This window comes from Candidatus Eisenbacteria bacterium (genome assembly GCA_016235265.1).
Lineage (GTDB): Bacteria > Eisenbacteria > RBG-16-71-46 > RBG-16-71-46 > JACRLI01 > JACRLI01.
Genome location: JACRLI010000015.1, coordinates 172,669 through 230,339, shown reverse-complemented (window position 1 = coordinate 230,339; position 57,671 = coordinate 172,669). Strand labels below are relative to the sequence as shown.

Here is a 57,671-nt window from a genome sequence, read left to right as displayed (position 1 = left end):
GAGCGCGTGGCGCGCGAGGTGGGGCTGTACTTCGAGCTGCTGGGGGCGCGGTGAGCCGGCTGGGGCGCAACAGCGCGGCGCTGATGTTCGCGGTGCTCAGCAGCGGCTTGCTGGGCTGGCTGCAGCTCAAGTGGCTGGCGGTGCACCTGGGCGCCGCGGGCCTGGGCAGCTTCGCGGTGCTCTTCTCGTGCGGCTCGGTGCTCACGCTGCTGGTGCAGTCGGGCCGCGCCCTGCTGGTCACCCGATGGGTGGCGGCGCTGGAGGCGGACGGACGGCCCGCGCCGGCGGCGCGCCTGGCGCTCGCCAGTTTCGCGGCCACCGCGGTCTCGGGCGTGGCGGCATGCGTGGCGGCCTTCGGGCTGCCCGCGGCGCTGGAGGGCGCGTGGGCGCCGCTGGCGGGCACGCGGGCCGCGCTGCCCTGGGTGGCGCTGTTCTTCGCCGCCACCGCGGCGCGCGGGGTGCTGTACTCGGTGTGGAACGGCCGGCGGCGGATGGAGCGGCCCGCCCTGGTGGAGATGCTGCAGCTCACCTCGGTGACGCTGCGACTGTATGCCGGGCCGCCGCTCGACCTGGCCGGTTTCTTCCTGTGGAACGCGGGCACCAGCCTGATGGCCACCGCCATCTGCGCGGCGTGGATCCTGCCGGGAGTGGTGAAGACCGCATTCGGAAGCGACGGCGGGCGGCTGGAGCCCGCCGAGTCCCGCGAGGTGCGCTCCTACGGCGCCTGGAGCCTGCTGGTCTCGGCCACCGGGATCGGCTTCGACTACGCGGACCGGCTGGTGGTCGCCGAGCGCCTGGGCGCGCTGGACGTGAGCTTCTTCCACGTCCCGGCGCGCTGGCTGCAGTTCGTGCGGCGGCTGCTGGCGCAACCTCTGTCGGCGCTGTTTCCGGAGCTGGCCCGCGGGCCACTGGGGGAGAGGCGCGCGGCATTCCACGCCTTCGTGGAGATCAGCTCGCTGATGTCCCTGGGGGCCGGCCTGGCCCTGGCGCTGTCGCCGGGGGCGTTCATCCGGCTGCTGGCCAGCCCCGCGTTCGACCGCGGCATCCCCATCCTGCGGGTGCTGGCGCTGGTCCCGCCGCTGATGGCGCTGTACGCGCCGCTCACCACCGCGCTCCGGGCGGGCGGCAGCATGCGCCAGGGGGCGGTGTCGGACCTGGTGTGGGTGGGGACGTACCTGGGCTTCGGCGCGCTGGCGCTGGGACGGATGGGGGCGCTGGGGCTGGCCGCGGGCCAGGTGATCGCCAGCCTCGCGGCGCTGGCGTGGAACCTGCGCGCGGGCCGCGCGCAGGACCGCATGGGGCTGCCGTGGGCCGCGCTGGCGCGGCAGTGGGCGCTGGCCGCGGTCGCGCTGGGTGCCGGCTGGCTGGCGCCGGGTGGCGAGACCGGCTGGTGGCGCGCGCTCCTGGGCTGCGCGGTGTTCGCTGCCGCCGCGGGCCCACTGGGGGCGATCTCACCGGCCGCGCGCACCCAGATCCGGTCGCGGCTGCCGGAGCGCATGCGGCCGGTGTTCTCGAGGCTGGCCGGAAGCTAACTCTTCTTCACCGCCCGGAAGAAGGTGTGGTCCGCGAGCAACTCGTCCAGCGGGCCCTTCAGGCGGAAGCGCAGGTCGAGCTCCGCGGCCAGCCTGAACGTGCGCCGCCGCAGCGCCGCGTCGCGGGACCGGTCGCCGAAGGTGCGGAAGACGTGGCGCAGCACCGAGTAGATGGTGTTGGTGCCGGTCAGCTCCACGCGGAAGTGCCGCTCCAGGGACCGGAGCAGCCGGCCGCGGTCCACCAGCGCGCAGTAGTAGCCGTTGGGAAACTGCTGGCCCTTGCGGAACTTGTTGTCCTTGGGCGAGCGCAGCAGCACGCTGTGCGGGTTGTTGAACACGGTGGCCAGGTGGCCGCCGCGCCGGAGCACCCGGTGGATCTCCCTGAGCACCCGCGCCTGCTGCGCCGGGGGCAAGTGCTCCAGCAGCCCGACGCACACGGCTCCGTCGAGGGAGTTGTCGGGCGCCGGGATGGACCACGCCGGGCCCAGGGCGAACTGCACGCGGCCGCGCAGTCCCTTGGAGCGCACGTGGCGCTCGCAGCGCTCCAGCATGCCGGGCGCGCCATCCAGGGCCAGCACCCGGGCGCCGGCCCCGGCCAGCGGCACGGTGAGCCGCCCGACGCCGCAGGCGATGTCCGCCACGCGGCGGCCGCGGACGCCGCCCAGGGTCTCCACCACCAGCGTGGATTCCCACTCGTGGTAGGCGCGGTTGACTTCCAGGGGCTCGCTCAGGCTCAACACGGCGGCCAGCTCGTCGCGACCGCGGAGACGCTCACCGCCCCAGTATCGGGCGGCTGCTTCGAGATTGTATTTGTCGGGCATAGGCGGCACCCTAACACACCGGAAATGGAGGCGCAATTGCGGATCCTGGTCCTCGGCGACGCGCGGCAGCCGCACTTCGCGCGCTGGGCGGAGGCGTTCCGTGCCGGCGGGGCCGAGGTGGAAGGGGTCACGATGCAGGCCCCGGCCGCGCCGCCGGAATTTCCGCTGCACGTGCTCGACGTGTCCGGCCCGGGCTTCCTGCGCACCCGGGCCGCGCTGCCCGCAGCGCTGGCTGTCGCGACCCGCTTCCGCCCCGACGCGCTGGGCGCGCTGTTCGTGCCCGACTACGGGCTGCTCGGCTCCCGGCTGGCCGCGCGGCTGTCGCCGCGGCCGAGATTGTGGGTGGCCGCGCTCGGCTCGGATGTGCTGCGCAACGCGTGGCGCACGCCGCTGCACCTGGCGCGGGCGCGCGGCGTGCTGTCGCGCGCCGACGCGGTGGCGGTGGATGCCGGCGTGCTGGCCCGCGGCGTGTCGCGCCTGGGAGTGGCGGGGGAGAAGACCGTGCGCGTGGACTGGGTGCCCGACCTGGGGCGCTTCGCGTTCCGGGCCGAGCGGCCCGCGGGGGCGCGGCGCATACTGTCCACGCGTCAGCTGGCGCCGGTCTACGACGTGGCGACGCTGGTGCGCGCCGCCCTGCGGCTGGCGCAGCGCCGCGCGGACTTCGAGCTGGTGGTGGCCGGGGACGGCCCGCAGCGCGAGCGGCTGGAACGCCTGGCCGCGCCGATCGCCGCGCGCGTGCGCTTCGTCGGGCGGCAGGATCCGGAAGGGGTGGCACGGCTGCTGGGTGAGGCCGGCGTGTACGTTTCCACGGCGCGCTCCGACAGCACGTCGGTGTCCCTGCTGGAGGCCATGGCCTGCGGGTGCATGCCGGTGGTGACCTCCATCGAGGGCAACCGCGAGTGGATCACCGAGGGCTCCTCGGGCCTGCTGTTCCCCTCCGGGGACGACGAGGAACTGGCGCGCCAGATCTCGCGCGCGCTGGACGACGACAGCCTGCGGGACCGCGTGGCGGCGTTCAACCGCCGGCGCCTGGAGGCGTTGCCCACGTTCGCGCAGGCGGTGAAGGGCCTGATGTCGCGCTAGGTGCCCGCGGGAGAGGGCTCCCAAGCCGGTCAAATACTTGTCGTTCCGGGCCTTCCCGGTTTTTTCGAGGGGCGCGCCCGGAGGGGCACTTTTTTCTGTTGCAGCGGTGGGGATTTGTGGGGTAGTGTGTCGCCTGTAATTCACTTCAGTGTCGATTTGGTGGGGCCAAAAGCAGCTGGAGCCCCCCGGAGGATCGCAGGACCCGATGGAACCGACCCAGTCCCCGGAATCGGTCGCCGCGGCGAACCTGAACACGCTGGTCGGCGGCTACGACCAGGTGCTCGACGCCAAGGCCCGGGTGAACCTGCCGATCGCGCATCGGCTGATCATGCGCGTGCAGCCGGGCAACGACGTGCTGCTGACCATCGGGGCGGAGGGCTGCCTGCAGCTGGGCGACGCCGACGGCGAATGGGCCCTGGACTTCCTGTCCAAGCTGCGCCAGCTCGACTGGACCCGGGCGAACGACCGGGCGCTGCTCCGGGACCTGGCGCCCCGCACCTTCCGGGTGAAGATCGATTCCGAGGGCCGGGTGAATATTCCCCCGGTGCTGGTGCAGTGGGCCGGCCTGAAGCCGGGGACCAAGGTCCGGTGCCAGGGCGCCGGCAGAAACGTGGAGATCTGGAACATCGGCCGGGTGGAGGCGCTCCCGACACGCGGGGCCTCCTTCGAGGACCGGTTGGAGAAGCGGTTTGGGCAGGGGGCCGAGGGCCAGCCTGCCGGGGAAAATGGGTGAGTCCTGGGGCGCGCAGAACGCCTCGGTGCATGGGAGTCGGGCAAGCTCAAGGATGAGCGGCAGGGGGACAACGGATGTTCTTCCCTACGACCAGCACCCCAGGCGGCACCAGGGCCACCCACTACGTCGCCAGCGGCGCGCTGACCATCGCGAAGTGCGCGCAGCTGGCAGGGCTGATCGAGCACCTTGCCGTTCAGGGCTGGACGGACTGGGTGCTCGATTTTGCTTCCGTGCCGCACGCGGACTTCCGCGGGCTGGAGCTCCTGCTGCGCGCGTCGCAGCGGCTCGAGATGTCCGGCGGGAGCGCGCACTGGTGCGGAATGAGCCCGTATCTTGCGGACATCGCCCGCGTGGCGGGCGCGCACGACCGGCCGGTTCGCCGAGGCCGCCGCGAGGCGACCCGGGGGCTCGTCGGGACGTAGCGGCGCCCGGCCCGGGGGCAGGTCCCCGGGGAGCGAGCCCATGCGGGGGTCGGACGTGAGGGACGAGGGACCGGGGGACCGGCCGCGCGATGGCTTTCACGAACCCGTCCTGCTCGAGTCAACGGTCGGATTCTGGATCACCGACCCGGCGGGACGCTACGTGGATGCCACCGTGGGCGACGGCGGGCACACGCGGGCCGCGCTGCAGCGGCTGGGGCCGGAATCGCGCATCCTGGCCATCGATCGCGACCAGGAGTCGCTCTCGAGGGCCGCCGGCCGGATCGGGCCCGATCCACGGGTGCTGTATCGGCATGCGCGCTTCGACCAGCTGGGCCGGCTCATGGACGAGCTGGGCTGGGACAGGGTGGATGGGATCCTGGCCGACCTGGGGATTTCATCGAACCAGGTCGACTCCCCCCACCGGGGCTTCTCGTACCGCTTCGAGGGTCCGTTGGATTTGAGGATGGACCCGGGCAGTGGCGAGCCGGCCTCGACCTGGCTGGCGGGCGCGACCGAAGAGGAACTGGCAGAAGTCTTCAGGCAGTACGGCGAGGCCCGCCGCGCGCGGCAGGCCGCCCGGTGCGTGGTCCGGGAGCGCGAACGGCGCCCCCTCGAGACCACCGCCGACCTGGCGAGGGCGCTGCGCCCGCTGGCGCGCGGCCCCCGCCCCAACGCCGAGCTCTCCCGGGTTTTCCAGGCCCTCCGCATCCTGGTGAACGGGGAACTCGAGGCGCTGGAGGGCCTGCTCGCCGCGGCCGGGGCACGCGTGGGGACGGGAGGCCGGCTGGTGGTGCTGGCGTACCACTCGCTCGAGGACCGGCCCGTCAAGCAGCTGTTCAAGACCGATGCGTGGGAGTGTCTGACCCGCAAGGCGGTTCAGGGAAGAACCGACCCCAACCCGCGCGCGCGCTCCGTACGGCTGCGCGCCGCAACCAGGAGATAGGCATGGACCGCCCGTCTTCCATCGCCGCCCGCGCGCGGCAGCGCCGCAACGCGGGCCTGCGCTGGCGCAGCCGCCCGGTGCTGAGCCTCGTGCTGCTGGCCATGGTGCTGGCGTTCGCCCACGTGTGGGAGAACGTGACCGTGGCCGAGTTGCGCACCCGCATCGACCGCGAACGAAACTCCCAGGATCAGCTGGGCGCACGCCTGCACCAGCTCACGGCGCAGCTGGCCGAGTGGCGGGCGCAGGCCGAATCCGCGCCGGGCGCGTCCACCCGCATGGGCTTCACCATCCCGGGAGACAAGCAGGTGTGCCTCCTCTCGGTGGGCACCATGGGCGGATCCCGCGCCGTCCGCCTCGCCTCCGGCCCGAAGTCGCTGTGGGACTGGCTGGCGACCACGGCGGAAGCGGAATCCCGCGGACCCTCCAAGGCCGCCCCGGGCCCCGAGGCGGAGACGCTGCCCTGATCCGATGACCCCCGGCGCCGCCTCCGCCCACCCGCCCCGTCGGCGGCTCCAGCTGGTGCTTCTTGTCGGAATCATCTTCTGGGGCCTGCTCGCCGCGCGTCTGTTCAAGCTCCAGATCCTCGACCACGAGACCTACCTGCGCTACGCGGATCGCGAGCACTGGGGCCGCGTGGAGCTGCCCGCCGAGCGCGGCGCCATCCTGGACCGCGACCACCGCATCCTCGCCCACAACGTGATGAGCCGCTCCGTGGTGGTGCGGACCCGGGCCATGCCCGCCGCCGCGGCGCAGGAAGCCCGCGCTGCGGCCCGGGCCCAGGCCCGCGCCCGTTCCGCTGCCCGGGCCGCGCTGAAAGCCAGAGGCAGGGCCGTCGCGACGCTGCCCGGGGCCGCGTCCCGGCCCGGAGTGCCGCCGCTGCCGCCCGCCCTGGCCGCCCGCTACGCCGGGCGCCCGGCCGACAGCCTGGTGGCGCTGGCCGCGCACGCCCTGGCCGGCCGGCTGGGCAGCAGCCCCGAGGCTCTCGAGCAGCGCCTGCGCCAGCGCCCCTCCTTCCTGTACCTCGAGCGCCAGATGGAGGCCGACCGCGAGAGCGTGTGGGTGCACGGCGGCGCGCTGCCTCCCGGTGTGACGCTGGAGCCCGAGGTCCGCCGCATGCGCCCGATGGGCACGCTGGCCAAGGAGATCGTGGGCTCCACCGACATCGACGGCCGGCCCCTGGGCGGGGTGGAGAAACACCTCGACGACCTGCTGCGCGGCACCCCCGGCTGGGTGACCACCTTCCGGGACGGCCGCTGGGTGGAGCACCGCGTGCCGGAGCGCGGCATGCGCGCCCCGGTGCCCGGCTACACGCTGGAGCTGACCATCAGCGCCAACTACCAGGCGCTGGTGGAGGAGCGGCTGCACGCGGCCATTCGCGAGCACCGCGCGCGCGGCGGTTCGGTGGTGCTCCTCGACCCCGCCACCGGTGAGATCCTGGCCATGGCCAACGAGGCCTTCGGCTCCGACGGCCGTCCGGTGCCGGTTCCCAACCGCGCCGTGACCGACATGTTCGAACCGGGCAGCACGTTCAAGATGGTGGTCTTCGCCGCCGCGCTCGAAGATCGCCTGATCACCCCCGACACGCCGATCAACTGCGAGGGCGGAACCTGGTCGCTGGGCAGTGGCAAGCCCATCCACGACGACCGCCACGATCATTTCTTCACCGTGCCCGCCTGGTACGCGCTGATGAAGAGCAGCAACATCGGGGCGGGCAAGCTGGGCCTGCGCCTGGGCCCCGACCGCATGGTGGAGTTCGCGCGCCGCATGGGCTTCGGCGCCATCTCGGGTGTGGACCTGCCGGGCGAGGCGCCCGGCTCCCTGGCCAAGCCGGGGCCCGGACAGGAGCGCCAGCTGGCCACCATCTGCTTCGGCCAGGGCGTGTCCGTGACCATGATGCAGCTGGCCTCGGCCTACGCCGCGGTGGCCAACGGCGGCCTGCTGATGCGCCCGCACGTGGTGCGCGCCATGTACGATGGGAACAACCGGCTGGTGAAGCGCTTCCGGCCCGAGGTGGTGCGCCGGGTGATGTCGGAGGCCACCGCCGCCACGCTGCGTCCCATGCTGCAGGCGGTGGTGGACAGCGGGACCGCGTCCGCCGCGCGCCTGGGCTGGGCGCCCGCCGCGGGCAAGACCGGCACCGCGCAGAAGGCCGCGCCCGGCCGCGGCGGCTACGGCGGCGGGAAGTACATGTCGCTGTTCGTCGGCTTCATGCCGGTGGACAAGCCGCGCCTGCTGATGCTGACCATGGTGGACGAGCCCCAGGGGCAGCACTACGGCGGCCTGGTGGCCGCCCCGGTGTTCCGCGACGTGATGGAGGCGCTGGCGCGCAGCGGCACCGGCCCGGTGTCGCCCCCGCTGGAGGTCATCACGCCGGAGTCGCGGGGTGCTTTGGCCGCGGCCGGCAGGGTGGCCGTGCCCGACGTGCGCGGCGCGGTGCGCCGCGCCGCGGTGGAGCGTGTTTCCGCGGCGGGCCTGGTGGCCACGGTGGTGGGCCCGGGCAGCCGCGTGCTGCGCATGGAGCCTCCGCCCGAGAGCTGGCTGGCGCGCGGCGGGGTGGTGCGGCTGTGGACCGAGGGCTCGGCGGCCCGCGCTTCGGGGGTGCCCTCGGTGGTGGGCATGCCGCTGCGCGAGGCGCTGGGGACGCTGCGCGAGGCGGCCATGGGCGCGCGCGTGGTGGGGGGGGGACGCGTCACGCGGCAGGAGCCCGCGCCGGGTTCGCCCGCGCGCGCGGGCCTGGTCGTCACGCTGTACGCCGATGCCGCCCGCTGAGGACGCGCCGCGGGCGCTGGGCGAGTTGCTGCGCGCCGCGGGGCTGTCCGCTCCCGCGGGGCTGGCGCAGGCGGGAGTGACCGGGCTCACCTGTGACTCGCGCGCGGTGCGGCCGGGGATGTTGTTCGTGGCGGTGCGCGGGTTCTCGGTGGACGGGCACCGCTTTGTGGCCGACGCGGTGCGCGCGGGCGCGGTGGCGGCGGTGGTGGAGGCGGCCGCCGGGGACGTGGCCGCGCCCCAGGTCGTGGCCGGTGACTCGCGCCGGGCCCTGGCGCAACTGGCCCAGGCCTGGCACGGGCAACCGGCGGACGGGCTGCGGGCCTACGGCGTGACCGGCACCAACGGCAAGACCACCACCACCTTCCTGCTGCGCTCGGTGCTCGAGGCGGCGGGCGGGCGACCGGCGGTGCTGGGCACCACCGGGTACCACTTCCCGGAAGGGGCGCAGGAGGCGCCGCACACCACGCCCGAGGCGCCCGAGCTGTGGGCCCTGCTGGCGGAGGCGCGGCGCCAGCGCTGCGACGCCGTGGTGATGGAGGTCTCCTCGCACGCGCTGAAGCTGCGCCGGACCTACGGGCTGCCCTTCGACGCGGTCGCGTTCACCAACCTGACGCGCGACCACCTGGATTTTCACCCGGACTTCGGGGACTACCGGGAATCCAAGATGCGACTGTTCGAGCCGTGGGAGGCCGAGCCGTGGCGCAAGCCGCGGGCCGCCTCGCTGAACCTGGACGATCCCGAAGGCGCGCGTTTCGCCGCCCGCGCGAAGACCGCCCCGACGTGGACCTTCTCGCGTCTGCCCGCCGCCGCCGCCGACGTTTCGGCGCTCCGCGAGACGCTGGGCCCGGACGGTTCGGCCTTCTCTCTGCGCTGGCCCGGCGGTGAATTCGCCGTGGAGCTGAAGCTGGCGGGGCCGTACAACGTGAGCAACGCGCTCACCGCCGCCTCGCTGGCGCTGCAGACCGGGGTGCCGGCGGAGGCCGTGCGGCGGGGCCTCGAATCGGTGCGCGGCGTCCCCGGCCGCCTCGAGGCGGTGCGCCACGGCCAGCCCTTCGCGGTGTGGGTGGACTACGCCCACACCCCCGACGCGCTCGAGCGGGTGCTGCAGGCCGCCCGGGAGGCGGTGGCCGGCCGGCTGATCTGCGTGTTCGGCTGCGGCGGCGACCGCGATCCCGGCAAACGCGCCCCCATGGGCGCGGTGGCCACGCGACTGGCCGACTTCACCGTGGTGACCTCCGACAACCCGCGCACCGAGGACCCGGCGAAGATCCTCGAGGACATCCGCCCCGGGCTGTCCGCGGATTCCCTCCGCTGGGTGATGGACGTGGACCGCCGCCGGGCCATCGGGCGGGCGCTGTCCGCGGCGCGGCCCCGCGACGGAGTGGTGATCGCGGGCAAGGGGCACGAGGACTACCAGATCGTGGGCACGGTGAAGCATCCCTTCGACGACCGGCAGGTGGCGCGTGAGGCCCTGACCGCCCTGGGACACCGGCCGTGAAGGCCGCGCGGGCCGCCCAGCCGGGCACCCTGGCCTACGTGGCCGGGCTGGCCGGGGCGAAGCTGGAGACCGTGGGAGTGCGCCCCGCCGACGCCGGCCGCCGTCGCGTGCACGGCGCGTGCATCGACACCCGGGGGCTGAAGAAGGGCCAGGTGTTCGTGGCCCTGCGCGGAGAGCGCGCCGACGGGCACGACTTCGCCGACCGCGCCCTGGGCGCGGGCGCGTGTGCCGCGCTGGTGCGGGCGGCGTGGATCGAGGCGCAGCGGGAACGCCTCCTGCCGGGCGCCGCCCTGCTGGCGGCGGACGATCCGCAGGCGGCGCTGCAGCGGTGGGCCCGCGCCCACCGCGCCGGCTTCGATATCCCGCTGGTCGCGGTGACCGGCAGCAACGGCAAGACCACCGTGCGGGCCATGCTGGCGCACGTGCTGGCGGCCCGGGGGCCGGTGCTGGCGAGCGAGGGCAACCTGAACAACCACCTGGGGGTGCCGCTGACGCTGCTGCGGCTCGAGCCGCGGCACCGGATGGCGGTGGTGGAGATGGGCATGAGCCACCCCGGGGAGATCGCCGCCCTGTGCGGGATCGCCGCGCCCACCGCCGGCGTGATCACCAACGCCGGGCGCGCGCACCTGGAGGGGCTGGGCACCGTGGAAGCCGTGGCGCGGGCCAAGAGCGAGCTGGTGGACTACCTGGAGCGTCGCGGCGGCACCGCGGTGCTCAACGCGGACAACGAGGCGCTGATGGCGGCCAACCGCGGGCGCGTGAGCCGGGTGCGCACCTTCGGCGTGGATGCGCCGGCCGACGTGCGCGCGGTGAACGTGGCTGCCCGGGGCCTGGGCGGCTCCACGTTTCGCCTGGAGGGCGGCCCGGAGGTGCGGCTCCAGGTTCCCGGCCTGCACAACGTGCGCAACGCGCTGGCGGCCATCGCCGCCGCCGGGGCGCTGGGCGTGCCGGCGGCGGAGGCGGCCGCCGCGCTGGCTGGATTCCGCCGACTGGAGCACGGCCGCCTGGAGCTGGCACACGCCGGGGGGGTGCAGATCCTGGACGACACTTACAACGCCAACCCCGATTCCCTGGCCGCGGCCGTCGAAGTTCTCTTGCATACGCCGGCCCGCGGGCGCAGGATGCTGGCACTGGGGGATATGCTGGAGCTGGGTGGGGACGCGGCGAAGGAGCACGAACGGGCCGGGAGGGGACTCACGGGGCTGGACGTGGTGTGGGCCGCGGGGGCGCACGCCCCCGACGTGGCGCGCGGGGCCCGTGAGGCGGGCGTGGCCGAGGCCCATGCGTTCGAGGACGTGGGCGCGATGGTGCGCGCCCTTCCCGAGCGGCTGCGCCGCGGCGACCTGCTGCTGGTGAAGGGTTCGCGCGGCATGCGGATGGAGACACTGGTCGAGGCGCTGAAGGCGCGCCTGGCCTAGAACCAGATTCGCCGGGACGCGGTCCCGGCACGCGGCCCGGCGCAGGATGCGCCGGGCGGTCGAAGCAACGGAGTGCGCCCGTCCGCGTGAGCTGCGGATGGGACGGACCTTGGGTCCGCAAGGGCCCTGGAGCGCGGGGTGCGGCAGACGCCATGTTCTATCACCTCCTCTATCCTCTGCACACCCAGATTTCAATCTTCAACGTATTCCGCTACATCACCTTCCGGTCGGCTTATGCCGCCGCCACCGCGCTCCTCCTTACCTTGCTCATCGGGCCGTACGTGATCCGCAGGCTGCGGGAGATCAAGATCGGCCAGGCCATCCGGGCCGAGGGCCCGCAGACCCACCACGCGAAGGCCGGCACGCCCACCATGGGGGGCGTGCTGCTGGTGGGGGCCATCCTGGTGTCCACGCTGCTGTGGGGCAACCTGACCAACCGCTACGTGCAGATGGCGCTGCTCGCGGTCACGTGGCTGGGCCTGCTGGGCTTCGTGGACGACTACCTGCACGTGGTGAAGGGCGTGCGCAAGGGTCTCCTGGGCCGCTACAAGCTGGCGGCCCAGGGCGCGCTGGGGCTGGTCATCGGCCTGATCCTGGTGCTCGCGCCGGTCACCCCGGAGATCGCCACGCGCACCAACGTGCCGTTCTTCAAGACCTTTCCGGTGGTGGAACTGGGCCTGCTCTACATCCCGTTCGTGATGATCGTGCTGGCGGGCTTCTCCAACGCCGTGAACCTGAGCGACGGCCTGGACGGGCTGGCCTCGGGCATGGTGGTGATGGCGGGGATCGCCCTGGCCGGGCTGAGCTACGTCACCGGCCACGAGAAGTTCTCGCACTACCTGCTGATCCCCTACATGCCCGGCACCGGGGAACTGACGGTGTTCTGCGCGGCCCTGGTGGGCGCTTCGCTGGGGTTCCTGTGGTTCAACTGCCACCCCGCCGAGGTGTTCATGGGTGACACCGGCTCGCTGGCCCTGGGCGGGGCGCTCGCCACCGTGGCCATCCTGATCAAGCGCGAGCTGCTCTTCGTGGTGGTGGGCGGGCTGTTCGTGGTGGAGGCGCTGTCGGTGATGATCCAGGTGGGCTCGTTCAAGTGGTTCGGGAAGAGGCTCTTCAGGATGGCCCCCATCCACCACCACTTCGAGCTGCTGGGCTGGCCCGAGTCGCGGGTGGTGGTGAGGTTCTGGATCGCGGCCGGGCTGTTGGGGCTGCTCTCGCTCACCACGCTCAAGCTGCAGTAGCGGGAGACCGACCGGGATGACGCACGCGCCGGACACGCTGGGGCTGCCGGGGCTGTCGGCCCTGGTGGTGGGACTGGCGCGCAGCGGCACCGCGGCCGCGCTGCTGTTGCGACGCCACGGGTTCGCGGTGCGCGCGCTGGACTCCAAGGCCCGCGGGGCGGTGGCGGCGGCGGAGCGCCTGGAGCGCGCCGGGGTGGAGTGCCGGCTGGAGTCCCAGGATCCCACGGCCCTCGTGGGGATGGACTTCGTGGTGGTGAGCCCCGGCGTGGGCCCGGGCAACCCGCTGCTGGAGGCCGCGCGGGACCGCGGCGTGCCGGTGCTGAGCGAGCTGGAAGTGGCGTTCCGCTTCGTGCGCGGCCCGGTGCTGGCGGTGACCGGCACCAACGGCAAGACCACCACGGCCACCTGGCTGGCGCACCTGGTGCGCGCGGCGGGACGCGAGGCGCACCTGGCCGGCAACGTGGGCGCAGCACTCTCCGGGGAGTGCGACCGGCTGCCGGAGGACACCTTCGCGGTGCTCGAGGTGTCCAGCTTCCAGTTGGAGCGCATCCACCGTTTTCGGCCCCGCTCGGCGTCGCTGCTCAACCTCACGCCCGACCACCTGGACCGCTACGCCTCCATGGCCGAGTACGTGGCCGCCAAGGCGCGCATCTTCGAGAACCAGGGCCCGTCCGACCTGGCCGTGCTCAACGCGCGCGACCCCGCGGCCATGGCGCTGGCGCCGGGCCTGCGCGCGGAGCTGGCGCTGTTCAGCGCCCGCGGCCCGGTGCGCACCGGGGCCGGGGTGGAGGCGGGCGTGATCACGCTGTACCGCGAGGGCGTGGCCACCCCGGTGACGGAAGCGGCGAAGCTGGCGCTGCCCGGGCCGCACAACCTCGAGAACGCGCTCGCGGCGCTGGCCATGACGCTGCCGTGGAAGTTCGAGCCCGCGCGGCTGGCGCAGGGCCTGGCGGACTTCCCGCCACTCCCGCACCGGCTGGAGCCGTGCGGCGAGATCGGCGGGGTGCGGTTCGTGAACGACTCCAAGGCCACCAACGTGGACTCCATGGAGAAGGCGCTGCGCGCCTTCGACGCGCCGCTGCACCTGGTGGCCGGCGGGCACGACAAGCACGGCGACTTCGAGGCGCTGGCGCCGCTGGTGCAGGAGAAGGTAAGGACGCTGCTGCTGATCGGCGAGGCCGCGGAGCGGATCGCGCGGGCCTATCCCGGCGCGCTCGCGGTACGCTGCGCCACGCTGCAGGAGGCCATGGCCGAGGGGCTGAAGCGCGCGGCTCCCGGCGAGGTGGTGCTGCTCTCGCCGGGCTGCGCCAGCTACGACATGTTCCGCGACTACGAGGACCGCGGGGACCAGTTTCGCGCCCACGTGGCCCGGCTCAGGACGGGGAGGAAGGACGGATGACCCAGCGGCGACTCTATGCGCCCCGCACCGGACGGTGGGACCCGGTGATGTTCTGGACCACGCTGCTGCTGCTGGGGATCGGGATGCTCGCCGTGTACTCGTCCAGCTCCTACCTGGGCTCCACCCAGTTCGGCGGCCCGGCCACCTTCCTGGGCCGGCAGAGCATCCGGGCGCTGGTGGGCCTGGTGGTGCTGGTGCTGGTGGCGCGCACCGACTACCGGCGCTGGCAGAGCTGGGCGCTGCCGCTGTGGGTGGTGAGCCTGGGGATGCTGGTGTCGCTGGCGGTGCTGCGCAAGCTGGGCGGGGTGGGCGACGCGGGCGACGACCTGGTGAACGTCCACCAGGTGCGCGGGGCGTACCGCTGGTACCGCATCGGCGCGGTGTCGCTGCAGCCCACCGAGATCGCCAAGGTGCTCACGGTGATGGTGATGGCCTCCATCCTGGCGCGGGAGGAAGGCGCCGCCCGCTCCACCCGCACCGTGCTGCGCGCGATGGGCGTGCTGGTGGCCACCGCGGGGCTGATCGTGCTGCAGCCCAACTTCTCCAGCGCCACCGCGCTGCTGGGGGTGGGCTTCCTGCTGCTCCTGGTCGCCGGTCTCAGTTGGCGCTGGCTGGCGGGCATGGCGCTGTGCGTGCCGCCGGTGATGCTCTACGCGCTGAGCCACCACGGGCATCACATGAAGCGGTTGCACGACTACCTGGCGCTGGTCACCGGCAAGCCGGTGGACGTGCGCGACCAGGTGTGGCAGCTGTGGCAATCGCTGGTGGCGCTGGGCTCCGGGGGCCTGCTGGGCCGCGGGCTGGGTCACGGACTGCAGAAGTTCCTGTTCCTGCCCGACCCGCACACCGACTTCATCTTCAGCATCTGGGGCGAGGAGATGGGCTTCCTGGGCTCGGTGGCGCTGCTGCTGCTGCTGGCCCTGCTGCTGTGGCGCGGCTTCCGCACGGCGCTGCGGGCCGCGGATTCGTTCGGATTCTACCTGGCGGCGGGGCTGTCGCTGCAACTTGCGGTGTACGCGGGGGTGCACGTGGCGGTGACCACCGGCATGTTCCCCACCACCGGGCTGCCCCTGCCGTTCATCAGCTTCGGCGGCTCCTCGCTGGTGATGAACCTGCTCACCGTCGGGGTGCTGCTCAACATCTCTCGCCGCGCCCTCTAGGGCGCGGGCGCGCGGCGTCCGGGGCGGCTGGCCGGGCGTTTGTGGCGGGGAGGTTTCTTTGATATCTTCCTCGACCGGGAACCGTTGGAAATCCCCGGCGCGCGGCCCCCAGGGTCGCGCGTCCGGCTCGTCCTTTCGCCGGGGGGAGCCACGCGCCAGGCGCGGCCCGTCCGGCCCCCGTCCGTCAACCTCCGAGGCCCCGAGTATGGGCAGGATCATCATCGCCGGCGGCGGCACCGGCGGCCACATCTACCCGGGAGTCGCGGTGGCGGAGGAAGTGCGCCGCCGGCATCCGGACTGGAAGGTGACCTTCGTCGGCACGCTGCGCGGGCTCGAGACGCGCGTCCTGCCCGAGACCGGCTTCCACCTTGACCTCATCTCGGTGCGGGGCCTGCCGCGGCGCCCCGGGTTCTCGCAGGTGTCGGCCCTGTTCCGCTTCCTGGTCTCGATCGGGGAGGCGCAGAAGCTGCTGTTGCGCGAGAAGCCCGACGTGGTGCTGGGCACCGGGGGCTTCGTGAGTGCCCCGGTGGTCATCGCCGCGCGCCTGCAGGGGATCCCGGTGGTGATGCAGGAGCAGAACAGCGTTCCGGGCCTGGTGAACCGCTGGCTCTCGGGGATCGTGCAGGAAGTGCACATCAACTTCTCGGAGTCGCGCCAGTTCTTCCGCCGCAAGAACCACCTGAAGCTCACCGGCAACCCGGTCCGCCCGGAGGTGCTGGGCGGCGACCCCCGCGCCACCGCCGAGAAGTACGGGCTGGACCTGTCCATGTTCACCCTGTTCGTGTTCGGGGGCAGCCGCGGCGCCCACAGCCTGAACCAGGCGGTGGTGGATGCCTGGCCCACGCTCTCGCGCCAGCCCAGCTTCCAGCTGATCATGCAGACGGGCAGCGAGGACTACGAGTGGGTGTCGAAGCAGATCACCGGCCCGCGGGCGGTGGTCCGCGACTACCTGCCGCACATCTCCGAGGCCTACTGCCTGGCCGACCTGGTGATCGCCCGCGCCGGAGCCATGACCATCTCCGAGATCACCGTGTGCGGCCTGCCTTCGATCCTGGTGCCCTACCCGCACGCCGCGCAGAATCACCAGCTCATCAACGCCCGCAACCTGGTGGAGCGCGGCGCGGCCACGATGCTCCTGGACTCCGAGACCGACGGGGCGAGGCTGGCCCGGGAGGTCCTGGCGCTGATGGACGACCGCAGCCGCCTGAAGACCATGGCCCGCAACGCCCGCAACTTCGGTCGCGTGGACGCCGCCGAGAAGATCGTGCGCTCGCTCGAGCGCCACGTGCAGGGCGCGTCCGCGGCGCCCCCGGAGGGCTAGGCCGGGCGTGTACGGCAAGGCGCGCAACGTCCACATGGTGGGCATCGGCGGCACCGGGATGTGCGGGATCGCCGAGGTGCTGCTGAGCCTCGGCTACCGGGTGTCCGGTTCCGACCTGAAGGCCACCGAGGTCACCGAGCGGCTGGAGCGGCTCGGGGGAAAGGTGTTCCTCGGCCACCATCCCTCCAACGTGCAGGGCTCCGACCTGGTGGTGGTTTCCTCCGCCATCCGCCACGACAACCCCGAATACCAGGCGGCGCTCGCGCTGGGCGTGCCGGTGGTGCCGCGCGCCGAAATGCTGGCCGAGCTGATGCGCGTCAAGTACGGCGTGGCGGTGGCCGGCGCGCACGGCAAGACCACCACCACCTCGCTGCTGGCCACGGTGCTTTCGCACGGGGGCCTGGACCCCACCGTGGTGGTGGGGGGCCGGGTGAAGTCCATCGGGTCCAACGCCCGGACCGGCGAGGGCGACTTCCTGGTGGCCGAGGCCGACGAAAGCGACGGCAGCTTCCTGCTGCTCTCCCCGGCGATCGCGGTGGTCACCAACATCGACGCCGAGCACCTGGACCACTACCGGGACCTGGTCGAGATCCGCAAGGCGTTCATCGAGTTCGTCAACAAGGTGCCCTTCTACGGGGTCGCGGTGCTGTGCGCCGAGGACGCCCGGGTCCGCGAGATCCTGCCCTTCGTGAAGCGCCGGCACCTGACGTACGCCATCGAGCAGCCCGCGGACTGGAAGGCCTCCGGGATCCGCCAGGAGGGGGAGCGCACCTGGTTCACGGCCAGCTTCCGCGGCCAGGTGTGGGGGGAGTTCGGGGTGCGGCTGTTCGGCCGCCACAATGTGCTCAACGCCCTGGCGGCGGTGGCCGTGGGGGAGGAGCTGGACCTGCCGCCGGAGGCCGTTCGCGCCGGCCTGGAGGATTTCCAGGGGGTGGCGCGCCGGTTCGAGCGCAAGGGGGCGGCCGCCGGACTGTCCGTGGTGGACGACTATGGTCACCATCCCACCGAGCTCGCCGCGGTCATGGAGACCGCCCGGGGCCTTGGCCCGGGCCGGGTGGTGGCGGTCTTCCAGCCCCATCGCTACACCCGTACCGCCCACCACTGGAGGGAGTTCGGGGAGACCCTGGCCCGCGCGGGGCTGCTGGTGCTGCTGCCGGTCTACGCCGCCGGGGAGCAGCCCATTCCGGGGGTGACCTCGGAGCTGATCGCCGAGGCGGCCCGCGCGGCAGGGGCCACCGAAGTGTACACCCCCGCGGACTTCGAGGCCGCGTCGGCCGTGTTGCTCGAGAAGACCCGCCCGGGGGACCTGGTGATCACCATGGGCGCCGGGGACGTGTGGAAACTGGGTGAGCGGCTCATTTCTTCCCTCGCATCCGCGGGGGGAGTGAGATAAACTGGGGCGTCGGCGGCAGGATGCCGCCGTAGGACTCCACGATCACCGTCATTGGTAACACCTCCTCCGGGCCCATGGACGGGCGGCCGCCGCACATCCGCGGGCCGGACAGGAATGCAAGGATGCGCTCCCACTACCTCGGCAAAGCCATCTCGGCCACCCCCAGGCGCCGCGGTTCTCGCGCGTTCTGGATCGTGCCCCCATGCCTCGCGCTGGGGCTGGGCTGTGCCGCATTCCTCGCGTTCTGCGGCGTGCCCGCGCCGCTGCGCGTGTGGGAGGCCGCCACGGTGGAAGTGCGCGGCAACCGCGTGCTGCTGGCCACCGAGGTGCGCGAGGCCGCCGCGCTGGGCAACCGCCCCGGATGGCTGTTCCTCGACACCGGGAAGGTCCGCGCGCGCCTGAACCGCCACCCCTGGATCGCCTCCGTCGAAGTGCGCCGCATCCCCTGGCGCACGCTCCGCCTGGAGATCACCGAGCGCGTCCCCGAGGCCCTGGTCCCGCACCGCGACGGACTCGCCGAGGTGGACGCCGACGGCGTGCTGCTGCCGCTGGGCGGCGACCGCGTCGCCGCCGACCTGCCCACGCTCACCGGCCTGGCGCTGGACACCCTGCGCTTCGGCGCGCGCGTGCCCGAGCCCCGCGTGCTCGCCGCGCTGGACTTCCTGGGCCGCTGCCGCGCCTCGCACCGCGAGGTGTGGTGGCGCATTTCGGAAGTGCGCCTGGGCGAGCCCGGCCTGGTGCGACTGGTGCTGCAGGGCTTCGGCGCGGAGGTGTGGCTGCGACCCGGCTCGATGGGCGACGGCAAGCTGGCGGTGCTGCAGGCGGTGCTTCCGCACCTGGAGAAGACCATGCCCGAGGCGCGCGTGATCGACTTGAGATTCCGGGACCAGGTCGTGGTGGAGGGCGGGACCGCCGTTCCCGCTTCGGCCGCGTCCCCGTCCCACAGCTAGGAGCCGTCCCATGGGCAAGACGCGACGTATCGCAGGACTGGACATCGGGACCACCAAGATCTGCGCCTTCGTGGCCGAGATGAACGGCGGGCCGCAGCCCCGCGTGGTGGGCTTCGGACAGGCGCCCTCCGAGGGCCTCCGCCGCGGCGTGGTGGTGGACCTCGAGAAGACCGTGGCGGCCATCGAGGCCGCCATGGACGAGGCGGAACAGCAGGCCGGCTTCCCGGTGCGCGAAGTGGTGGCCGGCATCGCGGGCGACCACATCCGCAGCATCAACAGCCGCGGCGTGGTGGCGGTGGCGCGGCGCGACAACGAGATCACGCCGCAGGACATCGCGCGCGCCCTGGAGCAGGCCCGCGCCATGGCCATCCCGGTGGACCGCGAGATCATCCACGCCATCACCCAGCAGTTCATCGTGGACGACCAGGACGGCGTCCGCGACCCGCTGGGCATGACCGGCGTGCGGCTCGAGGCCGACGTGCACATCATCACCGGTGCGGTCACCGCGGCCCGCAACATCGTGAAGGGCATCTCGCGGGCCGGGCTCAAGGTGCGCGACCTGGTGCTGGAGCCGCTGGCCTCCAGCCACTCCACGCTGGAGCCCGACGAGCGCCAGATGGGCGTGGTCCTGATCGACATCGGCGGCGGCACCACCGACGTGGCGCTGTTCCACGAGGGCAGCATCCGGCACACCGCCATCCTGCCGCTGGGCGGGGCCAACGTGACCAACGACCTGGCCATCGGCCTGCGAGCGCCCTTCGAGAAGGCCGAGGAACTGAAGATCCACCACGGTTGCGCGCTGGCCTCGAAGGTGGACGCCTCCGAGCTGATCCTGGTGCCGGGGGTGGGCGGGCGGGAGACGCGCGAGATCTCGCGACACCTGCTGGCCTCGATGATCGAGCCGCGAATGGAGGAGATCTTCCAGCTGGCGCTGCGGGAAGTGCGGCGCAATCCCTACTTCGACGCCGTGGGCGCCGGGGTGGTCCTCACCGGTGGCACCGCACTCCTGTCCGGGGCGCCGGAACTGGCCGCCGAGATCTTCCAGCTGCCGGTGCGCGTGGGCGTGCCCGGCGGCGTGGAGGCGTTGCCGGAGCAGGCCTGCGACCCGCGGTTCGCCACGGGCGTGGGACTGCTGCTGCACGCGTTCCAGGAGGAGCCCGATGAGGCGGCCGGACGGCTGGGCTCGCGGCTGGGTGGCATTCGACAGTGGATCCAGGACCTGGTCTCGTAGGAGCCCGGTCCGGAAGCAGCATCATGACGAACGAGAGACGCGCGGATGCGACGGGCACGGAAGCCCGGATCCCCGCGCCAGGCATGAACGGTTCGCGAACCCGTCAAGGAGGACGAGCATGCTTTTCGAGATCGAGCCCGTGGAGCAGCACCGGCTGGCCTGCGTGAAGGTCATCGGCGCCGGCGGCGCCGGCGGCAATGCCGTGCAGCGCATGATCGACTCCGGGATGAGCGGCGTGGACTTCATCGTCGCCAATACCGACATGCAGGCGCTCAACCGTTCCACGGCTCCGCGCAAGCTGCAGATCGGAGGGCGCCTGACCAAGGGGCTCGGCTCCGGCGGCAACCCGGACATCGGCCGCCAGGCGGCCGAGGAGGACGAGGCCCTGATCGCCGAGGCGCTCGAGGGCGCCGACATGGTGTTCGTCACCGCCGGCATGGGCGGGGGCACCGGCACCGGCGCCGCCGCGGTGGTGGCCTCCATCGCGCGGCAGCGCGGCGCGCTCACCGCGGCGGTGGTCACCAAGCCGTTCTCCTTCGAGGGCCGGCGCCGCGGCGAGCAGGCCGATCGCGGGCTGGAGGCGCTCAAGGAGCACGTGGACACGCTGATCGTGATCCCCAACGAGCGGCTGCTCTCGGTGGTGGACGCCAGCACGCCCCTCAACGAGGCGTTTCGGGTGGTGGACGACGTGCTGCTGAAGGCCACCAAGAGCGTCACCGACATCATCGCGGTGCCGGGACTGGTCAACCTGGACTTCGCCGACGCCCGCGCCGTGATGGCCGACCGCGGCCACGCGCTGATGGGCAGCGGCCGGGCCAGCGGCGCCAACCGCGCCTTCGAGGCGGCGCGCCAGGCGGTCGAAAACCCGCTGCTGGAGGACGTGTCCATCAAGGGCGCCGAGGCGCTGCTGGTGAACGTGACCGGCGGGCTGGACCTGAGCCTGCACGAGGTCCGCGAGGCGGTGAACCTGGTGGTGGAGGAGGCCGGCGCCGACGCCTCGGTGTACTTCGGCGCGGTCATCGACACGGCCATGGAAGGGGAGCTCTCGATCACGGTGATCGCGACCGGCTTCGGCAAGGTCAGTTCGCCGCGGATCTCGCTGGTGGAACCGCCGCCCACGGACGGGCACTACAACCCGGAAGACCTCGCGCAGCCCGCCTTCATGCGGCAGGAGCGCCCGGGGGCGATGAAGCGGCTCACCCAGATGTTCTCCCGGGACAACCTGGAGGTGCCGACGTTCCTGCGCCGCCAGGTGCGCTGAACCGGGAGCGGCCGGGCCCCGGCCCCCGCGCGCCACGCGCGAGGCGGGCCGGGCCTTGAGTCCGCCGCCCGGTCGGCCGATAACCGTACCTTGGGGGGTCCCGGACGGGGCCCCCAAGACGGGCGCGGGCCCGGGCTGGAGGTTGCATGTCCCTTTTTACGCGCCTGTTCCGCTGGGGTGACAACGAGCACTACAACCGCGGAATCCGCTATTTCAACCAGCGCGACTACGACCGGGCGATCCTCGAGTTCGAGCAGGTGATCCGTGACGGGCGCGACCCGGGCAATCCCTACTACAACCTGGGTCTGTTCTACGCGGCCGAGACGCGCGCCAACCTGGGCCTGGCCTACCTCCAGAAGGGGGACGCCGAGCGCGCCGCCGCGGAGTTCCAGAAGGCCGTCTCCGAGAACCCCGACTACGCCGACCTGCACCACTACCTGGGCGTGGCCCTGTGGCGCCTGCAGCGCCATCCGGAGGCCGCCGCCAGCCTGGACGCGGCGCTGGCCCGCAACGACGGCTACACCGCCGCGCGCTGCTACCGCGTGCTGGTGGCGCACGCGATGGGCGACCAGGACGCCGTCCACGCCACCCTGGAGAAGCTCTCCCAGGGCGGCTTCCGGCTGCGCTCCGGCGCCCACCTGCAGGCCTACACCGCCCTTACCGACGACCTGCTCACCGAGATGCGCGAGACGGTGGACCACCAGACCCGCAGCAGCGAGTTCCTGAACGCGGCCATCGACCTGTACAACCGCGGCCTGGTGGACGACGCCATCCCTCAGCTGCGAAAGGCCCTGGCCGAGACGCCGGGTTACGCCGACCTGCACTGCCGCCTGGGCGTGGCGCTCAAGGAGACCGGGCAGCTGGAGGAGGCCACCGAGCAGCTGGTGGCGGCCATCCGGGTGAATCCCCGGTACGCCGAGGCGCAGGTGCACCTGGGACAGTCCTGGTTCCTGCGCGGGGAGCCTTCGCGCGCGGCACAGGTGTTCGAGACGGCGCTGGGACATCATCCCGAATACCCGGACCTCCGGCTGCACCTGGGGGTGGCGCGCTATCTCCAGGGCCGCCTGGAGGAGGCGCGCCTCACGCTGGAGCAGCTGCTGGTGAAGAACCCGCACATGGCCCGCGCGCGCAACTACCTGGCGCTGGTGGCCTACGCCCTGGGCGACACCGAGGGCGCGGTGCGGGAGCTGGCGCTGGCCGTGGAGCAGGACCCCGGGCTGGCCGAGGGTGCGGCCGACCTGGGCTACATCCGGCTGTCCCGCGGCGAGCACGCGGGGGCCATCCAGGAGTTCCGCCGGGCCATCGAGATCTGGCCCGACTACCCCGACCTGCGCTTCAACCTGGCCACCGCCTACTTCGAGGCCGGCCAGCTGGATGCGGCCGAGGAACAGCTGAAGGCCGCGCTGGTGCTGAACCCGGAATATGGCCTGGCGCACCTGGCGATGGGCCGGCTGGTGGTGCGCCGCGGCGACGACGTGTCGGCCCGCGCCTGGCTCGAGAAGGCCGTGCAGCTCAACCCCGCCTACGCCGACGCTCACAAGCACCTGGGCAGCTGCCTGGCCCGTCTCTCCGACTACGACGGCGCCGAGCGTGAGCTGAAGGAAGCCCTGAGGATCAATCCCGCCTACGTGAAGGCCCGGTTGGAACTGGGCTGGCTGCTCCGCCGCACCGAGCGGGACGCCGAGGCCCGCGCCGAGTTCGCCACCGTGCTGGAGCTGGACCCGGGCAACCCGGTGGCCCGCAGCCAGGTGCAGGGAGGCTCGGAGGGGCTCAAGGAGGCCCGGCCTGTGACCCCGGTGGCGGAGGCGGGGGCCCCGGGCTAGGTCCCGGGCCCGCGGATCCCTCCGCGCGTGCCAGGTGGCTCAAGGGAAGGCGCCCCGGGGAGTGCCCGGGGCGCCTTCTCGTGGGAACTTGCCGGGAGCCCGCGACCCGCCGCGACACCCGCGCGCTAGGCCGCCTCGGCCTTCCACTCCAGCAGGGTCTTCACCAGCGCCAGGGACCTGCGGGTGAACTCCCCCTCGCCCTCCACCTCCAGCCGGGCCTCCGCCAACAGCCCCGCGCGCGCCATGTCCAGCACCCGGGTGGCGTGCGCGTGGAACTCGGCGTGCAGCCGCACCACCTCCGCGTACCGCGGGGTGGTGCGGATCTGGGGAGGGCAGTCCTCGAAGAGCCACTTGCCGAGGTCGCAGGCGTGATCGTCGCGCACCCGCGCCGGGGTCAGGTCACAGGCCTCCCCGTCGAGCGCCTTGCGCATGGACTGCTTCCAGTTCCCATGCGCCGCGATGGCGTAGCTCAATTCCCTGAACACGGGGTTCTGTTTCTGGCTGCAGGGCATCCTTACGGCCTCATCCTCCCCGGGTCGAACGCGGCGACCGGTCCCGGGGGGAGGGGACAGGGCGAAGGTGCGCCATCCATCGGAAGTCTGGGGAAATTTCGGCCGGGCTGTTCCGGATCTTGAGGGAGTTCCTCCCTCCTGATTGCGCCTTGTTCCGCCCCGAGGGGTGAGCATGGGAGCCCGGAGGCGATCTGCCGCGGCCTGGAAAAGCAGGAAGCGCAACCGGTGTCGGCTGCGCTTCCGATGCATCGCCCGGGCCCGGCGGGTGCCTGGGCGCTCCGACGGGGCCTTGCCCGCTACGCGGTGGAGGCCACCTTGCTCTTCGAGGCGGCCTTCTGGACGCGGTCGCTGCGCAGGCAGCGGGTGCAGATGCGGATCTGCACGGTGCGGCCGGCCTGCACCACGCGCACGTTCTTCAGATTGGGGAGCCAGCGGCGCTTGGAGATATTGTGGGCGTGGCTGACCCGGTTGCCGCCCTGGATCCCCTTGCCGCAGACTTCGCACTTGCGAGCCATGACTTGACGTCCTCCTCGTGACTGTTCTAAGGATGCCGCAGACCCCCGGCCCGCGGGGCGGGCGGCAGGGCCCAGTGGGGCCCGCGCATCGGTTGGGGCGGCAAACTTCAAGAGTCTAAACCAGCCCCCCGGGGCTTTCAAGGACTACTTTCTGACCCTACAACCCCAACAGCCGCTGCAGTTTCTGAAGGGGGTGGGCCCGCAGCGGGCGCGCCTGCTGGCCCGGTTGGGGCTCGAGACGGCGGCCGACCTGGCGCGCCACTTCCCGCGCCGACACGTGGACCGGACCACCCTGGTGCCGGTCTCCCAGCTGCGCCCCGGCGACCGCGCCGGGGTGCTGGTCCGGGTGGTGAGCGGCGAGGCCCGCCGCACCCGGTCCGGCCGGACCGACTTCGTCGCCCGGGTGGCGGACGACACCGGCCCGCTGACGGCCATCTTCTACCACCAGTCCTACCTGTCCCGGATCCTGGTCCCCGGGGTGGAAGTGATGCTGTGGGGCACCCCCGAGTACGGCCGCGAAGGGGTGCTGCGGGGGCCCGAGTTCGAAGTGGTCAGCGACGAGGATCGCGAGCAGCTGCACCTGGGCCGCATCGTGCCGCTCTATCCCGGCACCGCGGGCCTGAGCCAGCGGGCGATGCGCGGCTGGGTCCGCCAGGCCCTCGAGGGCCTGGCGCCGCCCGTGGAGGCGCTGCCCGCGGACCTGCTGGCGGCCCGAAGCCTGATGCCCGCCGCGGAGGCGCTGCGCGAAATCCACTTTCCTTCCGACTGGGGGCGGCTGGCACGAGCCCGCGACCGATTCGTGTTCGAAGAATTCCTGGCCCTCCAGTGGACCCTGCTCACGCGCAGGGCCCGGGTGCGCTCCGTCCCCTCGCCGGTGCTGGACTGCGCCGCCGCGGCCGCGCGGGCTTTCGTGGACGCGCTGCCCTTCATGCTGACCGGGCCCCAGCACGCGGCGCTGGAAGCCATCGGGGCCGACCTGCGTTCGGGCCATGCGATGCAGCGGCTGCTGCTGGGCGACGTGGGCTCCGGCAAGACGGTGGTGGCGCTCACCGCCTGCGCCGCGGCCCAGGCCGCCGGGCGCCAGGCGGCGGTGCTGGCCCCCACGGAGATCCTCGCCCGCCAGCACTTCGCGTCCGCGCAGCGCTTCATGGCCCCCCTGGGCACGCGCGTGGCGCTGGTGGTCTCGGCCATGAAGGCGAAGGAGCGCCGGACGGTGCTGGCGGCGCTGGAGGCCGGCGAGGTGGACCTGGCCGTGGGCACGCACGCGCTGCTGGAGGAGCGCGTGAGGTTCCGCTCGCTGGCGCTGGCGGTGATCGACGAACAGCATCGCTTCGGCGTGGAGCAGCGCGCCCGCATGGCCGACAAAGCGCGCGGCGTCCACCAGCTCATCCTCACCGCCACGCCCATCCCGCGCACCCTGGCGCTGGCGCTCTACGGCGACCTGGACGTCACCGCGATGCGCGGCAAGCCGCCGGGCCGCCAGCCGGTGCGCACCCGGCTCTCCAGCAATGACCGGCGCGAGTCCATCTACGAGTACATGGAGGAGCGGGTGCGGGAGGGGCGCCAGGCCTACGTAGTGTACCCCGCGGTGGAGGAGAGCGACCGCTCCAGCCGCAAGGCGGCCACCCGGATGTGCGCGGAGCTGCGGCGCCACCCGCGCTTGGGCCGCCTGCGCATCGGACTGGCGCACGGGCAGCTGCCGGCCGCGGAGCGGCAGACCGCCATGGACGCCTTCCGGCGCGGGGAGCTGGATGTCCTGGTGGCCACCACGGTGATCGAGGTCGGCGTGGACGTGCCCAATGCGTGCTTCATGCTGGTGGAGCAGGCCGAGCTGTTCGGGTTGTCGCAGCTGCACCAGTTGCGGGGGCGCGTGGGGCGCGGTCCGCACGGTTCCGTTTTCGCGATGCTGCCCTCCGAGGAAGCGGGGCAGGAGGCGCTGGCGCGGTTGCGCGTGCTGGAGCAGACGGAGGACGGGTTCAAGATCGCCGAGGAAGACCTGAAGCTCCGGGGCCCGGGCGAGGTGGCGGGCACGCGCCAGAGCGGCCTGCCGGAACTGCGGCTGGCGGACCTGGCGCGCGACCTTTCGGCGCTGGAGGCGGCGCGGGAGGAGGCGGCGATCCTGGTGCGGGAGGATCCGGAGCTTGTGGCGCCCGGGCATGCGGGGTTGCGGGCGTTGCTCGAAGGCGTGCGCGGGGCGCGGCGGCTCGCGACCACCGCCTAGCGCGCGGAAGGCCCTGCGGTTGGCTCTCGACGGGAAGGGGCTGGCGCGCTAGAGTTCCGGCGTTGAATCCTCGCCGGGGGCGATCTGCCTGGACTCTTGCGCAGCGCGGGCCCCTGGCGGCAACCGCGACGTCTTCCTGAGAGGAGACCCACATGTCCGGCCGTCCGCCGCTGCTCCGGGGCTCGTTCCGGTCCCCGCTGATGCGGACGGACTTGTTGCACGGGCCGCAGTGGGTGAGCGCGGAGCGGAGGGCGCGCGGGATTCGCGACGAGAGTGGGTTGGGGGGCGCGGCCGTGGCGGCGGGGCAGGGGCCCGTCGCGGGGCCACCCTGCGATGTTCCCGAGGCCCGCGGGGGTGTTCCCTCCCGGGCCGATTTACTGGATAATCAGCGCACCATGTCCGACAACGCGACCATCCTCACCGTCTGCCCGCACTGCCGACGCAAGTACCGGGTGCTGGCCAGGTTTGTCCCGCCGCAGGGAGTCCGCGCCCGGTGTCCGCACTGCCGGGCGGTGTTTTCCATCGTTCCGCGGGTGACTCCGTCCGCGACTTCGCCCCGAATGCCGGCCCCGGTTCCGCCGGGGGAACGGCCGGCCGCCCCGGGCGCGGTCGCGCCCGACGTCCAGGTTTCAACACCCGCCGCGGCCGCGGCCGTCGTTTCCACTCCGGAAGCCGCAGCTGCCGTGGCTGCAGCCCCGGCCGGTGCCGAGGGTGCGCCACGGCCCACGTGGTCCTCCGACCTGGAGCGCGCGCGTCCCGCGCGCGGCGCCATCGGTGAAGTGCGGCCCCGTCCGCTGGAGCGCAACGGCCACACCGATCCCTCGCCTTTCGGTCTTCCCACCAACGGTTCGCAGGATGCTTCGCACGCAAACGCGCGCAGCCTGGCGCGCGCGCTGGCCAGCGACCTGGCGGCCTATCACCCCGAGGAGTGCCGCACCGGCCACGATACCGGCAAGCTGGTGAAGCTGCTGGCCGCCGAGATCGCGCGCTCGTGGGAGATGTACAACCGCGAGGTGGGCCCGGAGATCGCGTCGGGGACGCCGTACTTTCGGGAGGCCCTGAACGAGTTCCTGGCCTGCGGGGAGAGGTACTTCTAGGAACGCAGCGGGCGGCGCACGGCGTAGTAGGCGCCCAGGGCCGCCAGCGCCACCGCGCCCCCCGCGATCCAGCCCGGAGCGGACGCCGGGCCCGCCAGCCGCCCCAGCCCCAGCGCCACCAGCAGGAATCCCGCCTTGCAGAAGAAGTCCCGCGCCGCCATCGCGCCGCCGCGGGCCGAGCCGGGCAGCGCCTCCATCAGCTCGGTGTCGGCCAGGATGTAGACGGGCGCGGTGGCGAAGCCGGTCACGAACGCGGCCGCCACGATCCACGCGGGATCGGTCGCCAGGGCCAGCAGGCCCAGGCCCACCGCCGCCACCCACAGCCCCACGCCCGAGAGCAGCGAACGCGCGCGGCGCAGCCGCGAGCCGAAGAACGCCGCGCCGATGGCCCCGCCTCCGCCCACGGCGGCCAGCGCCGGCGCCAGCAGGTCGGTGATCCGCGGGCTCAATTCCTGGATGCGCAGCGTGCCGCACACGTGCAGCAGCGCCCCCACGATCCAGGTGGTCCAGATCAGCAGCGCGGCGGCCACCGAGCGCTCGGTGCGGAAGAGCTCGGCGAAACCGCGGGCACCGGGCCACAGGGGGCGTGGGGATGCGGCGCCGGGGGCCTGCCGCGGAGTCGGGGGGGTGGAGGCGCCGGCTTCCACCGGCGGCGCCGCGGGCCGCAGGAGGCCTCCGGTCGCGTCCTCATCGGCCGCCGCCCGCCGCGGCAGCTGCAGCAGCGTGAGCACGCTGATCGCGAACGTGGCCGCGTCCGCGATCAGCGCTCCCCGCACGCCGATGAGCGCCAGCAGCGGCCCGCCCAGGAGGGTTCCGAACAGCGTGGCCAGCACCGAGGCGAGCAGGCCCAGGGCGTTGGCCGGGTTGAGCTCGTCCTGGCGCACCAGCTCGGGCACGATGGCCAGCCGCGCGGGCAGGAAGAACACGTTGGCCACCGCCCCGACGCCCACCAGCGTCAGCGCGCCCCAGGTGGGCAGCCATGGAACCGCGAACGCCAGCCCCAGCGTCAGGGCGGCGCGCGCCGCGTCGGCCTGGATCATCACGTCCCGCCGCGCCCAGCGGTCGATCCGACCGGCGGCCCACGGGCTCAGCAGCGCCGCGGGCAGCAGCAGCGCCACCGCGAGGCCCGAGAGTGTGCCGGCGCCGCCGGCGGTCCGGAACTGGGAAGTGCGCTCGGAAAGCACCGCCACCAGCGCGAGGTAGTTGAGCCGGTCGCCGATGAGCGAGAAGGCCTGGCCGGCCAGCAGCCAGCGGAAGGGGCGGGAGCGGAGCGGGGAAAGGAGCGCGGCCACCACCGGGGCGGTCCCGAGGCCCTAGGGCCGCGGCGCGGCCGCCCGCGGGGAGGCGGGCGCGGGCAGACCCGCGGCGGCGCGGTACTCTTCCTCGAGCTGGTCCACGACCACCGGCCAGGCGAATTCCATGGCGCGGGCGCGGGCGCGGCGCGCCAGCGTCTCGCGGGTGGCCGCGTCGTCCAGGATCCAGCGCAGCGCGTCGGCCCAGCCGGCCGCCCCCCGGCGGGCCACCAGCACGCCGTCCACGCCGTGACGCACCACGTAGCGGTACCCGGGCATGTCGGTGGCCAGCACCGGCAGCCCGCTGGCGAGTGCTTCCAGCAGCACGATCCCGAAGCTCTCGTTGCGGGTGGCCGGCGCGCAGAAGATGTCGGCCGAGGCATAGAAACGTGGCAGCAGCTCGGGGCTCACGCTGCGCAGGAACAGCACCTCGCAGCGGGCGAAGGCGGCCTGGGCCATCAGCGGCTCGCGCAGCGGTCCGTCGCCCACCACCAGCAGCCGCACGCGGTCGCCCAGGTTGAGCCGGCGCAGCGCCGAAAGCAGTACCTGCAGGCCCTTGCGCGGCTCCAGGCGGCCCACGAAGAGCAGGTTCACGCGCCCGTCCCGCAGCCGCGAGTAGGCGGGCACTTCGGGATGGAAGCGGTTGGGGTCCACGCCGCTGGGCACCACGCGCACGCCCGCGGTGTCGAAGTAACGGCCCAGGAACTCCAGCGCCGCGGGGCTCACCGCCAGGCGCCGCGTGAGGGCGCGGTAGCGGGGCCGGAGGTAGGGGCGCCACGCGGCCATCAGCCAGTGTCGCCGGGCGTACGAATGGAAGTGGCCCACCACCGGCACGCGGCTGGCGTCGCAGGCGAACAGCGGCAGCGTGGGGATGAACGGCGAGTGCACGTGCACCACGTCGAAGTTGCCCGGCGTGAGCAGCCGCGAGAGGTCCTGGCGCAGGCCCCGTCCGATGGCCACGTCGGACACGCCGCCCAGCATCGGCACCGACATGTTGCGGCCCAGGCGCACGCAGCGGAAATCTGTGGCCACCTCGCGTGGCTCCGAGGGCGCGCCGGTGATCACCGTCACGTCGTGGCCGCGGCGCATCAACTCGCGCGCGGTGTGCGCGGTGTGCTCGGTGAGCCCGCCGAGGCGCGGGTAGAAGGATTGGGTTACGATCGCGATGCGCACGGCGTGGTCTCCGGGGCAGAGCGGGCCGGCTCGCATGGGCGGGCCGTGGCAGGGCTGTCGGCCCTCCGGGCCGGTTCCGCGCCGAAGGCGGCGGGCTCGTCCCAGCGCAGTTCGCGACACAGGCCCCAGTGGTCCAGGTGCGTGGCGATCAGCCGGCCCTCCGCCTCCACCAGGGCACGCTTGAGCCGCAGCGTGCAGGCCGCGCCGCGGGGTGCGGCGACCGGGCCCTCGAGGAAGAGCTCGAAACCGTGGTCCGTCGGCAGGCATCGGGCGCGCCACAGGGGCGCGCCTGAACGCCTCGACAGCGCCACGGCGGCGTCCAGGCCGCGAGCCGCATCCCGCTCACCCCGCGGCTGGTACCCGTCCCAGGCGATGCCGGCGAGTTCCCCGCGGCGCAGCGCCTCCAGCAGCGGCGCGGTGCCCGAGGTGCGGGGGCGGTAGTGCACTCCCTGGCCGGCGCGGGAGCGGATCACTCCCCGCCACAGCAGCGGCCCCAGCGGCCGGTCGGCGTGCGCGGTCGTGGGCAGTCCGTGCGCGGCGAGGGTGCGGATCCCGACGTCGGGGATGCCCACGTGATTCCAGACCACCACTGCCCCGGCACCGGAAGATGCGCTCGCGCGGAGCGCCTCCAGCCCGTGCACCTGGACCTGGCGCCGCAGCCAGGAGGCACTCCGGGCCGGCGCCGCGATCATCTCGAGGATGGTGCGCACGCGCGCCCGTTGCATGCTTCGCGCCACGCTCCGGCGCCGCGCGGCGGTGAGCCGCGGTGCCACGCGCTCGAGGTTGGACAGGAAGCAGCGGACCGCTGACGGGTCGGCGGCGTCTGCGCACGCCGAGAACACGCGCACGGTCGCCACGGGGACGGCGTGCAGCAGCGCCGCGCACGGCAGGCCCACGAGATGATAGGCGGCGAGGGCGAGACGGCCGGCCGGGCCGCGGGGGAGATCGGGATTCACCCGGTCAAGGTATGAAGGGGGGAGGGGGAAGTCAAGGCGGTGGGCCGTGATGGGGGCCGTGATGTGTGGCGGGCCGTGATGGCAGCCGGGCCCTGATGGGGCGGGACCGTGACGCGGCCGGGCCGATGCCCGCGCCCGGACATTGAAACCCCCGGGCCAATCCGCTCGTCAGCTATCATGTCCCCGCTCTTTCGCCAGGGCCGGGCTCGCCCGGTTTCCAAGAGTCGTTCCCCGATGCCCGTCCGACGAGTCGAGCCCCTTCCACGGAGGCCGCCTTGAACCTCGAAATCCGCGACGTCGGCAAGCGCTACCCCGGAAACGTCTGGGGCCTCCGCGGCTTCAGCCTGGACCTCGGCCCCGGCGTGCTGGGACTGCTGGGGCCCAACGGGGCAGGGAAATCCACACTGATGCGCATCCTGGCCACCATCACGCGGCCCACCGAGGGCTCGGTGACCTGGGATGGCACGGACATCGTGGCCCACCCCGACGGCCTGCGCTCGGCCCTGGGATACCTGCCGCAGGACTTCGGCGTGTATCCCAATCTCAACGCGCGCGAGTTCCTGGAATACATGGCCGCGGTGAAGGGCCTCGACGGGCGCGCCGCGCGCCGCCGCATCGAAGAGCTGGTGCAGCTCACCAACCTGGCGGGGGTGCTGCGGCAACCGCTGGGCTCCTTCTCCGGCGGGATGCGGCAGCGCGTGGGCATCGCGCAGGCGCTGCTCAACGACCCGAAGCTGCTCATCGTGGACGAGCCCACCTCCGGGCTGGACCCCGAGGAGCGCGCGCGCTTCCGCAACCTGCTCTCGGATCTCTCCGGAGAGCGCATCGTGATCCTCTCCACCCACATCGTCTCGGACGTGGAGGCGGTGGCCACCGAGATCGCCATCCTGGACCGCGGGACGCTGCTGGCGCACGCCTCGCCCGAGGAATTGCTGCGCGGCAGCGAGGGCCGCGCATGGGAGTGGGTGATCCCCAGCTCGGAGCTGGCGGCGGCCCGCGCGCGCCTGCGCATCAGCGGCGCGGTGCGCCGCGGCGACGGGGTGCACCTGCGCCTGGTCTCGGACGGGCCCCCGGGCCCCGGCGCGCGGCAGGTCCCGCCGACACTGGAGGACGCCTACCTGTTGTGGACCGCGACGCGCCGCGAGGCCCGGGCGTGAAGACCGCCCGCATCCTCCTGCGCATGGTGCGGGCCGACTTCCTGGAGCGGGTGCGCCGGCACGCCTTCCTGGTCACGCTGGCGCTGGCCGCGTGGCTGGGCTACTCGGTGAACGCCGGCCAGTTCATGCTTCGGCTGGACCACTACCGCGGCGAGTACAACTCCGCCTGGATCGGCGGGCTGATGGCCACGGTGGTCACCACCATGCTCTCGCTGGCCGGTTTCTACGTGGTGCGGAACAGCGTCGAGCGCGACCGGATCACCGGCGTGGGGCAGATCCTGGCGGCCACGCCGATGCGCCGGCCGCTCTACACGCTGGCGAAGATGTTGAGCAACTTCCTGACGCTGGCCTCGATGGTCGCGGTGCTGGCGCTGGCCGCGCTGGCGATGCAGGGGATCCGCGGCGAGTCGGCGCACGTGGACTGGTGGCCGCTGCTGAACCCGTTCCTGCTGATCGCTCTTCCGGCGATGGCGGTCACCGCGGCGCTGGCGGTGTTCTTCGAGTGCGCCCCGGGTCTCTCCGGGAGCGCGGGCAACGCCATCTACGCGGGGCTGTGGGCCACCTCGATCTCGGTGGCGCTCTTCACAGGCTGGGACATGCAGGGAATCCGACTGCTGTATTCCAGCATGGGCGCCGCGTGTCGAGCGGCGTACCCGTCCTACCAGGGCGGCTTCCTGATCGGCTACTCCGGGGCGGTCCCGGTGCAGACCTTCGTGTGGGAGGGGGTGCGCTGGACCGGCGCGTTGATGCTGGAGCGGTTGATGTGGGTGGGCGTGGCGCTGGGAGTGGCATTGCTGGCCGCGGTGTTCTTCGATCGCTTCGATCCCGCGGCGCGCCGTGGTGGGCGCCGGGGGCCCGCCGCCGGGGGCGGTGAGCCCGCGGAGGGCGTGCCCGAGGCCGGCCCGGGAGCGCTCATGGACGTCGTCGCGCCCGCGCGCCTGACGCCGCTGGGGCCGGCGCCGTCGCGCGGCCGGCTGTTCGCGCTGCTGCGCGCGGAGCTGACGCTGCTGTACCGCTCCCAGCCGAAGTGGTGGCGGCTCGTCGCCCTGGGACTGCTGGTGGCCGGCTTCGCGATGCCGCCGGACATTTCGCGCCGCAGCATCCTGGTGGCCGCCTGGATCTGGCCGCTGGCCGCGTGGTCCTCCATGGGTGCCCGCGAAGTGCGCCACGGTGTCTCGGGGATGATCTTCTCCGGTCCCCATCCGCTCCTGAGGCAGCTTCCGGCCACCTGGCTGGCCGGGTTCCTGCTGGCGCTGGCCGCCGGGGCCGGGGTGGGGGTGAGGCTGGCGATGGCGGGGGACGCCGCGGGCGTGGGGGCGTTCCTCGCCGGGGCCGCGTTCGTGCCCTCGCTGGCGCTGGCGCTGGGCGCGTGGAGCAACACGCCGCGCGCCTTCGAGGCTGTCTACACGCTGCTGTGGTACTTCGGCCCGCTCAACCAGGTGCCGCCGCTGGACTACATGGGTGCGTGGAAGGAGTCGGTGGCCCTGGGCGCGCCGTGGTTCTACCTGGCAGCCGTGCCGGTGCTGGTCGCCCTGGCGACCGCAGGCCGAAGCCGGAGGATGCGCACCGCGTAGCGCTTCAGCATCATCTCCGCAGATACAGGTCGGTGGCAGCGCCGGGCGTCGATCCGGCGCAGCCGGACGACCCCGGCGCCCCGCCAGCGCCGTCCGCGCACCCGGACCGGCCCGGCGCCCCCGCCAGTGCGGTTCGCGCAGCCGGACGACCCCGGCGCCCCGCCACTGCCGTCCGCGCCGCCTACTTCACGTCCTTCAGGATCGCCAGCAGGAACTCGTAGAACCGCCCCACCGAGCCGACGTGGATGCGCTCCTCCGGCGAGTGCACCGACTCCAGCACCGGGCCGAACGAGACCATGTCCATTCCGGGGTAGCGCTCCCCGATGATGCCGCACTCCAGGCCGGCGTGGACCGCCTTCACGTCCGGCTCGCTGCCGCGCAGCCGGCGGTAGGTGCCTGCCGCGGTCTTGAGGATGGGCGAGTCCAGGTTGGGCTTCCAGCCCGGGTAACCGTCGGAGACATGCACCTCGGCCCCGCCCAGCTCGAGCACCGCCACCACCGTGTCGCCGATCTCCTGGATCTCGGACGCCACCGAGCTGCGCTGGCTGGTGGCCAGGGACACCGACTTCTTGCCGGTGGCGATGACCGCCACGTTGGTGGAGGTCTCCACCAGCCACGAGATCTCCGCGCTCATCTTGATGACGCCGTGGGGCAGCCCCGAGATCACCTGCAGCAGCTTCTTCTGCAGCGGGCGCCGGAATACCTTTCCGCCGCGCGTCTTCACCGCCGTGGCGGTCACCCGCAACCCGGGCTCCACGGTGGCCAGCTCCGCGCGCGCCACGCGGTCGAACTCCTCCAGCGCGGCGGTCGCGCCCGCCAGCTTCGCCTTCGGAACCCACACCAGCGCCACCGCGTCGCGCGGGATCGCGTTGCGCTTGTTGCCGCCGTCCATGCGCGCCAGCCGCGCTCCGGATTCCCCCGCCAGGCGCAGCGCGCGGCCCAGGATCTTGATGGCGTTGCCGCGGCCCTTGTCGATCTCCAGGCCCGAGTGGCCGCCCCGCAGCCCTCCCACGGTGATCTCAAGGGCCACGGAGCCCGCGGGGGCCGCGTCCCACTCGAGGGCCCAGTTCCCGTTGGTGTCGCGCCCGCCGGAGCAGCCGACGAACAGCGCGGTCTCCTCCTCGGAGTCGAGATTCAGCAGGATGCGGCTGGTCACGAAGCCGGGCTCCAGCCCCTTGGCCCCGGTCAGGCCGGTCTCCTCGTCCACCGTGAACAGGAATTCCAGCGGGCCGTGCTCCAGGGAGCGGTCCTCCATGATCGCCAGCGCCGAGGCCACCGCGATGCCGTTGTCGGCTCCCAGCGTGGTGCCGTCGGCCCGCAGCCACTCCCCGTCGCGCACCAGGTTCAGCGGGTCCTTGAGGAAGTCGTGTTTGAGATCGGGACGCTTCTCGCACACCATGTCCAGGTGGCCCTGCAGGCACACCGAGGGCGTCCGTTCGCGACCGGGCGAGGCCGGCTTGCGCGCCACCACGTTACCCCAGCGGTCCTGGCGCGCTTCCAGCCCCAGCTGCTTCGCCACCTTCAGGACCCACGCGCCCGCGGCCGCTTCGTTCTTCGATCCGCGGGGAATCTTCGACAGCCCGGCGAAGTACTTCCAGACCAGTTCCGGCTTCAGACCCTCGATTGCGCTCGACATCGCTGCTTCCTCTCCCGTGGGTTGGGCGCTGCTCATCGGACGGCACAGAACCCGGCCATCATAGCCCAGCGGGGGCGTTCGCGCAGCCGCGGCCGCGCCCCGTCTCCCGCTCCGCCCGGTCGGGGGGGGCCGGCCGGGAGCCGCCGGCGGGCCATACCCCTCGTTGACACTTATCGCCGGCTCTGGCTATAGTGCGACACCGTAACCGGGCGCCCGCCCAATGTCGGTCTTTCAAGGAGGAAGACCCATGCCCAGCCAGAAGCTCGTTCGCTGCGAAGTCAGCAGCGGCCGGTCCGCACCGAGCTCCCGCTACATCCCGATGGAAATCTTCGGCTTGTGGGAATACCTGATGGTCCACAAGCACGGCTTCGAGGTCCGCAACTGTGGCGCCTCGCTGTGGCTCGACCTCGAGGAGTCCCCCGAGGTCGCGTACAGCCAGAACACGTTCGACCGGGTGACCGAGGTCACGCTCTACGTCTATTCGGACACCGACGGCATGGTCACGCGCGTGTGTCGCTACTTCCCGACCGAGCACTACCCGGAGCTCAAGCGGATCTTCCTCTCGCACTACACCGCGCCCGACGCCCGCCTGGAGGGGGGCCCGCAGCTCAAGGAGAAGGAAGGAATCTGGATTCGCCGGAGCGCCGTCGCGGCCATGGCCAGCTGACGGTCGCGGGGCGATCGCGAGTCTGCCCGGTTCCCCGTGCAGTTTGCGCGTCCCGGCTCGACGAAACCCGCGAAAGCCGCCTGCAAAGTCCGCGCTCCCAACGACCGGGAGGCTGGCACGAATGGTGCGAATCTTCAGGGCAGGGAATCCGCGCCCAATGCGCCCAATCCCGCTGAAGGCTGCCGATTCGCATCGCAGGCGAGCACCGGCCTCACGCACCGCCGGGCGGGCCGCATCTCGCAAGGAGGCTTTGTGGTTGTCGTAAGTTATTCGGGCCGCGAAATCAACGCCAAGCTGGTCTATTACGGCACCGGGCTCTCCGGCAAGACCACCAACCTCGAGTTCATCTACGGCGCCATCCCGTCCACCAGCCGCGGCAAGATGGTCTCGATGAAGACCCAGAACGACCGCACGCTGTTCTTCGACCTGCTGCCCATTGACCTGGGCGAGATCTCCGGCTTCAAGACCCGGTTCATGCTCTACACCGTGCCGGGGCAGGTGTTCTACAACGCCACCCGCAAGCTGGTGCTGCGGGGGGCCGACGCCATCGTGTTCGTGGCCGACTCGGAGCGCGGCCGGATGCAGGAGAACCTGGACAGCCTGCAGAACCTGGTGGACAACCTGGCCGAGTACAACCTGTCCCTGGACCAGGTGCCCTGGGTGATCCAGTACAACAAGCGCGACCTGCCGGATGTCTACACCGTCGAAGAGCTCAACCGCGAGCTCAACCCCAAGGGCGTGCCGTGGTTCGAGGCGGTGGCGGTCAAGGGTGACGGAGTGTTCGAGACTTTCCGCGGCGTGTCGCGGCTGCTGCTCGAGAACCTGAACCGGGAGCTGAAGCTCGGCGCGCGCAGTTCGTCGGCGATGTCCGCCGGCGAAGCGCGTCCCATGGCTTCCGCGCCCGCTTCTCCTTCCGCCCCGCCGGCGGCGTCCGCGCCGGCGCCGGCGCGATCCCTGCCGGAGCCCGAGCCGGTGGCCTTCGAGGCCGCTTCCGCGTCCCACGCGCCGGCGCCGGCCGTCCGCGAGACGAGCCGGCCCGAGATCCAGGCTCCCGCTCCGGCGGTCTTCGATCCCGCCCCGGCGGCCGCCGCGCCAGGGGTGCGGGAGAGCCAGCCACTGGCACCGGCGCCGCCCCCGCAGCCGGCGGTGCCCGAACCGGAGCCGGCGATGGCTTCGGCCGCGGGCGCAGGCGCGGCGATGGCCGCGGCCGCTTCAGCGGACGCCTCCACGTACGGCGCTTCCCCGGCGGAGGCGTCCATGTACTCCGCGGCTGCTTCCCGGCGGGCTCCGTCGCTCGCGGAGCGGTTCGCCACGTGGCTCAAGACCGGCAAGGGCAATGGCGTCGCGCCCCCGGTCCAGGAGTCCGTCGAGGCGGTGGGAGTGTCTGAGTTTGCCGCGCGGCAGCAGGCGGAATCCGCCGGCTTCGCGGCCACCGCGGTGGAGACGTGCGCGCCGCCGGCGGTGGTGACCCGGCCGGAGCCGGCCACAGTGTTCGAGCCGCCCGCGGTGTCCGCATCGTTGGAGGAGGCGGCCGCCGTGCAGGCGGACGAGCTGCCCCCGCCCTCCGACGACCGTCCGCTGGACCTGCCCGACTTCCGCGAGGGGTTCGGCAGCCGCGACTTGCCGGAGAGCATCGGCGGTCGCCCGGGCGCCGGCTCGCAGGCGCCGTACCCGAAGCTGCAGGCCGAAGTCGTCGAGTTGCACCACGAGGTTGGAGCCCCGGTCGCGGCGGCCCACGGCGAAGCCGGGCCCGCACCGGTGGACCGCACCTTTACCATCCCGGTGAGCCTCTCGGGGCTGAAGCCGGGGCAGAAGGTGCGGATCAACCTCGTCATCGAGGTCCAGGCCGTCGACGAGTAGGTCGCCGGCTCGCCTGGACGTCACTGCGCGGGCGGCCTTCGCGGGCCGCCCGTCCCATTCCGCCTGCGGCCCCCGTCCTGCGCGCCGGGGGCCGGGGCGTTTCCGGGGGAACCCCGCGGTCGTCTCGCGCGTCCTATTCAGTACCGGCCGCGACGGCCCCGGGGGAGTCTGCGCCCTTCCGGACGTTGCGGCAGCGGCGATTACGCCGCGGCGACCCCAGCCGACCTCCCGGGGTCCCGATTCCCTGGCCGTTGACTTGCCCGGCCAGCCTGACCTAATCTAGAGGATGTGTCGGCCGGGGCCTGGCCTCCGGTCTTCCAGGGAGGAACGCAAACCCATGAAGCGCTGCCTGGCAATTCTCGTGGTTCTCGCCGCCTGCGCCACCACCGCGCGCGCGGAGGACACCTACCTTTCGCGCAGCGGGCTGGACATGTTCGGCCGTTCGTCGGAGCAGGGCTCGCCGGCGGGCTATTCGGGTTCGGGCTCGCGCTCGCTCCTGGGGGCGCTGGACCCCAGCCGCTTCAAGATCACCAACGAGACCACCTTTTCGGTGATGTCGGGCGGCGGCGGCACGCTCTCCCAGGGACTGAACGTCACCCGCCTCAACTACCGCGCCTCGGGCCCGCTCACCATGTCGGTGGGGGTGGGCAACCTGTTCATGTCCAGCGGCTCGTACTTCGGCTACTCCGCCAAGCCGGGGCTGTTCCTGCACGACGTCAACTTGAGCTACAAGGCCGGCGAGCACTCGCTGATCACCATCCAGTACCAGCGCATGCCGGGCACCTGGAACCCGCGCTACACGCCGCTGGGGTACGAGACCGACCCGGTCTCGATGTTCCCGCGCTGATGCCCGCGGCGCGTCTCGAGACGGCTCTCCGGGTCTGCTCCCCGGGGGGCCGTCCCGCTTTGGTGCCGTTCCTGACCGCAGGCCACCCCGACCCCGCGCGAACCGTGGACGCCGCCGTGGCACTGGCCGCGGCCGGGGCCGCCGCGCTCGAGCTGGGCATCCCGTTTTCCGATCCCATCGCCGACGGGCCGGTGATCCAGGCCTCCTCGCAGGTGGCGCTGGGCCACGGCATGACCGTGGAGCGCTCGCTGGCCATGGCTGCCGAGATCCACGCCCGCTGCGCCCTGCCGATCGTGATGATGACCTACGCCAACCCGCTGCTGCGTTTCGGCGCCGGGGCGTTCGCGCGCCGTGCCGCGGAGTCGGGGGTGGACGGGGTCATCCTCACCGACGTGCCTCCCGACGAGCTGCCGGAGGTGTGGGACGCGCTGCGCGACGCCGGCGTGGGCGCGGTGCGCCTGGTCACTCCGCTCACCCGCCCCGGGCGGCTGCGGCGGATCCTGGAAGGCGCGGGCGGCTACGTGTACGTGGTGAGCCGCACCGGGGTCACCGGCAAGGGCGAGGCCGCCGCGGGCCTGGAGGAGCTGCTGCGCGGATTGCGCGCCATGACGCCGCTGCCGGTCGCCGTGGGCTTCGGCATCGAGAGTGCCGCGCACGTGGGCCGGTTCACCGGCCTGGCGGACGCGGTGATCGTGGGCTCGGCGCTGCTCAAGCGCATGGACGCCGCCGGACCGGAGGGCGCCGCCCGCGCGGCGGGGGCGTTTCTCACCGGGTTGCGCGCCGGCTGACGGGGCCCGTGCCCGCGACGGCGCGCCCCGCGCCGGATGGAGCACGCGAGCGGCGCCGGCCGCGCCACACCGCTCACGGCCGCCTCAGCGAAACTCCGCACCCACCGGGGCGTGATCCGAGAGCCCCTCCGGCCCGTCCAGCCCCACCACCGTCCACCCGCGCCCGCCGCTCCATCCGCGGCCCGCGAACCAATCCAGCTTCAGCAGCGCCCGCCGCTCCATCCTCGCGAGCACCGCGTTCCGGAACGGCCCCAGCAGCGTGGACAACCCGCGGGCCTCACGCACGCGCTCGAAGCGCAGCCGCAGGGTGGGCGCGAAGTCGGTGAACGGCTCCCACGCGAAACCCGCGTCCCGCAGCTCGTCGAACAGGAACTCGCGCGTGCGCCCCTCGAAGGGCCTCACGAAGCGGCGCTCCAGCGCGGCTTCCGGGGCCAGCAGCAGCGGCAGGCCCGCGCGCAACGAAGCCAGGGGCACGCCCCGGTCGAATGTGTGGGTGTTGAAGTCGCCGCCCAGGATCACCGGGCGGGTCTCGCCCCGCAGCGCCTCCGCCGCGGCCCGCACCTGCGCCGCGCGGTGGGCGCGCCCGCGGTGCACTTCCAGGTGCGCGGCGACGGCCACGAATGGCGCGCCGGGGCGCAGCACCTCCGCCACCAGCGCCACGTGCCGGCCGAACATGCGCTCGACCTCGAACTGGAATTCGGAGGGAGAGGGAAGCTCCACAACGCGGACCGCGCCCAGCGGCCATCGCGACAGCCCCGCCAGGCCCAGGAGGCCTTCCGCATTCCCACGTCCGCCGGCGGCGGCCACATCGTCGTCGCGCCCCGCGGTGATTTCCAGGAACATCGGGGCCCACGCCGCGAACCGCCCCAGCGCCGCGCCCAGAGAGGCGGCCACGTCGAGGTTGCCGGAGCGCGCCATGCCCACATCCACTTCGTTGAGCAACACCAGGTCCGCGTCCGCGAGCCCGGGCTCCTCCCGCAGCGCCCGCTCGATGCCGGCGCGGCGCAGGGCCTTCTCGATGTTCCAGTGGACGGCTCGCACTGGTTTCGGGGAATCCGGCGCCGCGGCAGTCGCCGGATCCCCGGGCGGCAGCGACGCAACCGGGCCGGGCGCTCCGGGTCGCGGCCCTCCGGCGGTCGGCACATGCAGCCTCACGTGGCCGAGCACGCGCGCCAGGCGGGCCCGCAGCCCGGGTCCTTCCGGGGCGGCGAGCAGCGCGCGCAGAGTCCTGAAGCGGCGCAGCGATTGCTGCAGTTCCCGGCATTCCGCGAGAAGGCGGGAGGTCTGGTCGAAGGGATCCATCGCGGGGCCAGTGTAGCGGAGAGGGGGGGCAGGGAGTAGCGGCGGGCAGGCGCGGCGGCGCGAAGCCTCCCGCCATTCGCCCCAAACGCGAAACCCCGGCCGCTTCCGTGCGGTCGGGGTTTCCGGATTCATCGTGAGCGTGCGGGGCCGTCCCGCGGCCGTCGCGCACTCCGGTGTGCGCCGGGGATCAGGGAATTTCCCCGGCGTCTCTGCCTTCGGGTCACCTTCCGGCTAGCGGTGCAGCCACCAGAAGATGTCGATCAGGAGCCCTAGAATGACCGGATCCATGGTTCCCTCCAGGGACGGGCTCTTCACCCGTGTCCCAGGCTGCTCGAGGGGCCCGCCGTCGCAGGGGTCCAGGCGAGGTGAGGCGGGTCCGGTTTCGGTTGGGGCCGTGGCAGAGGACCGGTAGTCTACCGGCTTCGCCTTCCGGGTTGAGCGTCACCTCCATTGGCCAGGGTGCCGGCGCAATGCGACCGGGGGCGTCACCTGGGGTATCGGCAGAAAGCACCGGACTCTGAAGGGGGGATTGCATGGATGGGGCCAACGGGGATTGGGGGCCGGAGAGCTTAGAGGAACTTCATCGCCACGACCGTGACGTCGTCTCCAAGTGGCGCACCGCTAAAAGCTTGCACGTCTTCGATGACCCGGTCCACCAGGCGGTGGGCGCGCAGGTGGCGGTGCCGGGCCAGGGCGGATTCCAGCCGGCCGTCGCCATAGAAATCGTCGCCCGAGCGTTCTTCGACCACCCCGTCGGTGTAGAACACCAGCAGGTCGCCGCGCTCCAGCTGTAGTTCGCCCTCCGGGTAGCCGGCATCCGGGGACACTCCCAGCAGCAGGCCGCCCTCGTTCAGCCGTTCCACCGAGCCGCTGGCGCGCAGCAGCATGGGCGGCGGGTGCCCGCCGTTGGCGTAGCGGATGCGCCGCTCGCGCACGTCCACCTGCGCGTAGAAGAGGGCCACGTACCTGCGGGGATCGTCCTCCGGGCGCACCCGGGCGTTGAGCAGGGCCAGCAGCTCCCCGGGGCTGGGATGGCGCGGCGCCTCGGCGCGGAACTGGGCCTGCAGGCCGGCCATCAGGAGCGCGGCGGGCACTCCCTTGCCGGAACTGTCGGCGATCACGAACCCGAAGCGGTGGTCGCCCTGCGGCATGAAATCGAAGTAGTCGCCCCCGACCTCTTCGCAGGGCAGGCTGGCGCTGGCCAGGTCCAAGGTGGGGTAGATCGGGGTGTGGGCCGGCACCAGCATGCGCTGCAGGTGCCGGGCCACCAGCAACTCGCGCTTGAGGTGGGCCTGGGTCTCGGCCTCCCGCTGCGCCCTCTCGCGGTCCAGCGCGCGCGACGTCTGGTCGGAAAGCCCGGTGAGCAACTCGAGATCGGCGGGCTCGTACCACGGGCCCGCGGCGCGAGGTCCCAGCACCCACAGCCCCACCAGCCGCCCATCGAGGCGCAGCGGCGCCAGGGCGCAGGCGCGCATGGCGTCGAGCGCGCGCCGGGATTCCAAAGGCAACCCGCTCCATGCGGCGGTGTCGGGGTCCCACGGCGCCGCCTCATCCAGGCCGGCCAGCGCGCAGTCCGGGGGCACGCACAGTTCGGCGGGGGGGTCGGCGTCCGCCGGCACGGCGCGGCGCAGCCGCAGCGCTTCGGGCGCGCTTCCATGATAGAAGGCCAGCTGCTTGAGCCCCAGCGCCGCCAGCAGGCCCGGGAAGCCCCGCTCCATCAGGGCGTCCACGGTGGGCACGCGGGCCAGTTCGTGGGTGAGGCGCAGCAGCGCCGCGCGGTAGTCGAATGGGCCGCGCAGGAAGAGCTGGTCCACCGCGGTGGAGAGCCGCGCCCGCGCGGGCGCGAACAGCAGCCCGGCGGCGAACACCGAGAGCGCCGGCCACACCAGGTCCGGCAGGTGCGTGGCCCGCGAGAGCCACCGCCCGGCGACCTGCGCCAGCAGCACGTACACCGCCAGCGAGGCGGCGGCCAGCGTGCTGTAGACCAGGCCCCGCTTGAACGCCACCTCGAAATCGAAGAGCCGGTGCCGCACCGCGGCGTCGGCGAACGCGGCCGGGACCAGCAACAGCGAGAGCGAGGCGTAGCGGCTCCAAGGCACCGCCGACAGCGGCACCCACATCAGGGCCACCGTGGTCAAAGCCGGCGGCAGCAGGCCCACCAGCGTTCCCCACAGCGCCACCCGCATCCGGTTGCGCTCCACCGTGGTGCGCACGCGCCGGTAGGTGCGCAGCAGCAGCGCCGATGCCACCGCGAGCGCGCCCAGGAAGTAGAGCGCCGCCACCCCCTGGGCCGCCTCCAGCGCCCGGTGGTACTCCCCCGGGGCGGCCAGCGCCGCCGTGGCCACGCTGCCGTTCACCAGCAGCAGCGCCACCGCCGGCAGGTACACCGCGGCCAGGCGCCGCCTCGAGGGTTGCGGCCCGCCGGCGCGCGGCGGGAAGAGCATCACGAAGTGGATCAGCAGGGGCGGGAAGCCCAGCTGCGCCGCCTGCAGCACCCACTCCTCCAGGGGGGCGGGCACCTCGGGGGGCAGCTGCAGGGAGGGCTTGAAGATGAGCGCCAGGAGCACCGACAGCAGCAGGAACAGCGCGGTCGCGGGCTGCGGCCTGCGGCGGTGGACCCACAGGCCCAGCAGGATGAGCGCCAGGCCGGAGAGGGCCAGCAGCGCCTGCCAGGTGATCTCGCGCGCCGGGGGGTGCCCCCCGCGAGGTCCGCGGGCCCGCCGGGCTCCACCATGTCCACGCGGCCGCTCTGCACCGCCGCCCCGGTGTAGGGCTGTCGAAAGCCCTGCACCACGGCGAGCAGCCACACGGCGGTGAAGAAGAACGCTGTCGGATATACCAGGGTGCGCGTTCTGGTCATCCCGGACCTCGTTTCGTGGCTTCGCATTATTGCACGCGCCGGCCGGGCTTCGGGCGGCAGAATTTGCCGCCCGCGGTCAATTTGTTCCTGCCCCCGCGGCCCCGACAGCCCCGCCACGCCCTCGGGGGCCGGGACCTCCACACCTGCGCCCCCGCCGCGCCTCTCCCAGCGAATTCGGCACATGGGCGCGCCGCCCGGGGCCGTCCCCGGCCGCTCGCGGGCCCGTGGCACGTCCGTTGCGATTCCGGCTGCCGGACAGGTCTATCCGGCCGCCGCGGAGGTGAACGTCGTGATCGAGGGACTTCGTCGGGCTCGTGAAGGCATCCTGCCGCGCATCGCGCAGCAGGAAACGCTGGCCAACAACCTGGCCAACGCCCTCACGCCCGGGTTCAAGCGGGACAAGGTGAGCTTCCAGAGCGTGCTCAAGCAGGCCGCCGCGGGTGGCTCGCCGGCCCCCATGCCCGGCGGGCCGTCGCTGGCCGCCGACCCGCGGACGCGCCCCGACATGCGGCCGGGTTCGGTGGACCAGACCGGCAACCCGCTGGACCTGGCCATCACCGGCGACGCCTTCTTCGCGGTGAGCACTCCCGCGGGCGAGCGCTACACCCGAGCCGGCAACTTCACGATGAACGCCGGGGGCCAGCTGTCGCTGCCCGACGGTTCCCAGGTCCTGGGGGAGGGCGGCCCGATCCGCGTCGAGGGCGACGTGACGATCTCGCCCGACGGCACGGTGACCACGGGCGGCCAGCCCGCCGGCAGGCTGCGCCTGGTGAAGTTCCCCGAGGGTGCGGAGCTGACGCGCGAAGGCGCCACCCTGTGGGCCTCGTCCGGACAGCCCGTCGCCGCCACGGGCGCGACGGTGAAACAGGGGTTCCTCGAAGGTTCGAATGTGAACCCGGTCGAGGAGATGATCGACATGGTGGCCGCCTTCCGGAGCTACGAGTCGAACATGAAGAGCGCGCAGCTCCAGGGCGACACCCTCTCGGTGCTCATCAACAACGTCGGCCGCGCCCGCTAGCGGGCCCCGACTGAAGAAAGGGAATCACCATGATCCGTGCGATGCGCACCGCTGCCTCGGGCATGCAGGCCCAGCAGACCTACGTGGACTCGATCGCGCACAACCTGGCGAACGTGAACACCACCGGCTACAAGAAGTCCCGGGTGCAGTTCCAGGACCTGCTCTACCAGACCGTCAAGCCCGCCGCGGGCGGCGCCCCGGGCACCGCGCAGCAGACGCCGGTGGCCATGCAGATCGGGCACGGCACGCGCCTGGTGGGCTCGCCGAAGATCTTCGCGCAGGGCGACAGCCAGACCACCGGGAACCCGCTCGACCTGCTCATCGAGGGCGACGGCTTCCTGCAGTTCACCCGTCCCGACGGCATCACCGTGTATTCGCGGGACGGCTCGCTGCGCCTGGACGAGGAGGGCCGCCTGGTTAACGCCGAGGGCCTGCCGATGCAGCCCGAGATCACCATCCCGTCGGAGGCCACCGCGGTGCAGATCTCCAAGGACGGCACCGTCGCGGTGACCGTGCCGGGCAGCAACCAGCCGCAGCGTGTGGGCCAGATGGAGATGGCGCGGTTCATCAACGAAGCGGGCCTCTCCAGCGAGGGCGGCAACCTGTACGCCGCCACCTCCAGCAGCGGCCAGCCGGTCACGGGCGTGCCGGGCCAGACCGGCCTGGGCAGCATCCAGCAGGGTTTCCTGGAGCGTTCGAATGTCGAGGTGGTGGAGGAGATGGTGGACATGATCGTGGCCCAGCGAGCCTACGAAGTGAATGCCAAGTCCATCCAGACCTCCGACGAGATGATGGCGCAGGCCAACAACATTCGCAGGTAGGCGGCGATGAACCTGGTCTCATTCCTGGTACTCGCGCTGGGGCTGAGCGGCACGCTCGGAGAGACGGACCTCGTCCGGCTGGCGTCCGAGCGGCTGCCGCACACCCTGGGCGGCGACTCCCTGCGCTGGAGCCTGGCCCGGCCGTGGACGGCGATGCCCGTGCCGGCCGGCGCCACCGGGGTGCGGCTGGTGCCGCCCACGGGCGAGCCGCGCCCGGGAGTGGTGCCGTGCACCGTCCAGGTGCTGCGCGACGGGCGGATCCTGAACGCGGTCACCGCCGCGCTGCGCTGCGAGCGCGTGGGAGCGGGGCTGCGGGTGCTCCGGGCGGTGCGCGCCGGCGAGGTGCTGCAGCCCGGGGACGTGGATGTCTCGGTGGAGGTCCTGCCGCCGGGCGAGCGTCCGGTGGCCGGGCCGGCCCAGGCGGATGGCATGCGCATGCGGCGCACCCTGGCGGCCGGTTCGTGGCTCACCCCGGCATGCCTGGAGCGCGCCCCGGTGGTGAAGCGCGGGACGGCACTGGCGGTGAGCGCCCAGACCGCCACCGTGGTGATTCGCTTCCAGGCCCAGGCGCAGCAGGAAGGCGGGCTGGGCGACGTGATCCGGGCCCGCGGGCCCAACAACGGCACGCTGCTGAAGGTCCGGGTGACCGGCCCCGGCGTCGCCGAACTCGTGCCGTGAAGGGGGTCTCCAGGATGCGATCGAAGCACGCATGGTTCGCGGCGTCCGCCGCGCTCGGCCCGGCGGTGGCCGCGCTGCTGTGCCTCGCGGGGCCCTCGGCGGCGGAATCGCTGTGGAAGGAGGGCGCGCCCGGCATGTTCGCCGACCGGCGCGCCCGCGGGGTGGGGGACCTGGTCACGGTGCTGATCGTGGAGTCGGCCAGCGGATCCAACCAGGCCACCGCGCAGACGGCCAAGGAGAGCAAGTTCAGCAACAACGGGGCCCCGGGCATCGGCCTGTTCGGGTTCCTGAAGGCCTTCAAGACCGAGGCATCGTCCAAGAACGACTTCAACGGCTCGGGCAAGAACGACCTCAACAGCAAGCTCAACGCGCGCCTGACGGCGCGCGTGGTGGGGGTGGACCCCAACGGGAACCTCCAGATCCAGGGCGACCGGCTGGTGGGGGTGAACAACGACAGCGAGGAGATCACGATCACCGCGACGGTGCGCCCCGAGGACGTGAGGGGCGACAACACGGTGCTCTCCACCTACCTCGCGGACGCGAAGATCGCCTACAAGGGCCACGGCCCCAACACCGCCGCACAGCGCCAGGGCCTGATCTCGCGCGTGCTCAACTGGATCTTCTGACCGGGGGGACGCAGACCATGACCGTGCCGAGCTCCAGACGCCTTCCGCCCGCCGGCCGGGCCGCGACCGCCGTGCTGCTGGTCGCCCTGGCCGCGTGCGCGTGCGGCGGGCCCGCGCGCGCCGCGCGCCTCAAGGACGTGGCGCACCTGCAGGGCGTGCGCGAGAACCAGCTCACGGGCTACGGCCTGGTGGTGGGCCTCGACGGGACCGGCGACAAGCAGGGCACCGGGTTCACGGTGCGCTCGCTGGCCAACCTGCTGGTGGCGCAGGGCGTGAACCTGTCGCCCGCCGAGATCAAGGTGAAGAACGTGGCCGCGGTCATGGTGACCGCCAACCTGGGCGCGTACCAGCGCTCCGGCGGCCGCATGGACGTGACGGTTTCGTCGCTGGGCGACGCCAGCAGCCTGCAGGGCGGGATGCTGCTGCAGACCCCGCTGCGCGGCGCCGACGGGCGCGTCTACGCCGTGGCCCAGGGGGCCGTGAGCATCGGGGGTTTCTCGGCGGGCAGCGGCGGGGGCAACTCGGTGCAGAAGAACCACCCGCTGGTGGGCCGCGTGCCCTCCGGCGCCCTCGTGGAGCGCGAGGTGCCCATGGAGATCGAGGGCCAGGGCGGGGTGCAGGTGGTCCTGGACCAGCCCGACTTCCTGACCGCATCGCGCGTGGCGCGGGCGGTGAACGAGAGGCTGGGCGCGACCCTGGCGGTGGCCCGGGACGCCGGCACCGTGGCGGTGTCGTACCCGGATTCCACGTGGGGCGCCCGGCAGGCGGAATTCGCCGCGGCCCTGGAGCAGATTGACGTCGAGCCCGACCAGCCCGCGCGGGTGGTGATCAACGAGCGCACCGGCACGGTGGTCGCGGGCGGTGCGGTGCGGCTGCTGCCGGTGGTGCTGGCGCACGGCGGGCTGACCATCGAGGTGAAGGAGAGCACCCCGGTGATCTCGCAGCCGGAGCCCTTCGGCTCCGACAGCTCGCGCACCGTGGTGGAGCGGGTGGACGAGCTCACCGCGAAGGAGCAGGGCGGGCACGCCATCGCGCTGCCCGGGGCGGCCACGCCTGAGTCGCTGGCGCGCATGCTCAACACCATCGGCGTGACCCCGCGCGACCTCATCGCCATCTTCCAGGCGCTCAAGGAAGCCGGCTCGCTGCAGGCGGAGCTGGTCATCCTGTGAGCACCGCCCCCGCGCCGCGCGCCGAGGTGGCGCGCGTGGACGCCCCCGGCCTCGACGCCGCGCGCGCAGGCGCGCAGCGCGCGAAGCTCAAGAAGACCTGCCAGCAGTTCGAGGCGGTGCTGGTGGCGCGGGTGCTGCAGGACATGCGCCGGACCACCATGCCCAGCGGGCTGTTCGGCAAGGGCATGGACAACGAGGTGTATGGCAGCTTCATGGACCAGGCGGTGGCAGAGAAGGTGGCCGCGCGCTCCGGTTTCGGCGTGGCCCCGATGATGGAGCGCACGCTGGCCGACCGGATGCGCCCGCAGCCCGAACGGTCCGGAGACGGTGCACCCATCCGGCTGCCGCGCGGCGGCGACGAGACCGCCGGCGCGCCGGTGGCGCTGCCTCGCGCGGACGGCGCGACCGCCCCCGCGCCGGTGGCCCTGGGCGGCGCGGCGGACGCCCTGCCGTGGTGCTCCGGGAGCGCCGCGGGCCCGGTATCGATTCCCGCCGACGTGCGCGTCCAGGCCTATCGGGCGCAGTCCGCGTCCGCGTCCGCGGAGGGCGGCCTGCAGGCACGGCCTTCCCGGCACACGAATTCGCCCTCCGCTCCGCGCGCCGCGCACGCCGCCGGGATTCCCCCGGCGCCGGCGCCCGCGCCGGGCGGGCTGGGCAGCCTGGCCGCCGAGATCGAGTCGGCTCCGGCCCTTTCGGCCGCCGCGCCGCGCGGGCGGGCCATCCCCGCCGCTCCGGACTCCCGGGCCGCGGGCACCCAGCCCGCCGGAGCTCCGACCCAATCCGCGGGCCCGCGCGAAACCGCGACGCTGCCCGCGCACCGCGTCCGCGCCGCCGCCCGTCCGGGCCCTGCCGACCGCACCGCCGCGGCCGCGGCCGCATCCGGTGCCCGCCGCGCCTCGCCGGAGCTGCAGCCCATGATCCTGCGGGCGGCGCACGAAACCGGCGTGGACTCCCGGCTGCTGGAGGCGGTCCTGCTCACCGAGTCCGCCGGCCGCCCGCGCGCGGTCTCGCCGAAGGGCGCCTCGGGGCTGATGCAGCTGATGCCCGACACCGCGCGAGCCATGGGCGTGAAGAATGTGTTCGATCCCTGGGAGAACGTGCGCGGCGGCGCCCGCTACCTGGCCCAGCTGCTGGACCGCTTCGGCGGGAGCGTGACGCACGCGCTGGCGGCCTACAACGCCGGTCCGACCGCGGTGGAGCGCCACGGCGGCGTGCCACCGTACCCGGAGACGCGCCGCTATGTCCGCCAGATCCTGGGCCGGCTCGACCGGTCCTGACCCGGGCGGGGCGGAAGCCCCGGTCCCGCAATTCCTTGAATTACGCGCCGGCCGGAACAGGTCAAGTTTTGCCGTCCGCGGCCGATACTGTCTGTCGAGGGAGGGAGCCCCATGCAGCTGCTACTCGAGGAACTGAGCCAGGTCCTGGCGGAAGAGTACCGCCACTACGAGCGCCTGTTCACGCTGAGCCAGGAGGAGCAGCGGCTGCTCGTGGCCAGTGACGCGGGCTCGCTGGACCGGGCACTGGTCGAGATGCGCGCGGTGGCCTCGCGCGTCGAGGAACTCGCGGAGCGCCGGGCGGGGATCCTGTGCAAGATCTCGGAACAGACCGGCATCCCCGCCGAGCAGCTCACCATGGAGCGGCTCTCCCAGATGTCCCTGGGCGTGGCGGCGGTGCGCCTCGACCGGCTGCGGACCGAGTTCCGCGACATGATGGGGCGCCTGCACACCCTGAACGGGCAGAACCTGCTGCTGATCCGCAACAGTCTCGACATGACCGACCGCGCAGTCCGCCTGATCCTGGGCGAGACCGGCCAGGTCCAGTTCTACGGCGAGGCGGGGAAGGCTGAATCCGCCGGCGGCCCGCGCATCGTGAGCCGGAGGATCTAGCCATGTCGGGCCTCATTTCCCAGCTCGAGATCGCCCGCCGCGCCCTTCAGGCCCAGCAGAATCTGCTGAGCGTGGTGAGCCACAACATCGCCAACGCCAACACCCCGGGCTACACGCGCCAGGTGGCGCTCCTGGGCGCCACGGACCCGGTGGACTACTTCCCGGGCCAGCTCGGCACGGGCGTGACGGTCACGCAGATCCGCCGCATGCGCGACACGCTGGCGGACGTGCAGACCCGCATGCAAAGCAGCAACGCGGGCCGCTGGGGAGTGCGCGAAAACGTCTTCGGCCAGCTCGAGGCGGTGTTCAAGGAGCCCAGCGACAACGGGCTCTCCGCCACCCTGGGCAAGTTCTTCGATTCCTACCAGGTGCTCGCCAACCACCCGGAGGACCTCTCCGCCAAGGCGGCGGTGATGAACCAGGCCCGCTCGGTCGTGGACACCTTCCACGGCCTTGCCGCCCAGCTCCAGAGCATCTCGGACAACGTGGACGGCCAGATCAAGGGCGACCTGATCAAGTTCAACAGCAACCTGCAGCAGATCGCCGCCCTCAACACCCAGATCGCGGCGGTCACCAGCGCCGGCGAGCAGCCCAACGACCTGCGCGACCGGCGCGACATGCTGCTGGACGAGATCTCCGGCATGGCCGACATCAGCTTCGACGAGCACCGCGCCGGGGTGGTCACCGTCCGCGTGGGCGGGCTGAACCTGGTGGACGGCGACCAGGTTCGCACCGTGAGCGGCGTCGCCAACGTGGGCGGCCGGATGGTCATGCAGACCACCGACGGCAACTCGGCCCCCGTGCTGCGGGGCGAGATCGCGGCCCTGGAGGAGCTCAAGGTCAACACCCTGCCCGGGTACAAGACCCAGCTGGACACGCTCGCCGCCACCTTCGCCAGCCAGGTGAACGCGATCCAGTCCACCGGCCCCACCGGGGCGAGCATCTTCAGCGGCAGCACCGCCGCGGGCCTGGGCCTGGACCCGCTGACCGAGGCCAACCCCGGCCGCATCGACACCGGCACTTCCGGCGCGCCGGGCGACAACAGCCTGGCGCTCCGCCTGGCGGGGCTGCGCGACACGCTGACCATGTCGGGGGGGACCACCACCTTCCACGGCTTCTACGAGGGCATCGTGGGCTCGGTGGGCGCGAGCAGCGCGCAGGCCATCGACATGAGCCAGAACCAGAGGCTGCTGCTCCAGCAGATGCAGAACCAGCGCGAGGCGGTGGGTGGCGTGAACAACGAGGAGGAGATGACCCATCTCCTGACCGCGCAGAAGTCCTTCCAGGCCGCCAGCCAGCTGGTGACGGCGGTGGACACGATGATGAGCACCATCCTGGCGATGGTGGCGAGGTAGTCATGCGGATCAGTTCCCGGATGTACGCGGACTTCTTCCTGAGCGACCTGCAGGCGCACCAGCAGCGGTTGTTCGAGCTCCAGCGCGTCGTCGCCACCGGGAAACGGATCCTCACGCCCTCCGACGACCCCGTGGGGGCCCAGCAGGTGGCGGCGACGATCAACGCGCTGAGCGCCAACCAGCAGTACCAGTCGAACGTCTCCGACGCCAAGACCATCGTGGAACAGGCCGCCTCGGTGGCCAAGGCCGCCGGCAAGACGCTGGCCGACGCCATCGTGACCGCCCAGCGCGGCGCCAACGACTCCAACACCGCGTCGGCCCGCACGGCGCTGGCGGCGGCAATCGACCAGCTGCTCGAGACCGCGCTGGACACGGGCAACGACCACAGCCTGAGTCGCTACACCCTGGCCGGCACCCACACCAGCACGCCGCCGTTCGTGGCCACCCGGGACGGGTCGGGCAAGATCACCGCGGTGGCCCTTGACCCGGCCGTGACCACGGACGCCATCAACCGGCAGATCGACAAGGGCAACATCCTCAAGGTCAACCTGAACGCCGCCGATATCTTCGGGGGCACGGGCGCGCCCCCGGGCTCGATCGACTACTTCGCCAGCCTCATCCAGTTGCGAGACGCGCTGGCCGCCAACGACGGCAACGCCGTCCGCGCGCTGGTCCCGCAGCTGCAGACGCTCCACGAGCAGGTGTCGGCGCAGGAGGCCCTCGCGGGGTCTCGCTGGCAGCGGCTCGACGACGTCCAGACGAAACTCGAGGACCAGGCGGTGGTGCTGCAAAGCAACCGCTCGCGCGTGGAGGACATCGACACGGCGAGCGCCGCCGCGGATCTCCAGGCGGAGCAACTCATCTACCAGCAGGCGCTGGCGGTGGGCAACAGGATCCTGCAGATGGGTCTTGGCCAGCTGCTGGGCTAGAGGGAAAGGCTCATGAAGCTCAACAACTCGCAGTTCGGCGAGGTGGACCTGCCCGATGGCGCCGTGTACGAGTTCAAGCACGGCCTCCTGGGGTTCGAGGAGCTGCGCCGCTTCGGTTACCTGCATCTCGATGAGTACGCGCCCTTCGACTGGCTGATCGCGGTGGACGAGCCCGAGATCTGCTTCCCGGTGGTATCGCCGCTGTTGCTCAACCCGAAGTACGTGGTGCCCCTGGGTGAGGTGGAACGCCGGGCCCTGGGCTCGGTGCCCGAGGACCCGGTCGTGCCGCTGGTGATCGTCTCGGTGGGGACGGGACAGCCCCATGTGACCGCCAACATGCGCGGCCCAATCATGCTCAATCCCAAGTCCCACAAGGGTATGCAGGTGGTCCTCTTCGAGAGCGGTTACCCGGTGCGGGCGGAAATTCCGCTTATCTCCGAGACACAGACCGTGCGATAATGAGCCGGGTTCGGGCGCCCGATGGCGTCCGGCCGCGGAGGCAGCAACTGATGCTGGTCCTAACACGGAAGTTGGGCGAGAACATTCGGATCGGGGACAACGTGAAAATCACGGTCCTCGAAGTCCGCGGCACGCAGGTGAAGCTCGGGATCGAAGCTCCGCCCGAGGTGATCGTTCACCGCGAGGAGATCTACGAGCGCATCCAGGAGGAGAATCGCCGCGCGGCGAACGCCTCCCCGCTGGACATCAAGGATGCCGCCCGGGTGCTCCGGAAGGTGAAACCCAAGAAGGACTGATCCTCGGCCAGATTCTGGGCGCCCGGTGGCTTATCCGCCGGCGCCCTTTTCCGTTCCGCCCGGTGGCCATTTCCCGGCCCCGGCGCTTCCTCAAGGCATTCCGTAAGATAGCCCCTCGCTTCGATTGCCTTCCCGCATGGCACATCGGTTGCTCTCCGCAGGATGTCCGGCCCGCCCGGCCATCCGTCTTCCATTTCCGCGCGAGGAGCCATGCCGCCGAAAGCCAGCATCCTGGTCGTCTGTTTCAACCACCTCGCGCACACCCGCGCCTGCCTGGAGCGGGTGCGCGACGTCACGCCCGCCGGCCTCTACGAACTGGTGGTGGTGGACAACGCGTCCACCGACGGCACCGGGGATTGGCTGGCGGCGTTCCGGGGCAGCCTCCCCGAGGGCGCCATGCAGGTGATCTCCAGCCCGGAGAACCTCGGCTTCGTGGACGGCAACAACCGCGCTGCCGAGGTCGCGGGCGGCGAGTACCTGGTGTTCCTCAACAACGACACCCTCCCCGCGCCCGGCTGGCTCGAGGCGCTGGTGGATACCGCCGAGCGCGACGCCACCGCGGGAGTCGTGTGTGCGCGCCTGCTCAACACCGACGGCACGCTGCAGGAGGCGGGCGGCATCCTCTTCTCCGACGCCACCGGATGCAACTACGGCCGCGGCGGCGATCCCGAGGCTCCCGAGTACGCCTACGTCCGCGAGGTGGACTACGGCTCCGGCGCCTGCCTGCTGGCGCGCGCCAGCCTGTTCCGGAAGCTGGGTGGCTTCGACCGCCGCTTCGCGCCCGCCTACTACGAAGACACCGACCTGTGTTTCGCCGCGCGCCGCGAGGGCCTGCGGGTGGTCTACCAGCCCGCCGCACGGGTGGTGCATCACGAGGGCGTGACCGCGGGCCGCGACACCGAGTCCGGATTCAAGAAGTTCCAGGCCGTCAACCGGCCCAAGTTCCTCGAGAAGTGGACCGCGGAACTGCGCCTCCAGCCGGTCGTGACCCGCGACCCGCGTGAGACCGCGCGCGCGGCGCACCGCATCTCGGGCCGCCAGGTGCTGATGTTCCACGAGATCCCGCCGCTCTTCGACCGCGCCTCCGGCTTCCAGCGCATCCACAACATGGTGCGGCTCCTCGCGGAGCGCGGCCACCACGTGACCGTGGCCTGCCTGCACAGCGGGGAGCACGAAGGCATCGATCTGGCTCCCTACGTGGAGCGGCTGCGCGCCACGGGAGTGATGGTGTACCCGCTGGACCGCCCGCTGCAGGGCAGCCCGCCGCGGGTGGACCCCTCCGCGGCGATGGGCGCGCTGCTCGCGGGTCGCGACTACGACGTCGCGCTGCTGCCGTTCTACGAGTCGGCCCTGCGCCTCATTCCCCGGCTGATCCAGGAGAGTCCGCGGACGCGCATCGTGATCGACTCGGTGGACCTCGATTTCCTGCGGCACGCCCGCCGCGCGCGCCAGGAGGACCTCCCGGAGACCTGGAGGCCGTTCCGTCAGATGCAGGCCCGGGAACTGGCGGCCTACCGCTGCGCCAACACCGTGCTGACCGTCACCGAGGACGACCGACTCGAGCTGCTGCGCCACCTGCCGGATCGCGACGTGCGCGTGGTGCCCGACGTCTACCACGTGGACGAGCACGAGCCCGGTTTCGAGGCGCGCCGCGACCTGGTGTTCCTGGCGGGCTTCCGCCACCTGCCCAACGTGGACGCGGTGGCGTGGTTCCACGCCGAGGTGTGGCCCCGGGTGCGCGAACTGCTGCCCGGCGTGCGCTGGCGCATCGTGGGTGACCGCCCGCCGGAATCGGTGCGGCGGCTCCACGGAGGGGACATCGAGGTCACCGGTTACGTTCCCGACCTGGCCCCGTACCTCTCCGGGGCCCGCGTCTCGATCGCCCCGCTGCGCTACGGTGCGGGGCTCAAGGGCAAGATCGCCATGGCGCTGGGCTGCGGCCTGCCGTGCGTGACCACCCCGGTGGGCGCCGAGGGCATGCACCTGGTGGATGGGCGGAACGCGAGGATCGCATCGGACCCCGAGGGGTTCGCCCGCGCCATCGCGGAGCTGTACGACTCGAAGGAGGCGTGGGAGGCGCTTTCGCGCGCGGGGCGCGAGCTGGTGCGAGAGGCGCATGGCGACGAGCGCATCGCCAGCCTCCTCGGACCCGCTCTGGGCCTGGGACCGGACGGGCCCCGGGAGGAGCGCGACCTGGGCGATCCGGTGCACCTGGCCGACGCCATGAGCCGCGGGCACGAACTGCTCGAGTCCAACTCCCCCGAGGCCGCGTCGGAAATCTTCGCCCGCGTGCTGGGCGCCCATCCGCACCTGCCCGGGGCCGTGTCCGGCCTGGCGCTCTCCCTGGCCGCCATGCGCGACTTCGGCGCCGCGGGCGAGCTGATGCGGCGGGAGTTGCTTGAAACCCCGCGACCCGCCGTGCTGCTGGTGGCCTGCGGGCGCGTGCTGGAGGCCGCCGGGCGGGTGCAGGACGCCGTCGGACAGTACCAGCAGGCGATCAACCTGGAGCCCGCCAACACCTGGGCGGTATCCGAGGCCACGCGCCTCGCGGAGACCCACGGGAACCTGCCGGTGGCGGCCAGCGGCTATGCGCGCCTGTGCGAGCTGATGCCCGGCGAGCTCGCGCCGGCCCTGCGGCGCGCCGACCTCCTGGCGCGCATGGGCGATTACGCCGGGGCGCGGGACGCGACCGCCGAGGCGCTGCGCCGCGCGCGCGCCCAAAGCCGGATGGACCTGGTGGAGGGCCTGGAGGAGGCGCTGCGGGCCCGGCCTGCGCCGCGCCCCGGGAAGGCGGAGGCGTGCGCGGCCTGAGCGCGGCGTTGGTCGGCGGCTCGGGCGCCCTGGGCCACGCGCTGGTCGCCGAGTGGCTGGCGCGCGGACACTCGGTGCGCGTGCTGGGCAGGTCGGAGGCCTCCGCCCGCGGGTACGCGGAGCTGGCGGGCCGGGAGGGATTCCTGGGTTTCAGCGCGGGCGCCGTGGGCAACCCCGAGGAGCTGCTGCCGGTGTTCTCGGAGCGGCCGGCGGTGTGTTTCTGGCAGGTGCCGCGTGCCTCCGCCGCGGACGCGTCGCCGCGTGAGGCGTTCCGCCGCGTGGTCGGCGAGGCGCTGGAGGTGGTGGAGGCGTGCCGGGCGCACCGGGCGCGGCTGGTGCTCGCGGGCAGCTCCGAGGTGCTGGAGCCCTACCGCGGCCGGGAGAAGCAGTCGGAGTCCTGGCCCACCGCGGCGCGCACACCGCGCGCCGCGGCGCTCCTGGCGGCCGAGCAGCTGGCGCTGTCCTGCGATCACACCCACGGTTTGCCGGTTTCGGTGTGCCGGGTGTTCGGCGCGTACGGCCCCGTTCCCGAAGGGGAGGAGGACGACAGCGTGATCGCCACGTTCGCCCGCCGCGTCGCCCGCGGCGAGAAGGTGAAGATCCACGGCGACGGCCGTCAGAGCCGCGACTTCGTGCACGCCCGGGACGTGGCGCGGCTGCTGGCCGAGATGGGCGAGGATCTCCGCGTGCACGGCACGGTGGTGCACGCCGCCTCCGGCGAGGAGACGCGCCTCTCCGAGCTGGGGCGCTCCATGTCGGCGGGGGTCGGCTACACCTTCGTCACCCACCCCGCGCCGCTGGCCGAGATCGGCCGCATGCGCGGGGACCCCTCGCTCGCGGCGCGGCTGCTGCGCTGGGCCCCGTCGGTGACGCTCCGGGAAGGGCTGCGCGAGATGCGCGCCTGGGCCGCCGCGGACGCGGGCCGAACCCGCGATGCCCGCGGCGCGGCCTGGAGAGCCGCCTCGTGAGCGCGCTGCGCCAGCCGATCCGCCCCGCGGGGCTGCCCGAGGGACTGGAGGACCACCTGGAGGTGGTCGCGCTGACCCGACCGGTCCCGTTCCGCACCGCCGCGCAGGCGCTGTCGCGCACGCTGGGCCTGGGGCCCGGCGCGCGCGTGGCGCTGCCGGTGTGGGGCTGCACGCAGGCCGCCGAGGCTCTGAGGCGGGGCGGTTGTGACGTGGTCCCGCTGGATGTGGATCCCGACACCGGGCGCCTGGATGTGTCCTCGGTGGCCCGCGAAGGCCGGGGCTTCGAGGCCCTGTGGTGCGCCGACGTGGACGGCCTGCCGCCGGACGGACCGCAACTGGCCGCCCTGGCCCGGCGCCGTGACGCGGTGGTGGTCGAGGAGGTGCGCGAGTCGCTGGGGGCGATGGCCCAGGGCTTCCTTCCGGGGGCCCACGCCGACGCGGTGCTGCTGCACGGTCCCGACCGCGCGGCGCGCATCGCCTCGGCCGACGCGGGCACGGTGGAGGAGGCGGGTCGCAAGCTGCCCCCGCCCTCCGTTGAGGTGGGGGCGCCGGCCGATCCGGCGCTGGAGGAATTCCTGGCGGCCCTTCCCGCGCGCGTCGCGGGGCAGCGCCGCCTGGCCGCGCTCTGGGAATCCGCCTGGGGCCCGCTGGATGGCGTCCGCCTGCCCGAGTACGCGCGCGGCACCCGCGGCACGTGGCCGCGCTACACGGTGCGGGTGCTGTTCGGCTCGACGGCCTATCCCAACGCGGCATGGGCGCGCCAGCTGCACGCGCGCGGCGTGCGCGTGGCGCGGCCGCAGCTGCGGCTGGCCCTGGGGCTGGACCCCGACGATCCTCACGTGCGGCGGAGCTTTCCCGGCGCGGTGGAGTACCTGCGGCGCGCGCTGAGCTTCCCGTGCGAGGCCGCGGTGACGCTGGAAGAGGCGGAGCGCACGGTGTACGCGCTGGACGAGCTGGCCCGCCGCGAGGCGGCCGGCCACGAAAGGCGACCGGACGGAGGCCGAGATGCTGGGTGACGTGGTGCGCTGGGCGCCGCTGACCGGATTCCTGGAGGACGCCGGCCTGGACTGCTCCTCGGTGCTGGAACTGCGGCACGGCCGGGACGGGTGGAATGGGGCGTGGGACGCGCCGCACCTGGGCCTGGGGCCGGTGTACGGGGCGCGTCCGGGGCGGGCGGAGATCACGCTGCTGGGCGATCCC

50 protein-coding genes and 1 pseudogene (2 of these 51 only partly in view) are annotated in these 57,671 nt (G+C 72.8%); 42 read left to right on the top strand and 9 right to left on the bottom strand.

All coding sequences use genetic code 11. The annotated features are described in order from the left end of the window. Positions 1-54, top strand: the 3' end of a protein-coding gene (locus HZB25_09170) for a glycosyltransferase family 4 protein (GenBank protein MBI5837403.1). The gene continues 1,149 nt to the left of window position 1, outside the view; only the last 54 of its 1,203 coding nucleotides appear in the window; its start codon lies beyond the left edge, outside the window; its stop codon occupies positions 52-54. Next, positions 51-1,532 (top strand): lipopolysaccharide biosynthesis protein, encoded by a 1,482-nt coding sequence (locus HZB25_09165; protein MBI5837402.1) that lies wholly within the window; start codon positions 51-53, stop codon positions 1,530-1,532. Before HZB25_09170 ends, HZB25_09165 begins: the two co-directional genes overlap by 4 nt. Here HZB25_09165 and HZB25_09160 read toward each other — a convergent pair. Next, the gene (locus HZB25_09160) at positions 1,529-2,353 is read right to left on the bottom strand and encodes a class I SAM-dependent methyltransferase (GenBank protein MBI5837401.1); all 825 of its coding nucleotides are present in this window, start codon (positions 2,351-2,353) and stop codon (positions 1,529-1,531) included. The two genes, HZB25_09165 and HZB25_09160, sit on opposite strands and share 4 nt — an antisense overlap. Positions 2,354-2,389: 36 nt before the next feature. Between HZB25_09160 and HZB25_09155 the strand changes: the two genes are divergently transcribed. The 17 genes from HZB25_09155 (at position 2,390) to HZB25_09075 (ending at position 22,998) form a co-directional block, all read left to right on the top strand. Beyond that, positions 2,390-3,436, top strand: a complete 1,047-nt coding sequence (locus HZB25_09155; protein MBI5837400.1) for a glycosyltransferase family 4 protein — start codon at positions 2,390-2,392, stop codon at positions 3,434-3,436. A 205-nt stretch (positions 3,437-3,641) separates the two neighbouring features. After that, positions 3,642-4,169 (top strand): hypothetical protein, encoded by a 528-nt coding sequence (locus HZB25_09150; protein MBI5837399.1) that lies wholly within the window; start codon positions 3,642-3,644, stop codon positions 4,167-4,169. 74 nt (positions 4,170-4,243) lie between these two features. After that, the gene (locus HZB25_09145) at positions 4,244-4,591 is read left to right on the top strand and encodes an STAS domain-containing protein (GenBank protein MBI5837398.1); all 348 of its coding nucleotides are present in this window, start codon (positions 4,244-4,246) and stop codon (positions 4,589-4,591) included. A 40-nt stretch (positions 4,592-4,631) separates the two neighbouring features. Continuing rightward, on the top strand, positions 4,632-5,534 hold the full coding sequence (rsmH, locus tag HZB25_09140; protein MBI5837397.1) for a 16S rRNA (cytosine(1402)-N(4))-methyltransferase RsmH: 903 nt from the start codon (positions 4,632-4,634) through the stop codon (positions 5,532-5,534). A gap of 2 nt (positions 5,535-5,536) precedes the next feature. Further along, positions 5,537-5,998 (top strand): hypothetical protein, encoded by a 462-nt coding sequence (locus HZB25_09135; protein MBI5837396.1) that lies wholly within the window; start codon positions 5,537-5,539, stop codon positions 5,996-5,998. Between the two features lie 55 nt (positions 5,999-6,053). Further along, the gene (locus HZB25_09130) at positions 6,054-8,303 is read left to right on the top strand and encodes a PASTA domain-containing protein (GenBank protein ID MBI5837395.1); all 2,250 of its coding nucleotides are present in this window, start codon (positions 6,054-6,056) and stop codon (positions 8,301-8,303) included. Continuing rightward, positions 8,290-9,801, top strand: a complete 1,512-nt coding sequence (locus HZB25_09125) for a UDP-N-acetylmuramoyl-L-alanyl-D-glutamate--2,6-diaminopimelate ligase (protein ID MBI5837394.1) — start codon at positions 8,290-8,292, stop codon at positions 9,799-9,801. Before HZB25_09130 ends, HZB25_09125 begins: the two co-directional genes overlap by 14 nt. Beyond that, positions 9,798-11,219 carry a UDP-N-acetylmuramoyl-tripeptide--D-alanyl-D-alanine ligase gene (locus HZB25_09120; GenBank protein MBI5837393.1) on the top strand — a complete coding sequence of 474 codons (1,422 nt, stop codon included), beginning with the start codon at positions 9,798-9,800 and terminating at the stop codon, positions 11,217-11,219. Before HZB25_09125 ends, HZB25_09120 begins: the two co-directional genes overlap by 4 nt. 152 nt (positions 11,220-11,371) lie before the next feature. Further along, a complete protein-coding gene (locus HZB25_09115) occupies positions 11,372-12,460 on the top strand; it encodes a phospho-N-acetylmuramoyl-pentapeptide-transferase (GenBank protein ID MBI5837392.1) in 1,089 nt (362 codons plus the stop codon). A 16-nt stretch (positions 12,461-12,476) separates the two neighbouring features. Then, positions 12,477-13,859, top strand: a complete 1,383-nt coding sequence (gene murD, locus HZB25_09110; protein ID MBI5837391.1) for a UDP-N-acetylmuramoyl-L-alanine--D-glutamate ligase — start codon at positions 12,477-12,479, stop codon at positions 13,857-13,859. Continuing rightward, positions 13,856-15,019: an FtsW/RodA/SpoVE family cell cycle protein gene (locus HZB25_09105; protein ID MBI5837390.1), complete on the top strand. Its 1,164-nt coding sequence runs from the start codon at positions 13,856-13,858 to the stop codon at positions 15,017-15,019. The genes murD and HZB25_09105 overlap by 4 nt, the downstream gene beginning before the upstream one ends. Positions 15,020-15,224: 205 nt before the next feature. Continuing rightward, on the top strand, positions 15,225-16,340 hold the full coding sequence (gene murG / locus HZB25_09100; protein MBI5837389.1) for an undecaprenyldiphospho-muramoylpentapeptide beta-N-acetylglucosaminyltransferase: 1,116 nt from the start codon (positions 15,225-15,227) through the stop codon (positions 16,338-16,340). A 7-nt stretch (positions 16,341-16,347) separates the two neighbouring features. After that, on the top strand, positions 16,348-17,733 hold the full coding sequence (locus HZB25_09095; protein MBI5837388.1) for a UDP-N-acetylmuramate--L-alanine ligase: 1,386 nt from the start codon (positions 16,348-16,350) through the stop codon (positions 17,731-17,733). Between the two features lie 122 nt (positions 17,734-17,855). Beyond that, complete coding sequence (locus HZB25_09090; protein MBI5837387.1) at positions 17,856-18,683, top strand: FtsQ-type POTRA domain-containing protein; 828 nt, start codon at positions 17,856-17,858, stop codon at positions 18,681-18,683. Between the two features lie 10 nt (positions 18,684-18,693). Then, positions 18,694-19,914, top strand: coding sequence for a cell division protein FtsA (gene ftsA / locus HZB25_09085; protein MBI5837386.1), 1,221 nt, complete (start codon positions 18,694-18,696; stop codon positions 19,912-19,914). Positions 19,915-20,032: 118 nt separating this feature from the next. Next, positions 20,033-21,175: a cell division protein FtsZ gene (gene ftsZ / locus HZB25_09080; GenBank protein ID MBI5837385.1), complete on the top strand. Its 1,143-nt coding sequence runs from the start codon at positions 20,033-20,035 to the stop codon at positions 21,173-21,175. 146 nt (positions 21,176-21,321) lie between these two features. Continuing rightward, positions 21,322-22,998, top strand: a complete 1,677-nt coding sequence (locus HZB25_09075; protein ID MBI5837384.1) for a tetratricopeptide repeat protein — start codon at positions 21,322-21,324, stop codon at positions 22,996-22,998. A gap of 125 nt (positions 22,999-23,123) precedes the next feature. Here the strand turns inward: HZB25_09075 and HZB25_09070 are convergent, their stop codons facing one another. Beyond that, positions 23,124-23,510 (bottom strand): CZB domain-containing protein, encoded by a 387-nt coding sequence (locus HZB25_09070; GenBank protein ID MBI5837383.1) that lies wholly within the window; start codon positions 23,508-23,510, stop codon positions 23,124-23,126. Between the two features lie 296 nt (positions 23,511-23,806). Next, on the bottom strand, positions 23,807-24,025 hold the full coding sequence (locus HZB25_09065) for a 50S ribosomal protein L28 (GenBank protein MBI5837382.1): 219 nt from the start codon (positions 24,023-24,025) through the stop codon (positions 23,807-23,809). A gap of 193 nt (positions 24,026-24,218) precedes the next feature. Here HZB25_09065 and recG point away from each other — a divergent pair, with 193 nt between their 5' ends. Both recG and HZB25_09055 read left to right on the top strand, forming a co-directional pair. Continuing rightward, complete coding sequence (gene recG, locus HZB25_09060; protein MBI5837381.1) at positions 24,219-26,246, top strand: ATP-dependent DNA helicase RecG; 2,028 nt, start codon at positions 24,219-24,221, stop codon at positions 26,244-26,246. 395 nt (positions 26,247-26,641) lie between these two features. Next, the gene (locus HZB25_09055; protein ID MBI5837380.1) at positions 26,642-27,343 is read left to right on the top strand and encodes a zinc-ribbon domain-containing protein; all 702 of its coding nucleotides are present in this window, start codon (positions 26,642-26,644) and stop codon (positions 27,341-27,343) included. Here HZB25_09055 and HZB25_09050 read toward each other — a convergent pair. Genes HZB25_09050 through HZB25_09040 form a run of 3 tightly spaced genes read right to left on the bottom strand, consistent with a single transcriptional unit; the run spans position 27,340 to position 30,764 of the window. Continuing rightward, the gene (locus HZB25_09050; GenBank protein ID MBI5837379.1) at positions 27,340-28,635 is read right to left on the bottom strand and encodes an MFS transporter; all 1,296 of its coding nucleotides are present in this window, start codon (positions 28,633-28,635) and stop codon (positions 27,340-27,342) included. The genes HZB25_09055 and HZB25_09050 overlap by 4 nt on opposite strands. Before the next feature lie 21 nt (positions 28,636-28,656). Beyond that, positions 28,657-29,808 carry a glycosyltransferase family 4 protein gene (locus HZB25_09045; GenBank protein ID MBI5837378.1) on the bottom strand — a complete coding sequence of 384 codons (1,152 nt, stop codon included), beginning with the start codon at positions 29,806-29,808 and terminating at the stop codon, positions 28,657-28,659. Further along, positions 29,790-30,764 (bottom strand): hypothetical protein, encoded by a 975-nt coding sequence (locus HZB25_09040; GenBank protein MBI5837377.1) that lies wholly within the window; start codon positions 30,762-30,764, stop codon positions 29,790-29,792. Before HZB25_09040 ends, HZB25_09045 begins: the two co-directional genes overlap by 19 nt. Before the next feature lie 275 nt (positions 30,765-31,039). On the opposite strand from HZB25_09040, the gene HZB25_09035 reads away from it, so the two are divergent. Both HZB25_09035 and HZB25_09030 read left to right on the top strand, forming a co-directional pair. Continuing rightward, positions 31,040-31,921 (top strand): ABC transporter ATP-binding protein, encoded by an 882-nt coding sequence (locus HZB25_09035; GenBank protein MBI5837376.1) that lies wholly within the window; start codon positions 31,040-31,042, stop codon positions 31,919-31,921. Then, positions 31,918-33,495, top strand: a complete 1,578-nt coding sequence (locus tag HZB25_09030; GenBank protein MBI5837375.1) for a hypothetical protein — start codon at positions 31,918-31,920, stop codon at positions 33,493-33,495. The genes HZB25_09035 and HZB25_09030 overlap by 4 nt, the downstream gene beginning before the upstream one ends. Positions 33,496-33,676: 181 nt before the next feature. Here HZB25_09030 and HZB25_09025 read toward each other — a convergent pair whose 3' ends face one another. Further along, positions 33,677-35,131 (bottom strand): aminoacyl-histidine dipeptidase, encoded by a 1,455-nt coding sequence (locus tag HZB25_09025; GenBank protein MBI5837374.1) that lies wholly within the window; start codon positions 35,129-35,131, stop codon positions 33,677-33,679. Between the two features lie 247 nt (positions 35,132-35,378). Between HZB25_09025 and HZB25_09020 the strand changes: the two genes are divergently transcribed. The 4 genes and pseudogenes from HZB25_09020 (at position 35,379) to HZB25_09005 (ending at position 39,293) form a co-directional block, all read left to right on the top strand. Continuing rightward, positions 35,379-35,798 (top strand): hypothetical protein, encoded by a 420-nt coding sequence (locus HZB25_09020; protein ID MBI5837373.1) that lies wholly within the window; start codon positions 35,379-35,381, stop codon positions 35,796-35,798. A gap of 252 nt (positions 35,799-36,050) precedes the next feature. Then, positions 36,051-36,614, top strand: a pseudogene (locus HZB25_09015) (GTPase domain-containing protein). Positions 36,615-37,995: 1,381 nt separating this feature from the next. Next, positions 37,996-38,505: a hypothetical protein gene (locus HZB25_09010; GenBank protein MBI5837372.1), complete on the top strand. Its 510-nt coding sequence runs from the start codon at positions 37,996-37,998 to the stop codon at positions 38,503-38,505. After that, positions 38,505-39,293 (top strand): tryptophan synthase subunit alpha, encoded by a 789-nt coding sequence (locus HZB25_09005; GenBank protein ID MBI5837371.1) that lies wholly within the window; start codon positions 38,505-38,507, stop codon positions 39,291-39,293. The genes HZB25_09010 and HZB25_09005 overlap by 1 nt, the downstream gene beginning before the upstream one ends. A gap of 84 nt (positions 39,294-39,377) precedes the next feature. Here the strand turns inward: HZB25_09005 and HZB25_09000 are convergent, their stop codons facing one another. Further along, positions 39,378-40,334, bottom strand: a complete 957-nt coding sequence (locus tag HZB25_09000) for an endonuclease/exonuclease/phosphatase family protein (GenBank protein MBI5837370.1) — start codon at positions 40,332-40,334, stop codon at positions 39,378-39,380. A gap of 830 nt (positions 40,335-41,164) precedes the next feature. Then, positions 41,165-43,402 (bottom strand): SpoIIE family protein phosphatase, encoded by a 2,238-nt coding sequence (locus tag HZB25_08995; GenBank protein ID MBI5837369.1) that lies wholly within the window; start codon positions 43,400-43,402, stop codon positions 41,165-41,167. Between the two features lie 342 nt (positions 43,403-43,744). On the opposite strand from HZB25_08995, the gene flgF reads away from it, so the two are divergent. From flgF to HZB25_08920, 15 genes are all read left to right on the top strand, one after another. Beyond that, on the top strand, positions 43,745-44,473 hold the full coding sequence (flgF, locus tag HZB25_08990) for a flagellar basal-body rod protein FlgF (GenBank protein MBI5837368.1): 729 nt from the start codon (positions 43,745-43,747) through the stop codon (positions 44,471-44,473). 29 nt (positions 44,474-44,502) lie between these two features. Beyond that, positions 44,503-45,294 (top strand): flagellar basal-body rod protein FlgG, encoded by a 792-nt coding sequence (gene flgG / locus HZB25_08985; protein ID MBI5837367.1) that lies wholly within the window; start codon positions 44,503-44,505, stop codon positions 45,292-45,294. A 6-nt stretch (positions 45,295-45,300) separates the two neighbouring features. Further along, positions 45,301-45,972, top strand: coding sequence for a flagellar basal body P-ring formation protein FlgA (gene flgA, locus HZB25_08980; protein ID MBI5837366.1), 672 nt, complete (start codon positions 45,301-45,303; stop codon positions 45,970-45,972). Between the two features lie 14 nt (positions 45,973-45,986). After that, positions 45,987-46,598, top strand: a complete 612-nt coding sequence (locus HZB25_08975; GenBank protein MBI5837365.1) for a flagellar basal body L-ring protein FlgH — start codon at positions 45,987-45,989, stop codon at positions 46,596-46,598. A gap of 17 nt (positions 46,599-46,615) precedes the next feature. After that, positions 46,616-47,767 carry a flagellar basal body P-ring protein FlgI gene (locus tag HZB25_08970; GenBank protein ID MBI5837364.1) on the top strand — a complete coding sequence of 384 codons (1,152 nt, stop codon included), beginning with the start codon at positions 46,616-46,618 and terminating at the stop codon, positions 47,765-47,767. Next, positions 47,764-49,044, top strand: coding sequence for a transglycosylase SLT domain-containing protein (locus HZB25_08965; GenBank protein ID MBI5837363.1), 1,281 nt, complete (start codon positions 47,764-47,766; stop codon positions 49,042-49,044). Before HZB25_08970 ends, HZB25_08965 begins: the two co-directional genes overlap by 4 nt. Before the next feature lie 111 nt (positions 49,045-49,155). Continuing rightward, positions 49,156-49,653, top strand: a complete 498-nt coding sequence (locus HZB25_08960) for a flagellar protein FlgN (protein MBI5837362.1) — start codon at positions 49,156-49,158, stop codon at positions 49,651-49,653. Positions 49,654-49,655: 2 nt separating this feature from the next. Further along, positions 49,656-51,008, top strand: a complete 1,353-nt coding sequence (gene flgK, locus HZB25_08955; GenBank protein MBI5837361.1) for a flagellar hook-associated protein FlgK — start codon at positions 49,656-49,658, stop codon at positions 51,006-51,008. A 2-nt stretch (positions 51,009-51,010) separates the two neighbouring features. After that, entirely contained in the window at positions 51,011-51,937 is a 927-nt protein-coding gene (locus HZB25_08950) for a hypothetical protein (protein MBI5837360.1), read from the top strand. 12 nt (positions 51,938-51,949) lie between these two features. Next, positions 51,950-52,396, top strand: coding sequence for a flagellar assembly protein FliW (locus HZB25_08945; GenBank protein MBI5837359.1), 447 nt, complete (start codon positions 51,950-51,952; stop codon positions 52,394-52,396). Between the two features lie 50 nt (positions 52,397-52,446). Continuing rightward, positions 52,447-52,692, top strand: a complete 246-nt coding sequence (gene csrA / locus HZB25_08940; GenBank protein ID MBI5837358.1) for a carbon storage regulator CsrA — start codon at positions 52,447-52,449, stop codon at positions 52,690-52,692. A 210-nt stretch (positions 52,693-52,902) separates the two neighbouring features. Further along, positions 52,903-55,503 (top strand): glycosyltransferase, encoded by a 2,601-nt coding sequence (locus HZB25_08935; protein MBI5837357.1) that lies wholly within the window; start codon positions 52,903-52,905, stop codon positions 55,501-55,503. Beyond that, complete coding sequence (locus HZB25_08930; GenBank protein ID MBI5837356.1) at positions 55,491-56,471, top strand: NAD(P)-dependent oxidoreductase; 981 nt, start codon at positions 55,491-55,493, stop codon at positions 56,469-56,471. Before HZB25_08935 ends, HZB25_08930 begins: the two co-directional genes overlap by 13 nt. After that, a complete protein-coding gene (locus HZB25_08925) occupies positions 56,468-57,487 on the top strand; it encodes a DegT/DnrJ/EryC1/StrS aminotransferase family protein (GenBank protein MBI5837355.1) in 1,020 nt (339 codons plus the stop codon). The genes HZB25_08930 and HZB25_08925 overlap by 4 nt, the downstream gene beginning before the upstream one ends. Then, positions 57,477-57,671, top strand: partial view of a glycosyltransferase gene (locus HZB25_08920; protein ID MBI5837354.1) — the beginning only. The gene runs 2,688 nt beyond the window's last position; only the first 195 of its 2,883 coding nucleotides appear in the window; its start codon is at positions 57,477-57,479; its stop codon lies off the right edge, out of view. Before HZB25_08925 ends, HZB25_08920 begins: the two co-directional genes overlap by 11 nt.

Bases quoted from the DNA above. Each gene is read 5' to 3' on its own strand.
- HZB25_09160 (MBI5837401.1), bottom strand. From the start codon at position 2,353: ATGCCCGACAAATACAATCTCGAAGCAGCCGCCCGATACTGGGGCGGT.
- HZB25_09150 (MBI5837399.1), top strand. From the start codon at position 3,642: ATGGAACCGACCCAGTCCCCGGAATCGGTCGCCGCGGCGAACCTGAAC.
- HZB25_09145 (MBI5837398.1), top strand. From the start codon at position 4,244: ATGTTCTTCCCTACGACCAGCACCCCAGGCGGCACCAGGGCCACCCAC.
- rsmH (MBI5837397.1), top strand. From the start codon at position 4,632: ATGCGGGGGTCGGACGTGAGGGACGAGGGACCGGGGGACCGGCCGCGC.
- HZB25_09135 (MBI5837396.1), top strand. From the start codon at position 5,537: ATGGACCGCCCGTCTTCCATCGCCGCCCGCGCGCGGCAGCGCCGCAAC.
- HZB25_09125 (MBI5837394.1), top strand. From the start codon at position 8,290: ATGCCGCCCGCTGAGGACGCGCCGCGGGCGCTGGGCGAGTTGCTGCGC.
- HZB25_09115 (MBI5837392.1), top strand. From the start codon at position 11,372: ATGTTCTATCACCTCCTCTATCCTCTGCACACCCAGATTTCAATCTTC.
- murD (MBI5837391.1), top strand. From the start codon at position 12,477: ATGACGCACGCGCCGGACACGCTGGGGCTGCCGGGGCTGTCGGCCCTG.
- HZB25_09105 (MBI5837390.1), top strand. From the start codon at position 13,856: ATGACCCAGCGGCGACTCTATGCGCCCCGCACCGGACGGTGGGACCCG.
- murG (MBI5837389.1), top strand. From the start codon at position 15,225: ATGGGCAGGATCATCATCGCCGGCGGCGGCACCGGCGGCCACATCTAC.
- HZB25_09090 (MBI5837387.1), top strand. From the start codon at position 17,856: ATGCGCTCCCACTACCTCGGCAAAGCCATCTCGGCCACCCCCAGGCGC.
- ftsA (MBI5837386.1), top strand. From the start codon at position 18,694: ATGGGCAAGACGCGACGTATCGCAGGACTGGACATCGGGACCACCAAG.
- ftsZ (MBI5837385.1), top strand. From the start codon at position 20,033: ATGCTTTTCGAGATCGAGCCCGTGGAGCAGCACCGGCTGGCCTGCGTG.
- HZB25_09075 (MBI5837384.1), top strand. From the start codon at position 21,322: ATGTCCCTTTTTACGCGCCTGTTCCGCTGGGGTGACAACGAGCACTAC.
- HZB25_09070 (MBI5837383.1), bottom strand. From the start codon at position 23,510: ATGCCCTGCAGCCAGAAACAGAACCCCGTGTTCAGGGAATTGAGCTAC.
- HZB25_09065 (MBI5837382.1), bottom strand. From the start codon at position 24,025: ATGGCTCGCAAGTGCGAAGTCTGCGGCAAGGGGATCCAGGGCGGCAAC.
- HZB25_09055 (MBI5837380.1), top strand. From the start codon at position 26,642: ATGTCCGACAACGCGACCATCCTCACCGTCTGCCCGCACTGCCGACGC.
- HZB25_09025 (MBI5837374.1), bottom strand. From the start codon at position 35,131: ATGTCGAGCGCAATCGAGGGTCTGAAGCCGGAACTGGTCTGGAAGTAC.
- HZB25_09020 (MBI5837373.1), top strand. From the start codon at position 35,379: ATGCCCAGCCAGAAGCTCGTTCGCTGCGAAGTCAGCAGCGGCCGGTCC.
- HZB25_09010 (MBI5837372.1), top strand. From the start codon at position 37,996: ATGAAGCGCTGCCTGGCAATTCTCGTGGTTCTCGCCGCCTGCGCCACC.
- HZB25_09005 (MBI5837371.1), top strand. From the start codon at position 38,505: ATGCCCGCGGCGCGTCTCGAGACGGCTCTCCGGGTCTGCTCCCCGGGG.
- flgG (MBI5837367.1), top strand. From the start codon at position 44,503: ATGATCCGTGCGATGCGCACCGCTGCCTCGGGCATGCAGGCCCAGCAG.
- flgA (MBI5837366.1), top strand. From the start codon at position 45,301: ATGAACCTGGTCTCATTCCTGGTACTCGCGCTGGGGCTGAGCGGCACG.
- HZB25_08975 (MBI5837365.1), top strand. From the start codon at position 45,987: ATGCGATCGAAGCACGCATGGTTCGCGGCGTCCGCCGCGCTCGGCCCG.
- HZB25_08970 (MBI5837364.1), top strand. From the start codon at position 46,616: ATGACCGTGCCGAGCTCCAGACGCCTTCCGCCCGCCGGCCGGGCCGCG.
- HZB25_08960 (MBI5837362.1), top strand. From the start codon at position 49,156: ATGCAGCTGCTACTCGAGGAACTGAGCCAGGTCCTGGCGGAAGAGTAC.
- flgK (MBI5837361.1), top strand. From the start codon at position 49,656: ATGTCGGGCCTCATTTCCCAGCTCGAGATCGCCCGCCGCGCCCTTCAG.
- HZB25_08950 (MBI5837360.1), top strand. From the start codon at position 51,011: ATGCGGATCAGTTCCCGGATGTACGCGGACTTCTTCCTGAGCGACCTG.
- HZB25_08945 (MBI5837359.1), top strand. From the start codon at position 51,950: ATGAAGCTCAACAACTCGCAGTTCGGCGAGGTGGACCTGCCCGATGGC.
- csrA (MBI5837358.1), top strand. From the start codon at position 52,447: ATGCTGGTCCTAACACGGAAGTTGGGCGAGAACATTCGGATCGGGGAC.
- HZB25_08935 (MBI5837357.1), top strand. From the start codon at position 52,903: ATGCCGCCGAAAGCCAGCATCCTGGTCGTCTGTTTCAACCACCTCGCG.